The sequence below is a fragment of the Bacillus sp. LLTC93 genome, assembly GCF_002993125.1.
In the GTDB taxonomy this organism is placed as follows: Bacteria; Bacillota; Bacilli; order Bacillales; family Bacillaceae; genus Bacillus; species Bacillus zhangzhouensis.
Genome location: NZ_PVME01000005.1, coordinates 57672 through 115342, shown reverse-complemented (window position 1 = coordinate 115342; position 57671 = coordinate 57672). Strand labels below are relative to the sequence as shown.

At 43.3% G+C, this 57671-nt stretch carries 27 protein-coding genes and 1 pseudogene (1 of these 28 only partly in view); 22 read left to right on the top strand and 6 right to left on the bottom strand.

Annotated features, from left to right (window positions below):
* Positions 1 to 225 precede the first annotated feature (225 nt).
* Together C6W18_RS15675 and C6W18_RS15670 are read right to left on the bottom strand one after the other, a co-directional pair.
* Positions 226 to 719: pseudogene (locus tag C6W18_RS15675) on the bottom strand (DUF3916 domain-containing protein).
* Positions 720 to 820: 101 nt separating this feature from the next.
* Positions 821 to 2401, bottom strand: a complete 1581-nt coding sequence (locus C6W18_RS15670; protein ID WP_105928173.1) for an FMN-binding glutamate synthase family protein — start codon at positions 2399 to 2401, stop codon at positions 821 to 823.
* Positions 2402 to 2538: 137 nt separating this feature from the next.
* Between C6W18_RS15670 and C6W18_RS15665 the strand changes: the two genes are divergently transcribed.
* Positions 2539 to 2769 carry a hypothetical protein gene (locus C6W18_RS15665; protein WP_034320211.1) on the top strand — a complete coding sequence of 77 codons (231 nt, stop codon included), beginning with the start codon at positions 2539 to 2541 and terminating at the stop codon, positions 2767 to 2769.
* Positions 2770 to 2809: 40 nt separating this feature from the next.
* Here C6W18_RS15665 and C6W18_RS15660 read toward each other — a convergent pair whose 3' ends face one another.
* Positions 2810 to 3061 (bottom strand): hypothetical protein, encoded by a 252-nt coding sequence (locus C6W18_RS15660; RefSeq protein WP_223251729.1) that lies wholly within the window; start codon positions 3059 to 3061, stop codon positions 2810 to 2812.
* Positions 3062 to 3328: 267 nt separating this feature from the next.
* On the opposite strand from C6W18_RS15660, the gene pcrB reads away from it, so the two are divergent.
* From pcrB to C6W18_RS15565, 19 genes are all read left to right on the top strand, one after another.
* Entirely contained in the window at positions 3329 to 4021 is a 693-nt protein-coding gene (gene pcrB / locus C6W18_RS15655) for a heptaprenylglyceryl phosphate synthase (RefSeq protein ID WP_105928172.1), read from the top strand.
* 57 nt (positions 4022 to 4078) lie between these two features.
* Complete coding sequence (gene pcrA / locus C6W18_RS15650) at positions 4079 to 6301, top strand: DNA helicase PcrA (protein WP_034320205.1); 2223 nt, start codon at positions 4079 to 4081, stop codon at positions 6299 to 6301.
* Positions 6302 to 6345: 44 nt separating this feature from the next.
* The gene (ligA, locus tag C6W18_RS15645; RefSeq protein WP_105928171.1) at positions 6346 to 8352 is read left to right on the top strand and encodes an NAD-dependent DNA ligase LigA; all 2007 of its coding nucleotides are present in this window, start codon (positions 6346 to 6348) and stop codon (positions 8350 to 8352) included.
* A 15-nt stretch (positions 8353 to 8367) separates the two neighbouring features.
* Positions 8368 to 9555, top strand: coding sequence for a CamS family sex pheromone protein (locus tag C6W18_RS15640; RefSeq protein WP_034320199.1), 1188 nt, complete (start codon positions 8368 to 8370; stop codon positions 9553 to 9555).
* 133 nt (positions 9556 to 9688) lie between these two features.
* Positions 9689 to 10888, top strand: a complete 1200-nt coding sequence (locus tag C6W18_RS15635) for an MFS transporter (RefSeq protein WP_034320196.1) — start codon at positions 9689 to 9691, stop codon at positions 10886 to 10888.
* A 91-nt stretch (positions 10889 to 10979) separates the two neighbouring features.
* Positions 10980 to 15449: a non-ribosomal peptide synthetase gene (locus C6W18_RS15630; RefSeq protein WP_105928170.1), complete on the top strand. Its 4470-nt coding sequence runs from the start codon at positions 10980 to 10982 to the stop codon at positions 15447 to 15449.
* On the top strand, positions 15446 to 16987 hold the full coding sequence (locus C6W18_RS15625) for a serine hydrolase domain-containing protein (protein WP_105928169.1): 1542 nt from the start codon (positions 15446 to 15448) through the stop codon (positions 16985 to 16987). The genes C6W18_RS15630 and C6W18_RS15625 overlap by 4 nt, the downstream gene beginning before the upstream one ends.
* The gene (locus C6W18_RS15620; RefSeq protein ID WP_105928168.1) at positions 16950 to 17930 is read left to right on the top strand and encodes a C39 family peptidase; all 981 of its coding nucleotides are present in this window, start codon (positions 16950 to 16952) and stop codon (positions 17928 to 17930) included. Before C6W18_RS15625 ends, C6W18_RS15620 begins: the two co-directional genes overlap by 38 nt.
* Positions 17927 to 18637, top strand: a complete 711-nt coding sequence (locus C6W18_RS15615) for a thioesterase II family protein (protein ID WP_034320188.1) — start codon at positions 17927 to 17929, stop codon at positions 18635 to 18637. Before C6W18_RS15620 ends, C6W18_RS15615 begins: the two co-directional genes overlap by 4 nt.
* Positions 18634 to 19491: a 3-hydroxyacyl-CoA dehydrogenase family protein gene (locus tag C6W18_RS15610; protein ID WP_105928167.1), complete on the top strand. Its 858-nt coding sequence runs from the start codon at positions 18634 to 18636 to the stop codon at positions 19489 to 19491. The genes C6W18_RS15615 and C6W18_RS15610 overlap by 4 nt, the downstream gene beginning before the upstream one ends.
* A gap of 14 nt (positions 19492 to 19505) precedes the next feature.
* Positions 19506 to 20561, top strand: coding sequence for an HAD-IIIC family phosphatase (locus tag C6W18_RS15605; protein ID WP_034320182.1), 1056 nt, complete (start codon positions 19506 to 19508; stop codon positions 20559 to 20561).
* A gap of 27 nt (positions 20562 to 20588) precedes the next feature.
* Positions 20589 to 20858, top strand: coding sequence for an acyl carrier protein (locus C6W18_RS15600; protein ID WP_034320179.1), 270 nt, complete (start codon positions 20589 to 20591; stop codon positions 20856 to 20858).
* The gene (locus C6W18_RS15595; RefSeq protein ID WP_105928166.1) at positions 20845 to 21987 is read left to right on the top strand and encodes an acyl-CoA dehydrogenase family protein; all 1143 of its coding nucleotides are present in this window, start codon (positions 20845 to 20847) and stop codon (positions 21985 to 21987) included. Before C6W18_RS15600 ends, C6W18_RS15595 begins: the two co-directional genes overlap by 14 nt.
* A gap of 19 nt (positions 21988 to 22006) precedes the next feature.
* Positions 22007 to 31102, top strand: coding sequence for a hybrid non-ribosomal peptide synthetase/type I polyketide synthase (locus C6W18_RS15590; RefSeq protein ID WP_105928165.1), 9096 nt, complete (start codon positions 22007 to 22009; stop codon positions 31100 to 31102).
* A gap of 20 nt (positions 31103 to 31122) precedes the next feature.
* Entirely contained in the window at positions 31123 to 33792 is a 2670-nt protein-coding gene (locus C6W18_RS15585; protein ID WP_105928164.1) for a non-ribosomal peptide synthetase, read from the top strand.
* Positions 33785 to 38290 carry a type I polyketide synthase gene (locus C6W18_RS15580; RefSeq protein ID WP_105928163.1) on the top strand — a complete coding sequence of 1502 codons (4506 nt, stop codon included), beginning with the start codon at positions 33785 to 33787 and terminating at the stop codon, positions 38288 to 38290. The genes C6W18_RS15585 and C6W18_RS15580 overlap by 8 nt, the downstream gene beginning before the upstream one ends.
* Before the next feature lie 18 nt (positions 38291 to 38308).
* On the top strand, positions 38309 to 45541 hold the full coding sequence (locus C6W18_RS15575) for a type I polyketide synthase (RefSeq protein WP_105928162.1): 7233 nt from the start codon (positions 38309 to 38311) through the stop codon (positions 45539 to 45541).
* Positions 45534 to 51944 (top strand): type I polyketide synthase, encoded by a 6411-nt coding sequence (locus C6W18_RS15570; protein WP_105928161.1) that lies wholly within the window; start codon positions 45534 to 45536, stop codon positions 51942 to 51944. Before C6W18_RS15575 ends, C6W18_RS15570 begins: the two co-directional genes overlap by 8 nt.
* Positions 51937 to 52944, top strand: coding sequence for a phosphotransferase enzyme family protein (locus C6W18_RS15565; RefSeq protein WP_105928160.1), 1008 nt, complete (start codon positions 51937 to 51939; stop codon positions 52942 to 52944). The genes C6W18_RS15570 and C6W18_RS15565 overlap by 8 nt, the downstream gene beginning before the upstream one ends.
* A 40-nt stretch (positions 52945 to 52984) precedes the next feature.
* On the opposite strand, the gene C6W18_RS15560 is transcribed toward C6W18_RS15565, so the two are convergent.
* From C6W18_RS15560 to putP, 3 genes are all read right to left on the bottom strand, one after another.
* Entirely contained in the window at positions 52985 to 54391 is a 1407-nt protein-coding gene (locus C6W18_RS15560) for an alkaline phosphatase (RefSeq protein ID WP_105928159.1), read from the bottom strand.
* Positions 54392 to 54504: 113 nt separating this feature from the next.
* Positions 54505 to 55197, bottom strand: a complete 693-nt coding sequence (locus C6W18_RS15555; protein WP_024424547.1) for an MgtC/SapB family protein — start codon at positions 55195 to 55197, stop codon at positions 54505 to 54507.
* 169 nt (positions 55198 to 55366) lie between these two features.
* Positions 55367 to 56848: a sodium/proline symporter PutP gene (putP, locus tag C6W18_RS15550; protein ID WP_105928158.1), complete on the bottom strand. Its 1482-nt coding sequence runs from the start codon at positions 56846 to 56848 to the stop codon at positions 55367 to 55369.
* Between the two features lie 424 nt (positions 56849 to 57272).
* Between putP and gatC the strand changes: the two genes are divergently transcribed.
* Both gatC and gatA read left to right on the top strand, forming a co-directional pair.
* Positions 57273 to 57563: an Asp-tRNA(Asn)/Glu-tRNA(Gln) amidotransferase subunit GatC gene (gene gatC / locus C6W18_RS15545; protein ID WP_003213898.1), complete on the top strand. Its 291-nt coding sequence runs from the start codon at positions 57273 to 57275 to the stop codon at positions 57561 to 57563.
* Positions 57564 to 57577: 14 nt separating this feature from the next.
* On the top strand, positions 57578 to 57671 hold the beginning of the coding sequence (gene gatA, locus C6W18_RS15540; protein WP_105928157.1) for an Asp-tRNA(Asn)/Glu-tRNA(Gln) amidotransferase subunit GatA. It continues 1364 nt past the right edge of the window; 94 of the gene's 1458 nt are visible here — the first part of the coding sequence; it begins with the start codon at positions 57578 to 57580; the stop codon falls past the right edge of the window.

Genomic DNA, 57671 nt, shown 5'->3' with positions numbered 1-57671 from the left:
ATTAAGAGTGGCTGCGGCTACTCTTTTTTATTTTGAGATACATGAGTAACAGATACAAAAAATTGACTATTGCCGAAAAGGACAACGGTTATTTTTAAATTTGTGTTACTGCTCGTAATCGGTCGAGGGAAAGGCTTGGCATTAGTCAACAGTAAATGTCTGACTGACCAACGGGAAGGAATTTAAGGAGTTGACTAATTTCGCCAAACCCGAACCCTCTTGTTTTTATTTTAGCTCGCCTATAAACCAGAGATGCCATATTCGTCTGCGATGATGTCTTTAAAACCTATGGTTTGCCTATCCTTTGGCACAGATAAACCCCATTCCCTTTGAATGTTTCTTGCATCGGAAAGAGGCAGCCAACTCTGATCATCATCATGTCTATTGAAAAAGTCTTTAAAATAGGAATCTCCTTTAAACACAATGATTTGTGAACCCCATCATTCAGTGGCATCTACTGCAACCATGACACGATATACTTCTCCATCAAGTGGCTTCAATTCAATGAGATGTTCAGCTCTATTTATCAGTGTCTGGATGGACAGTCGCTTGATTTTTTGAGGTGTTTTGCTTGAACAAATAAAATCATAAGCAACTGGTAGAGGAAGATGCCAATACCCTTGTTCAATATCTGCCGGGAACTCTCGTGTACTTTCCTCAATTCTTGTAACCATCTCATTCGTCTTCCGTTTAATGCCGCGAACCTTTTTCTCACGCATCCTCCATCTCTCCACTTCCTGGTCATTTGTCTAAGTTCTTTATACGCGATTGAGCCAAAATGTCAATTGAAAAAAAGGTGCAAAAATGCACCTTTCTTAAACTAGACGGATGGCTGTGTTCCTGAGAACGTCGGCACTTCACTTGTCTGACCATTTTCTTGTCTATAGACAATATGTTTCTCATTAAAATGAATGGGAGATTCAATACCAGCGGCTGCGGATAAGTTAAACAAGCCTTCTCTTAGAGAAAGGATATAATTGCATACACGGTATTTCTTTTCTTCAATCGATAAACCCTTTTGCAGCTTTGGATCAGTCGTGGCAACTCCTACTGGGCATTTATTCGTGTGGCATACTTGCGCGCGAATGCAGCCGACTGAAAACATGAGGCCTCTGGCGATATTCACAAAGTCAGCACCCATTGAAAGGGCAATCGCAATTTTATCAGGTGAGAGAAGTTTGCCAGAAGCAAAGAGCTTCACCTGATCTCTGACACCGTATTCTTTCAATATTTGATGGACCATTGGGAGTGCGGTGAAAATCGGCAGTCCTGCGGAATCCGCCAATTCATGAAAGGAAGCTCCTGTGCCGCCTTCTCCGCCATCAACCGTAATGAAATCAGGATGCTTTCCGCTTTTTTTCATGTACGCCGCAAGCTCTTCAATGTTTTCTTTATGTCCGACCACAAGCTTGATGCCGACAGGCTTTCCACCTATACTTCGCAGCTGTTCAATGAAATCAAACATATCAGGAATGGAGTGGAACATCTCAAATCGGTTTGGGCTGTCAATGGATTGGTGGGGCGGTAATTTACGGATGTTCGCAATTTCTTCGGTGACCTTTTCGCCGTCAATATGACCGCCGCGTGTTTTAGCTCCTTGTGCCAGCTTGAGTTCAAAGGCTTTGACTTCTTCATGTTCACTTTTTTTCTTGAATTCTTCGAAGGAAAAAGCGCCATCTTCTGTTCTCACGCCAAATAGACCGGGTCCAATCTGGCATATGATATCGGCTCCGCCTTTGAGGTGATATGGAGAAAGCCCGCCTTCACCTGTGTTCATCCACGTACCGCCAGCCATCTTTAATCCCGAGGATAGTGCTGTAATGGCCCTGTCGCCTAAAGATCCGTAGCTCATGGCAGACTGCCCAATCAGGCCTTTTACACGGAAAGGCTTTTGACATGTGTACTCGCCAATTACTTGTACATCGTCTTGATGGAGATAGTAAGGTTTTGCCTCGACCTCTTTGGTATGTTCACTTCTTCTCAGTAAATTGTCTTGATCAATCTGATACACTTTCGTTTGGATTTTTTCTGATTGATCAATGCGTAATTCATCCCGCTGCTTTGGAAATAGGACGTTTCGAATGTAATAGCCTGGCTTGTCAAAATCACGTTTTGATCCAAAGCCCATCGTCCGGCTTTTGTACTTCCCAGACATGACAGCTTGCTCATATTCTCTTCTTGAGAAAGGAAGCTCCTCCCGATCATTCAGAAACAGATATTGGCGAAGCTCAGGTCCTATTTTTTCAAAAATAAACCGCAGCTTTCCAATGACCGGATAGTTTCGTAGGACAGAATGTTCTTCTTGTTTTTCATCTCTCATCCAAATCCATATCAATAAAATGATGGGTACAATCAAACAAATCAATAGCAGTGCGGCTATGACAATTAAAGTAGTTGTCATGTCATCCCTCTTTTCTCTTTCATTGCTGTTGTTATTCCACTTTTCGTTCAAAGAGAAACCACTTGAACACATTGTGACGTTTAGAAATGAAGAGGCGGGGTAACTTAAAAATAAGATGACAAGGGGAGGGAACATACATGAATAAGCGTCCAAATACGTATGTACTTGCAGGATTAGGGGTTGGAGGAGCTGTGTTATTAGCGGTTAAAAATAAACAGCATTTGAAAAAATGGGCAAGCATGTTCCGAGCAAATGAAAAGGTTCCTGAAAAAGCCGGCAACCCTGATCCGTTAGATATTCAAGACAACAAGATGGTCGATGAAGGGGCCATGACATCCATCCATTATTTTAATGAAGTGAGACAATAGTTTGAAAAAAACCGTTTTGAATGATCAAAACGGTTTTTTCTTATTTAAGAGAATCGATTAGTTTAAAACCGATCAGCCCTTGATGATCAGGCTTCGAAAATTGAAATTCAACGCCTGACAAATGATAGGTTGAGAGGACATCTTGATCCGTAAAACGTAAAGAATACTCATCCTCATGAACCGGTGTGTGCCTCAGGACCTCGGCTTCTTCTGCAAATAACTCCAAGCCAGCCACTCGATCCTCTTGATCGATATCTACATTGATACATTCATTGACGTCTAACTCAATCATAAATGGTAATATCATCCTTTGTTGTATAATATCATGAGGCGATACAAAACAGCCTTCATATCAAATTTAAACACGTCTTTCCCTTTTCAAATCCTTTCCTATGAAAACGGGCTTTTCCCAACAATTCTCCAGCATCCTCATCTAAAGTCACGACCACCCATTTTCAAAAGAATGAAACTTTTAGCTAAAGGAGGTTACCCGTTTTTTGCGGTCACTGATTTTGTTATAATATTTAAATGGAATGAAACGAATGGAGGAACGTTTTTCATGTATGATGTTACCGAGTGGAAGCATGTCTTTAAACTCGATCCAAATAAAGGGATTTCTGATGAACAGCTAGAAGCGATTTGTGAATCTGGTACGGATGCCATATTGATTGGCGGCAGTGACAATGTGACAGAGGACAACGTGCTCCAATTGATGTCAAAGGTTCGAAGGTTTCTTGTGCCATGTGTGCTTGAAATCTCAACACATGAGATGATTGTGCCGGGCTTCGATCTGTATTTCATCCCCACAGTGTTAAACAGCGCCCATCCAGATTGGATTGTTGGGCTCCATAAGGATGCGATGAAGGAATACGGTGATTTGATGTCAATGGAAGAGATTGTGCCAGAAGGATATGTGATCTTAAACGAAGATTGTAAAGCGGCCAAGCTCACAGAGGCAAATACTGCGTTGGATATAGATGATGTGCGGGCATATGCAAGAGTGGCAGAGCATTTGATGAAACTGCCCATTTTTTATCTAGAATACAGCGGGACGCTTGGAGACATAGAGCTTGTCAAAGAAACAAAAGCAGTGCTTCACGAAACGGTTCTTTTTTATGGGGGCGGCATTGAGAACGCAGAGCAGGCAAAAGACTTTGCACAGCATGCAGACGTGGTCGTTGTAGGAAACGTCATTTATGACAATTTCAAAGAAGCGTTAAAAACAGTTGACGCAGTCAAAAAGTCATCATAGTCAAACAAGGCGAAACGGGTTAAAATAGAACATAAGTTCGAATTGGCGGTGAATGGAATGAATGAAATATCGAATCATCTATTAGAAGGGCTGAATGATGCGCAGAAAGAAGCGGTCAAAGCAACAGACGGTCCGCTATTACTGATGGCAGGAGCAGGAAGTGGTAAAACACGGGTGCTCACACATCGAATTGCATACTTAATGGCAGAAAAGCATGTCGCTCCGTGGAACATTTTAGCGATTACGTTTACGAATAAAGCAGCACGTGAAATGCGTGAACGTGTACAAGCCATTTTAGGACCTGGAGCAGATGACATTTGGATCTCTACGTTTCACAGCATGTGTGTCCGTATTTTAAGACGCGATATTGACCGCATTGGTGTGAATCGCAACTTCTCCATATTAGACACATCTGATCAGCTTTCAGTGATTAAGAACATTTTAAAAGAGCGAAATATTGATCCTAAAAAGTTCGACCCACGCAGCATATTAGGATCAATCAGCAGTGCAAAAAACGAACTCATTGATGCAGAGGAATACGCAAAAACAGCCGGTGACTTCTATGATCAAGTGGTCAGCGACGTCTATACAGATTATCAAAAACGATTACTCAAAAACCAATCACTCGATTTTGATGATTTGATCATGATGACGATTCGTCTGTTTGAACGTATCCCTGAAGTATTAGAGCATTATCAGCGGAAATTCCAATACATTCATGTCGATGAGTATCAGGATACAAACAGAGCGCAGTATATGCTTGTGAAGCTGCTCGCTCAGCGTTTTCAAAATATTTGTGTCGTCGGTGACTCAGACCAGTCCATTTATCGCTGGCGCGGAGCGGATATTACAAACATTCTTTCCTTTGAAAAAGACTATCCGTCCAGTGAAGTGATTCTGCTTGAGCAAAATTACAGATCGACGAAACGCATTTTGCATGCCGCAAATACGGTCATACAAAACAATGCGAACCGTAAACCAAAAAACCTTTGGACAGAAAATGATGAAGGAGCGAAGATTGCCTATTACCGTGCAGATAATGAATTCGGTGAAGGTCAATTTGTCGCTGGAAAGATTCATCAGCTTCATCAAAGCGGAAAGCGCAAATTATCCGATTTTGCGATCCTTTATCGAACCAATGCTCAGTCCCGTGTCATAGAGGAAACATTATTGAAGTCAAACATTCAATACAACATTGTCGGCGGTACGAAGTTCTATGACAGAAAAGAGATCAAGGACATTTTGGCGTACTTACGCCTTGTGGCAAACCCAGACGACGATATTAGTTTTACGCGAATTGTCAACGTTCCAAAGCGCGGAATTGGGGCGACATCTGTTGAAAAAATTGCGGCATATGCAGAGATGAATGACCTGTCTATGTTTGAAGCGCTTGGTCAGGTGGACTTCATTGGACTGAGTGCAAGGGCAGCCAATGCTCTTGATGAGTTCAAACAGCTCATTGATCAAATGACGAACATGCAGGAATATTTATCTGTCACAGAATTAACAGAAGAAATCCTCGAAAAAACAGGCTATCGTGAAGCGCTTAAGGTCGAAAAAACGATTGAAGCGCAGAGCCGTTTAGAAAATATTGACGAGTTTCTATCTGTCACAAAGAACTTTGAAGAACAGAATGAAGATAAATCGCTTGTGACCTTCCTGACAGATCTCGCCCTCGTTGCAGACATTGATAAGCTGGATGAAAATGAGGAAGAAGATCAGGATGCCGTCATCTTAATGACTCTTCACGCCGCGAAAGGACTAGAATTCCCTGTCGTTTTCTTAATGGGGATGGAGGAGGGTGTCTTCCCGCACAGCCGTTCATTAATGGAAGATGCTGAGATGGAAGAAGAACGCCGCCTTGCATACGTAGGCATCACAAGGGCTGAAGAAGAGCTTTATTTATCAAGTGCTAAGATGAGAACATTATTCGGCCGGACGAACATGAACCTTGAATCAAGATTCATTAGAGAAATACCAGCCGATTTATTGGACAACCTAAATGAGAAAAAAGAAACGAAAACACCGTTTGGCCAAACAAGAGAAAGACCGCAAAGACGGGGCCCTGTCTCTCGTCCGCAAACTCAAACCATTCAAAACACAGGTGCCGGCAGTATTGGCTGGGCTGTGGGCGATAAAGCAGCCCATAAAAAATGGGGCGTTGGAACGGTTGTGAGTGTGAAAGGCAGTGGAGATAGCACAGAGCTTGATATTGCGTTCCCAAGCCCTACTGGCATTAAGCGGCTTCTCGCAGCATTTGCGCCAATCGAGAAGCAATAAAACCAAAGGCCTTACAAAACGGATGAAGTGAAAGGAAGAAGCAGATGGATAAAGAAGCAGCGAAACGCCGGATCGAGGAACTGCACCAGATTTTGAATCAATACAACTACGAATATCATACACTGGATCGTCCAAGTGTTCCTGACGCTGAATATGATGCGCGGATGCGTGAGCTGATCTCTCTAGAGGAAGAATTTCCTGATTTAAAAGCAGCCGATTCCCCCTCACAGAGAGTAGGGGGCGCTGTTTTAGACGCCTTCCGAAAAGTACGTCACGGCACACCGATGCTCAGCCTCGGGAATGCGTTTAATGAACAGGACCTTCTTGATTTTGACCGCCGGGTTCGTCAAGCAGTCGGTGACGATATCGCATACAATGTCGAGCTGAAAATTGACGGACTCGCTGTTTCTCTCCGTTATGAAAATGGAGTGTTTGTCCGAGGTGCCACGCGTGGAGATGGGACAACGGGTGAGGACATTACCGAAAACCTAAAAACCATTCGTTCCATCCCACTCAAAATCAATCGCCCTCTGTCGATTGAAGTGAGAGGCGAGGCATTTATGCCAAAACCTTCTTTTGAAGCATTAAACGAAAAAAGATTACAAAACGAAGAAGAGCCGTTTGCGAACCCGCGTAATGCGGCTGCGGGCTCACTTCGTCAGCTTGATACGAAAATTGCAGCGAAACGAAACCTTGATATATTCGTCTACAGTATAGCGGAGCTTGATGAAATCGGTGTTGAAACGCAAATCGCGGGACTCGATCTTCTCGACGAACTTGGCTTTAAAACCAACAAAGAAAGACGGATGTGCCAAACGATTGAAGAAGTGATTGAACTCATCGAAACATTGAAAACAAAGCGTGCCGATTTTTCATATGAAATCGATGGGATTGTCATCAAGGTCGATTCCTTGGCTCAGCAGGAAGAGCTTGGTTTTACAGCAAAAAGTCCGCGCTGGGCTGTTGCGTACAAGTTCCCTGCAGAAGAAGTCGTGACAAAGCTGCTTGATATTGAACTGAGTGTGGGGCGTACAGGCGTTATCACACCAACAGCGATTCTTGAGCCTGTAAAAGTAGCAGGGACGACGGTGCAGCGTGCTTCTCTTCACAATGAAGATTTGATCAAAGAAAAGGATATTCGTCTATTCGATCAAGTCATTGTGAAGAAAGCGGGGGATATTATTCCGGAAGTAGCAGGCGTACTTGTCGATCAACGCACAGGGGAAGAAAAGCCGTTTCACATGCCGACTGAATGTCCAGAGTGTCATAGTGAGCTGGTGAGAATCGAAGGGGAAGTCGCCCTGCGATGCATCAATCCAGAATGTCCCGCACAAATACGTGAAGGACTCATACACTTTGTTTCTCGTAATGCGATGAACATTGATGGTCTTGGCGAGCGTGTCATTACACAGCTTTTCAAAGAACAGCTCGTGTCTCGTGTGTCAGACCTTTACCGATTAACGAAAGAAGAGCTCATTCAGCTCGAACGAATGGGCGAGAAATCTGTCGATAATTTACTGCGGTCGATTGAGCAATCGAAAGAAAATTCTCTTGAGCGTTTACTATTTGGTCTCGGCATTCGATTTATTGGATCTAAAGCGGCGAAAACCTTGGCGATGCATTTCGAGGACATCGATCAATTAAAGCAAGCAACGAAAGAACAATTACTCGAAGTAGACGAAATTGGTGAAAAAATGGCTGATGCAGTCGTCACTTACTTTGAGAAAGAAGAAATACTTGATCTGCTAAATGAACTAAAAGAGCTTGGGGTCAATATGACCTACACAGGACCAAAGCCGGTGAAAGCAGAAGAAAGTGATTCCTACTTTGCAGGAAAAACAATCGTGCTTACAGGGAAATTAGAAGAAATGTCTCGAAATGATGCAAAGGCAGAGATCGAAGCATTAGGCGGTAAATTAGCAGGTAGTGTGAGTAAAAAAACAGACTTAGTCATTGCCGGAGAAGCAGCTGGTAGTAAGCTGACAAAGGCAGAAGAACTCAATATTGAAATTTGGGACGAAGCTAAAATGCTCGAGGAGCTAAAGAAATAAGAGGAGTGTTTTCTATTGAAAAAGTTGTTATTGCTGCTGACAATGCTCACACTGGTACTGTCAGCGTGTGCACCTTTTGGGGGAAAGGACGAGGAAGAGGTCACACAAAAAACGGATGAAACGAAGGAAACAGCGATCATCCCGATGTACAATATCTCTGACTCCTATTACAAAATGGTGCTGCCGTTTAAACAAGGGGCTGCAAGGGGATTAACAGCAGAGCGTCTCAATACACGCTTGGATATTGATGAATTTGAAACAGGTCTCATGCGCCTTGCAACAGAATCATTTAATACAAACGACTATCTCTTCCAAGAAGGACAGCATTTAGACGAGGATACCGTTCTCAGCTGGCTTGCGCGCAAAAAAACAGGCAGTGATCTGAAAAAAGCAGAAAAAGAAGATAAAAACTTTAAGAACCTAGGCTTAAATCCTGCACTTCCAAACTCTGGTTCAACAAAGTCTAAAAATGAAAATAGTCCAATATACTTAGCTTCGATGCTAGAGCATAATTACTTAATTCGAAAAGACAAAAATAGCTTACAGCTTGGTGGAGTCGTCATTGGCCTTGCACTGAACTCTGTATATTATTATCGTGAAAATATCGGTGATCCCCAGCAAGAGGTAACCATCGATTCATCGAAAAATTCAAAGAAACTCTTGGCAGAGGGCGAAAAAATCGCTGAGCAAGTGATTAAACGAATTCGTCAAATGGACGGTTTGCAAAAGGTGCCTGTTATGATTGCCCTTTATAAACAAGCGCCAAAATCGTCCATCGTTCCAGGAAACTTTATTGCCAAAACGGATGTGAAAGCAGGCTCAGCTGATATCGGCAATTGGGATACGATCAAAGAGGAGAATATATTCTTCCCTTCAGATAATGCGAAAAGCAGCTACAAAGATGATTCAGAGCGATTTGACCGCTTCAAGACAAAGGTAGAAGATTACTTCCCGAATTACACCGGAGTGGTAGGAAAAGGCTTTTATAAAAACGGAAATCTGCAAAAAATGAAAGTAGAAATTCCGATGCAGTTCTACGGAAAAACGGAAGTCGTGGCCTTCACGCAATATTTAACAGGTGAAGTCATGGATTACTATAAGAGTACAAATATAGAAATCAACATCACATCTTCTGATCAACAAGAAGCCCTGATCACGAAAAATGCTGAAGACAAAGAACCAACCGTCCATATATATGACTAACTTAAAACCGCCTTTTGGCGGTTTTTTAAATTGGGTAAAATGTATCAAATTATGAAAATATTGTTATAAAACGTAGAAGTGTAGAAAATAATGTATTATTATGGGTGGTAATGAAGAGAAAATGGAGATAAATATGAAAAACAAATCATTTTACTTTTTATTAGGGGGTCAAACCCTAGCTAATTTTGGGGATTCACTATATGTCCTCGTTCTTACCATCCTGACGTATCAATTAACAAATTCTACGCTCATTGCTTCAATGGTGGCCGTCTCGCAGTTTGTCGGACAAGCACTTGGAGCAGTACTCATCCCTTTCTTTATGTATCAATTTAAGCTAAAAAGACTTATTATCTATTTGCAAATTTGTCAAATTACTTTCTTCGGTTGCTTGATTTTTATTTATATTCTACAATTATCAACATTTTCTATTCCTCTCTTTTTTATCATAGTATTTCTACTATCTTTGATAGATGGAGGAACCATTCCTGTTCGAAATTCAATGATTCCACGTTTAGTAGAAAAGCACTTTTTACTAAAAGCCAATAGCTATATCCTAACTTCTGATCAAATTGTCCTTTTACTAGGCTGGCTTTTAGGAGGCCTATTTATTGGCATTCTAGGACCACAATTTTTACTTCTGACGACACTTGTTTTATACAGTTTTTCGCTCATATCAATGCTCTTTATCATCGATACTGGAGCTGCGGCTAAACAAGAGAAACAGTCTGAATCATTTGGTGCAAGGGTCTTTTCAGGCTGGAAGCTCATGTATGAGAAGCCGACAATTCGAACATTAACGATATTAGAAATGCTTTCCATGTGCGGTAGAAGTATTTGGACTGGTGCCATTATCCTTGTCTATGTCACTGAAGTCTTACATCAGCCTGAAACATGGTGGGGTTTTATTAACGCAAGCTATTTTGGTGGAACCATTCTAGGTGGCTTACTCGTGCTAAGGTTTGCAAAGCATGTGGAACAGCGTTTGTTTGATCACATTTTTTACAGCTCGGTGATCGTAGCCGTGTTGACCTTATGCTTAGGGCTGAATCAATCAGCTTGGCTGAGTTTGTTATTTGTCTTTTTATTAGGCCCAGCCTTTCAGCTTCGCAGCATTTCCATTCGTACATATGTACAAGATACACTGAGTCAAATTGAATTGCCTAAAATACTATCAGCTCAACATACACTATCAACTTTTATATACGGAATGTCTATCCTCGTTATGAGCACCATGACCGATCTCTTTGGGGCAAGAGTCGTCTTTTTTATGAACGTTGTCCTGTTTACTGTGTCGGCTTTCCTAGCGTCTAGATTAAAAAATGAACAAATTTAGACATTTTATCTCAATTATTTACAAAAATACCATTATATGATTTAATATGTTCGTAGAAATGTTAACTATATGAAAAGTAGAGGTGGCGTAATTGACTAGTAGTTTAGTATATTGGCCATTAACACATCCGCAGCGGCGTGTGATGAACATGGAAACATTTTATCCAGAAACACCAATCAATCATATTGGCGGTATCATTTTCGTCAATGGGCCGTTGCAGCTCGACAAACTGAAGCAGGCCATTGCATCTTGTATCAGGACAACAGAATCACTTCGTCTCAAGCTAGTAGAAAAAGACGGAGAGACTCTTCAATACGTTGATTCAAACGCCGACAACCATATTCCTGCCTATGAGTTTTCCACACATGAACACATGTTAGAATGGGCCGAAAAAGCCTTCAAAACACCATTTCAGTTATTAGAAACCTCTCTTGCCGAATTTGCCGTATTGAAAATCGGCGAACAGCATTCCGGTTATTTCATCAAATGCCATCATACTGTAGCAGATGGATGGTCGATGAAAGTAATCATCGATAAAATTAGTCAACTTTACACTGCTCTTACACAAAGCTCCTCTATCGAACAAGAAGCAGACAATCATTCTGTTTTTATTGATAAAGAATCGAAATATATGAACTCCCCAAGATTTAAAAAAGATCAGCAATTTTGGAAAGAAACATTATCTGATGTGTCTGAAAGTTATTTGGTACAGGGAACTGACCAAATCAAAGGCCATCGACAAAGCCATTATCTTGATCGACAGCTCTCAGAAAAAATCTATGAATTTATAGACACCCATCATTGTTCAATCAACTCTTTATTTACTTTAGGCCTCTTCGTTTACTTGCATAAAAAATACCAGCAAAAAGATTTTATTATTGGGACGCCAGTTCTCAATCGTTCCGGACAAAAGGAAAAAGCCACGTCCGGTATGACCGTCAGCACAATGCCTTATCGAATGAAGATCGATCCTCAGCAATCTTTGTTAGAAAGTCTGATAGACATTCAAAAAAGCTATAAGGCTTACTTCCTGCATCAGCGTTATCCATATGACGCACTCGTCAAAGATTTAGAGCTTGCAAAGGCAGGATATGATCAGCTTTTTCAAATTTTTATCAACTCCTACAGCACAAATATGGTGCAGGAGATGGAAGGGTACGCAGTTGAATACATAGAGCTTTACAATGGCTTTCAGCCATACGGTTTACAAGTTGCTGTGAAAGAATGGGATGAAAAAGGACAAATCGAGCTGCAATATGACTACAAAATCTCAGATTACGGCAAGGAAGACATCGACTTTCTTCATGAAAGGATGCTCCTATTTGTCGAGAACATACTCATCCAGCCTAAGCAGCACATAAAAGACGTACTTCTCATGACAGAAGAGGAGAAACATCGAGAGCTTTATCAATGGAACGACACAGCCGTCAGATTTCCACAGAAACAAAAAATCCATGAATTGATCACAGATATGTCTAAGACTTCCCCTGATCGAATCGCACTTCAGGATGGATCTCATGTAATGACATACGGTGAACTTGAGAGAAAAACCAATCAAATGGCGCATTTCCTCCAAACACAAGGCTTACAGAGGCATGACTTTGTTGCAGTATGTATGAATCATTCACCAGAACTTATTGTGTTGCTGCTTGGAATTTTAAAGGCGGGTGGTGCATATGTACCGATTGATCCTGAGTATCCGCATGAGCGCATTCAGTTTATTTTGGATGATAGTCAGGCGAAGATGTTTTTCACAGATCAAGCGTCGTCATACCATTTTGAAGGCGATACGTACAATATGTACAACGTGTGGGATGACTTGGTTCAGTATGACCCGGCGCATCCATTCATTGGAGATGCTGAAGATGTCGCATATATGATCTATACGTCTGGCTCTACAGGACAGCCGAAGGGAGTCATGATTGAGCACCGAAGCTTAGTGAACTATATCATGTCTGCCAAAACACACTATACAGATTCAGCAGATGATCATTTTGCCTTGTATTCGTCTATTGCATTTGATTTAACTGTGACATCGATTTATACGCCATTGGTGACTGGAAGTACAGTGGTGATTTATCGTCAAGAGGATCAGTCAGGTTTTTTACTAGAACATATCTTGTTTGATCAAAAAGCAAAAGTCATCAAGCTGACACCAGCTCATATGGCGCTGTTAACAGATGCTGCGCTGTCACAATCGGTTGTTAAACGGATGATTGTTGGCGGGGAGCAATTACCGGCAACTTTGGCCAAAAGAATCACAGAGGCAAGTGATGGACGAATTTCGATCTTTAATGAATATGGACCAACTGAAGCAACCGTTGGGTGCATGATTCATCAATTTCATCAAGACGATGGGGGAACATCGGTGTCAATTGGTGTACCGATGCCAAATACGGAGATTTATCTTTTAGATGAAAATCAGCAAGTGGTATTACCAGGGACAGTAGGAGAAATGTATATTTCAGGCGAGGGCGTTGGCAGAGGATATTGGCAAAGACCTGATTTGCAGGAATCTCGCTTTCTGCCTAACCCATTTGTAAGCCATCGCCGCATGTACCGAACAGGTGACATTGCCAAACGAGCAAATGATGGAAAGATTGAATATATTGGCCGGATTGATCATCAAATCAAGCTGCGAGGCTACCGGATTGAGCTGGGGGAAATTGAACTTGCGCTTATGGCACTCGATGAAGTTGATAAAGCAGCTGTCATTGATCTAACCGATGAGGCTGGAGAAAAACAGCTTGCTGCTTATATTGAATTAAAAGAAAAAGAGCTGACGACCTTTTTACTAAGAAAAAAATTATCAGATCAGCTTCCAGCTTATATGGTACCAGCGTATTTTGTCATACTAGATGAGCTCCCGCTAACTCAAAACGGAAAAGTTAATCGAGCAGCACTGCCTGATCCATTGCTGTCTCAAATGGAAACAGAGGTTGAATGGTCCAAGGAAACAGCGATTATCGAAGAGATCATCGTAGACACAGCAAAAGATATCTTAGGGCATGAAAAGATTGAACCGGCTGATCATTTTTATCAGCTTGGCGGTGACTCGATAAAGGCGATTCAATTTATTGCGAAGTTAAAAGACAAGGGACTCTATTTAAAAACAAAAGATATATTTACTTATCCAATTTTTAGAGAAATGGCACAAGTCGTCCAGCAGGAACCGGCATTACATATCTCACAAGAGCAGGCTGTGGGCGATGTGAAATCGATCCCAATTGTTGAATGGTTCTGGTCCCAGCGGTTAAAAGACGAACATTTCTGGCATCAATCCATCATTGTTCATTCAAAGAAGAAGATGGATGAAAGGATCATGCAGGATGCTTTAAAAGAGCTGGTCATTCATCATGACGGATTAAGGTTAAAAGTACATGAGATGACAAACACACTCTATTATGATGATGGCATGCAGCATATTCCGCTGATGATACACGATTTCACGGAGCTGTCAGAAGAGAATGTGAAAGAAGCGTTAAAAGAAGTGGGTTTTCAGTTAAAGCAAAGGACCCATCTTTATCAAGGACCATTAATTCAGGCAGCACTTTGTCAAACCACTGCTCAATCACATCTCATTTTTGCCGCACATCATCTTTTAGCTGATGGCATGTCATGGCAAATTCTTGTGGAGGACTTGATGAAATTATTGCATGGAGAAAAGGTCACAGCAGAGATACTTCCGCTCAAAACACATTCATATCAGACGTTTGCGGAGCGGATGAATCAGTATGCAGCATCAGGTGATGTAAAAGAGGAGTTCAGCTATTGGCAAAAAGAGGTGCAGGATATTCAGCCATTGTATCAAGTGGCTACAAATGAGGGATATGTCAAAGATGAAATCAAATTGACCAAGGCATTATCAGTTGAGCTGACGGATCAATTGATCAATCAAGCGAACAAGGCGTATCAAACGCAGCCCCATGAATTGTTAATTTCAGCCTTAACGCAAGCCTGTTATCAGCAAACGAATCAAAAGAAGATTTCTTTAGAATTAGAAGGCCATGGCAGGGATGCTGTCCAGGAAGATATCGATGTGTCTAGAACGTTCGGATGGTTTACAACCATGTATCCAGTGAATGTGAATGTTTCTGAGTCTTTCTCAGATCATATTCGGGCTGTCAAAGAAACGATACGTGAAGTACCAAATAAAGGTGCAGGCTATGGTCTGTTGTCACTCATCAATAGACAGCTTCGAGATCATTCAGCGCCACAATTACGGTTTAACTATTTAGGTGAGATCGATCAGGTACTTAAACAATCATCTGATTATGAGATGTCCTATTTTTCTTCAGGTGCTGATTCGTCATTGGATAATCAATTAACAACCATCATCGATATGGTCGCAACAATCAAGGGCGGTCAGCTGATTTTCCATCTATCTTTTAGTGAAAAACAGCTGAGTGAAACAGACATGACGCAGCTTTTGCATGAGGTAGAGCGGCAAATTGAACGTTTGGTTCAGCATTGTTTAGAGAAGGAAGAGGTCGAATTTACACCGTCTGACTTTGAGACAGTGGACATGTCTCTTGAAGAAATGGATTCGTTATTTACATGAGGAAGAGTCAGCACATTGTCTACATTTCATTTGTCATGGCAGTGTTATGGATCAGTAGTTTTGCCGGCCAAACAAATGCACAAGCAGCAATTTCATCTAAAGCCATTGATCAAGTGATAGAAGAACAGATGGAGCTTGGGCGCATTCCAGGCATGTCCGTTGTGGTCGTGAAAAAGGACCAAGTGGTGTACCAAAAAGGCTTTGGTTATGCGGAGCGAAAGAAGAATGAGCCTGTGACAGACAGCACTTTTTTTGAAATTGGCTCTACATCAAAGGCGTTTACCGCCCTTGCTATTGTTGACCTAGAGAAACAAGGGGAAATTGATCTGAAAGAACCGGTGAGCAGCTATATTCCAGGTTTTTTTCCAACGTACCATGGCAAGCCTCAGCGGATCACAGTGGAACAATTGATGCATCACACAAGCGGCATTCCGTTTCAATCCATTGCGCTTATCCAGCCCGATGATGCAAAGGATGCGTTGAAAAAAACAGTCCATCAACTGAAATCAATCGAGCTTAATCGCAAGCCGGGAAGCTCCTTTGAATATGCCACCATCAACTATGATGTCCTTGGTCTCATCATTGAAAACGTAACAAGGCAGCCATATGAGACATATATGAAAGGGCTGTTTAAAAGACATCACCTTGACCAAACGGAGGCTGGGCCTGAACGAATGAAGCACGGTGCCATTTCGGAAGGGTTTAAACTGCAATTCCTTGCCCCACATGCTTATCAAGCACCGGAATATCGAGGCAACACCCCTGCTGGCTATATTGTGATGAATAGCCAGGAGGTTGGTACTTGGCTGCAATATCAATTGACCGATTCAACGTGGTCTCGTTTTGTGAAAAATCCTGATCACTTGACTGTGAATGTCCCAGATGAAGGGAAGCACGTTTTTTACAATGCTGGCTGGTATATAGAAAAAAAGAATAAGCATGTGGAATCGTTATTTCATGCAGGCTCTAATCCAAATTATTCATCATTTTTTCTGATCCAGCCAAAAGAAGGCGTCGCTATCGGAGTGTTAGCAAATATGAATAGCAGCTACACCGAGCAAACGGCCCGTCTTGTTGCTAAAACAATTATGGGAACAAATGAACAAGTAGAGTCATCGATGGATCCATTTCAGCTCATTGATCAATTGTGCCTTGCAGCTACATGTCTTTTTATTTTACTGCAAACGGTGTCTATCCTTCGATTTATCAAGTGGAGGAAGCGTGTAAAAAGTGGTGCTGTGGTTCAGCGGGAAATGACACGTGGCGTTTGGCTGAAAGGTCTCTGCTGGGTGTTGCTCTTGATCGGAGTATTGATCCTGCCAATGATTCTATCGCAAGTTGCCTTTAATGGGCTGCCTTGGAAAATGAGTTTTGTATGGGGACCTTCCTCTCTCATTGAACTAGCGATCTCTTATTACTTGTTTTTCGTTTGGTTTTGTACGATTGGTTTCATCAAAGGATTCATGGTGACATCTACTGCTGGAAAGAGAGGACAAAAAGATGACCGTCAAACAGATTTCGGGCATTCATCCTTATAATGATTTGTTTTATCGCAGCTGCTTCTTCAATTGCTTTTTCCCGATTGTAAAGCTGCATGATCAAGAAGTCGCTCCATACTTATTAAATGATCAATTCGCATATGGCCTCACAGAAGACGGCTTTTTGCAGATTGACTGGATGTCGACACACGATCCTGAAAAGATTATGAATTTACAAGGCATTCAAGTCGAAAAAATCAAGCATTGTGCCAATCTCATTGAGAAAGTCAAACAAGATGTGACGCTGAATCGCCCGGTCATTGTGTGGGTAGATCCTTATGTTCAGCGAGGTAGAAAAGAGTATTTGACGACGCATAGCCGTCATTCGATTTTAATCACGGGCTTTCATGAAAATCAGCAAACCTTCCATGTATTCGAGAATCGGCATTTAGATAATTTGTCGTATGAGCATCAAGTGTTGCCGTATACAGACGTGCAGAAAGGGTATGACACCTTTCATGAGTATTTCCAGCCGAATGATCAATTTTACTCCTATGCGGCTTTCCACTTTGATCCGAAAAAGGTCTCGACTGAATTATATGATCAAAAAACAGCTTATTTCCTGAGAAATATGCATGGTCAGCTTGACGCAATAGAAAAAGGAATCACAGCTCTTGAAACATTTTATGAGCAGTTTCCGCAATTGGATGACATCGAGAAGCTCGTGGCATCTTTCAATCAGGTCATCAATACGAAGAAAGTGGAGCTGTATCGGCTGAGTCTGATCAAAGAAGATCTACCTGAGATGATGCGGTTGATGGAACGTATTTTAGCAGAATGGGAGAAAGCGAGGCACCAGGCAGCGAAACTCCTTTTTTCAGGGGACATGTCCAGCAGGTACCAAGCCAACATCAAAGCTTCCTTAGAACAAATCATCCATGATGAAAAAAACTGGCTTGAAGCGTTGGCAATCAAATGCAAAAGGGAGTGTGGCGTGTTGTGAAGTTATTTTGCTTACCGTACGCAGGTGGAGCAAGCACCGTATTCAGTACGTGGAAATCTTATATAGACCGGTCGATAGAAATTCGTGCACTTGAACTCCCTGGACACGGGACAAGAATGACAGAGCCTGTGCTGACCGATTTGCAGCAAGTCGCAGATGATCTTTATTTACAGGCGTCCTCTTTCTTAAAAGAAGGAGAGCCCTACGCCATTTTCGGTCATAGTATGGGAGCTGTCCTTGCATACGAATTACAAAAAAGAATGAAAACAAGATTAAACAAAGAGCCTGTCCATGTCTTTTATTCTGGACGCTTTCCACCACATATTCCAGAAAAGAAAGTTTATCATCAGCTGTCAGATACCAAATTGAAAGAGGCGATTATTGCGATGGGCGGCGTTCCTGAGGAACTTGCCGATAACCATGCAGTACTTGATTTCTTTCTGCCGATTTTAAGAGCAGATTTTCAGCTTCTAGAGACCTACCAGTGTGATGAAGTCGTTCCAGCTGCTTGTCCAATTTCTATTTTTTATGGTACGCGAGATTTGCCTTCTGTGCTGTTCGATTTAGACGATTGGGACCAATATACAAGCGAAGATTGTGCATTTTTTGAATTCGATGGAGATCACTTTTTTATTCATTCATTAACAAATGAAGTGGTAGAGAAAATCAATGTCATATTAAAGCGAATTGGAGTGTTAGAGAAATGAACACGAAGCACATAGGCGTGATTGGAGCAGGTGTGATGGGGGCTGATATGGCTTTAGACCTTTCAGCAAATGGCTATCAAGTCACATTAGTTGATATCACAGAAGAAAAGCTAAACGAAGCGCTAGAAAAAATCAAGAAAACATATCAATTGGTTCAATTTGTGAGAAAGAAGAAAATCTCGTTGTCTTTAGAAGACGTATTGTCTCAAATCCAGCTATCTACTTCATTTGAAGGCTTACATGATGCGCATATCGTCATTGAAAATGTGACAGAAGATTGGGAGATTAAAAGACCAATTTATGAAGAGCTGCGAGATATATGTGCTAAAGAAACCATTTATTTTGTCAACACAAGCTGTATTTCCATCACAAAGGTAGGGGCCCTTATGCATTACCCTGAGAAGGTCATTGGGGCGCATTTTATGAACCCTGTTCCTCTTAAAGCGTTAGTTGAAGTGATTAGAGGAAAAGCAACTTCTGATGACACAGTTGAAACGGCAAAAGGTTTCTTGAAATCCTTTGATAAAACACCTGTTGTGGTGCATGATCTTCCGGGGTTTGTTTCCAACCGAGTGCTTATGCTGACAATCAACGAAGCCATTTGGACGGTGCAAGATCAAGTCGCCACACCAGCTGATGTCGATAAAATTTTCCGCGGAGGCTTCGGTCATAAAATGGGTCCCCTTGCGACAGGTGACTTGATTGGGCTCGATACGATTTTGAATTCATTGCTTGTTTTATACGAGAGCTACAAAGATCCGAAGTTCCGTCCGTGCCCTCTACTTGTCAAAATGGTCGACGCAGGCGAGTACGGAAAAAAATCAGGTAAGGGCTTTTTCCAATATGACATGTGAGAGGAGAAAAAAGAATGGCTAAGCAAATCAAGTGTGTAGTCTGGGATTTAGATCATACATTATGGGATGGGATTTTACTTGAATCAGATGAGGTGACGTTAAAGCCATCGATCAAGGAAGTGCTAACGGAGTTAGATGAGCGCGGCATCCTTCTTTCTATCGCAAGCCGAAATGATGAAGCAGCTGTGAAGGAAAAGCTCTCCGCCTTCGGAATCGATCATTTCTTTCTCTATCCAGAGATTCATTGGAATGCCAAATCTAGTTCATTAGAAAGAATCAGCGAGCGCTTGAATATTCATAAAGATACCATTCTGTTTATTGATGATCAGCCATTTGAACGAGAAGAAGTGAAGGCTGTTCATCCAGAGATTACGTGCTGGGATGCAGTGGATTATATGACGTTGCTCACAGATGATCGGCTGCGTCCAGTCTTTATCACAGAGGATGCAAAACGACGCAGGAAAATGTACTTAGAAGCGGATAAAAGGCAGAAGGAAGAAGAGAAATATGAAGGGCCGCCTGAGAAATTTTTGGCGTCTTTACATATGAAATTCGTTATATCGGAAGCAGGAGAACAGGACCTCCAGCGAGCCGAAGAACTAACCGTCCGTACCAATCAATTAAATGCAAGCGGGAAAACCTACGATTATGAAGAGCTTGATTACTTCCGTCAATCAGATGCTCACCTGCTGCTTGTCTGTGAACTTGAAGACAAATTCGGGTCCTATGGCAAAATTGGACTCTCATTAATAGAAGAAATAGGTGACACCTGGCATGTCAAACTGCTGCTCATGTCTTGCCGCGTCATGTCTCGGGGTGTCGGGACCATTTTACTCACAACGATTTTGCAAGAAGCGAAAAAACGAGGAAAGCGGCTTGTGGCCGACTTTAAACAAACAGACCGAAACCGCATGATGTATATCACATACAAGTTTGCCAATTTCAAAGAAATTGAGAATGGGGAGGACGGCTATATTTTGTTTGAAAACGATTTAAGCTTGATTCAGCCTTTCCCAGAATACGTAGATGTCAAAATTGAGATTGACCAAAAAGCCCCAGCCAAACAATAAAAAAGCGAAAAGCGAGGAGATTGAATCATGAACCTACACGAACAAGTAAGAGCATATATCGAGCAAAATCTAGTGGTATTTGATGAAGAAATTGAGTTAGGAAATGATGATCACATTTTTGAACAAGGCTTTGTCAATTCTCTTTTTGCGATGAAACTAGTGAACTACATTGAACATGACTTTCACTTCCAGTTAGACAACGAAGACCTCGACATTGCCAATTTTAGTACGGTCAATCGCATTGTCTCCTTAATTGAAAAAAAACAACAGGGGGCGGCCCTTCATGAAAACAGCTGAACAAACAATCGATGCCATTGAGGAAATACGACAGTATTGCGATGAACATATCCGCCCGTTTGCCAATGAGTTCGATGAAACAGAACATTTGCCGGAGTCGCTGATTCGAGATATGGCGAAAAGAGGCTACTTGGCAGCAGGTATCCCATCATCCTATCAAGGGATGGGGCTTGATCCGATTGCGTATGGGCAGTTCACTGAACAAGTGGGGAAAGCTTGCTGTAATGTACGGACATTATTGACAGTGAATTCTCTTGTAGGAGAAGCCATTCTTCGTTATGGAACAGAAGACCAAAAACAAGGCTGGCTCGTTGCATTAGCCAAAGGGGAAAAAATCGGTGCCTTTGCTTTGTCAGAGCCGAATATTGGATCAGATGCCAATCATGTTGAAACAAGCTATCAAAAGGATGGACACTCTTATGTCTTGAATGGGAAGAAAAAGTGGATTTCCTTTGGAGCGATTGCGGATTTCTTTATTGTGATTGCTAGAGAAGGCGAACAAGTCACCGCATTCCTTGTCGAGCGAGATCAGCCAGGCGTAGAGATTGAGAGGATTACAGGAATGATGGCCAACCGAGCGTCTTATTTAGCAGAAATCACCCTCGATCATGTACAGGTGCATGAAGACTGTGTCTTAGGACCAGTTGGGGGCGGATTTAACCATGTGGTGTCACTTGCTTTAGATCATGGAAGATACAGTGTCGCTTGGGCAGGGCTCGCCATTGCACAAGAAGCCGTTGATTCTCTCGTCACGTATTCGCGTAAAAGAACACAATTTAATGAAAAACTGTATAAGCATCAAATGATCAAAGGCATGATCGGAGATGCAGTCACCCAGCTCCATGCAGCGAGAGCCTTATGCTTAAAGGCTGGAGAAATGAGACAAGCGCAGCATCCTGATGCCATCACAGAGACATCAATTGCAAAATATTTCACATCCAAAATCGCCGTTGACATTACAAATACAAATGTCCAAATCCATGGTGGAAGCGGATTTAGCCGGGAAAATTCAGCTTCAAGACTGTATCGTGAAGCGAAGGTGCTTGAAATTATTGAAGGTACTTCTCAAATTCAGCAGCAAGTCATTGCTAACTATGGTTTACGCCATTATTTCGTGAAACATTCTTAGAGAGAAAGGAGATGATCCCATGGCTTTAAAGCCGCAGAAGCTGGATAAACAGAACATTGAAAATATGTTAGGTATCACTACGATCCAAGAAGGACTGCTGTTTCATCATTTAATGGAACCAAACGGAACGGCTTATTTTGAACAACTGCTGATCCAGATAGGTGGACCGCTTGATCGAGAAATCTTTGAACAATCTTGGGCGAATGTCACCAAACAGCATGAAATGCTTAGAACATTGTTTAGATGGCAGGAGCTCGCAAGGCCTGTACAAATTGTTCTGAAACAGCATCAGCCTGACATTCGATATCGTGATTTGACTCAAGCTAGGCAGCCTCTTCATCTGCTGAAAGAGGAAGTGGCGACACAGGACCGAGAAGAACGTTTTGATCTACAGCAAGTCCCATTTCGCCTGACGTTATGTGAGGTAAATGAAGAAGTCAGCTGGGTTCTCATCAGCTTCCACCACATTTTATTGGATGGATGGAGCCTTGGGATTGTATTAAGTGATTGGATGAGTGCATATGAGCGTTTATCAAATGGGGACAAACCTCTTCTTGAACAAAGGCCGTCCTACCAATCATTTGTCAAATGGCAGCAGAACAGCCTTCAACAGACAGAAGCGCAGGCTTCCTATTGGAAAAATGTTTTCAAAGGCTGGAGTTATGCAGAACTGCTTCCGAAGTCAGGTAGCATACATGAAGCTTCAGGAGCCTTTCACAAATATGAACATCAAGTGGATGCTTCTATTGCTGAGAGCCTGAGCGAATTCACGAATAAACATGATGTGACATTAGCATCTGTGATGTATACGCTGTGGGGCGTTTTGCTATCAAAATACGCGAACCAAGATGATATTGTGTTTGGAACAACAGTATCAGGAAGAAATGCGGAAGTCCCTCATATTGAAAAGATGACAGGCCTGTTCATTAACACATTACCACTGCGGGTCTCATTCGAACAAGAGCGACCGATTCTTGAACATATGCAAGAAGTCAGTCGTGAGGTAGCTGTGAGAAATGAATATGAACATACGCCGCTATCTGATTTAAAGAAGTATGCAGGGATGACGGCAGAGCAATCGTTATTTGATTCAATCGTCGTCATTGAAAACTATCCACTTGATCGAATGCTAACGAAAAGCGATCATCCTGTCCGTATTCGTGGATTTGAGATGACAGAGCAGACGGAATTCGATCTTACGCTCAGTGTTCAGGCGTTTGATGATCAGCTGCATTTCTCATTAGTGTATAACCCCGTCAGTTTTTCAGCTGAACAAATCGAAAAGTGGTGTCAGCATTTTCTTCATCTCTTGTCAGATGCCTGTGCTCATCCGCACAAATCTACAGCTCAATTACAGCTGCTATCAGAAGAAGAGAAAGAAAAGCAGCTAGCGGTCTTTCGTCAATATGGCGGGGCAACGTCTAGCAATGAACCGACGGTGATTGACCTATTTGAAGAACAAGTGGAACGAACGCCAGCGGCAGCGGCAGTTGAGTTTGGCGATACGACGGTTACATATGAACAACTCAATAAGAGAGTGAATCAGCTCGCACATTATTTACAAAAGAAAGGGGTCAAACAGGAGCAGCGTGTTGGTATTTTAGCAGAGCATTCCATTGAAATGGTTACGGCATGCTTAGCCATTTTAAAAGCTGGCGGTGCTTACGTGCCAATTGATCCTGAATACCCGCAGGAACGAATAGAGTATCTATTAGAAGACAGCGGAGTAGAATGGCTCCTAACACATTCGATTAACGGGCTTACGTATGCCTATAACGGAGAAAAAATTGATATCACACAGCCGGATCTATACACCGGACCATCAGACAACCTGGCAACAGCCATCACCTCAGATCAAACAGCCTACTGCATTTATACATCAGGAACGACAGGAAGACCTAAAGGTGTACTCATTCACCATCTTGGCTTAGCCAACTATATTGATTGGGCGAAACAAGTATATGTTCGAGGAGAAACAAGGCATTTTGCTTTGTATACTTCACTGTCATTTGACCTGACGGTTACTTCTATTTTCACACCACTGATTTCAGGAAATACCATCATGATTTATCACCATGAAAACCGGCAGCTGCTTGTTGAAGACATCATAAAAGATAATCGCGTACATGTGATGAAACTCACACCATCTCATTTACAGTTTATTAAACATCTGTCTTTCCCAGATAGCCAAATGAAATGCTTCATTTTAGGCGGAGAACAACTGGAAACATCTCTAGCGAAATCCATTCAGCAATCATTCCCGCAGCCAATTGAAATTGTAAATGAATATGGACCGACTGAAACGGTTGTTGGCTGCATGATTCATCGATATGACCAAGACCGTGATCAAGACGTATATGTACCAATCGGTAAGCCCGCACAGCATACAGATATCCTTCTTTTTGACAGACATATGAATCTCATGCCGGAAGGGACCGTCGGTGAATTATACATTGGGGGGAAAGGTGTCGCAAAAGGTTATTTGAATCGCCCAGAACTAACCGAAGAGCGATTTGTCGACCACCCTTTCCAGCCAGGTGAAAAAATTTATAAAACAGGTGATGCAGCCCGCATCCTGCCTAATGGACTTATTCAGTTTTTAGGACGAAATGATGATCAAGTGAAGCTGAGAGGCTATCGTATCGAAACAGGTGAAATTGAATTTTGGCTGAATGAACAGCCAGGGGTCAAAGCAGCAGCTGTCGTTGTAAAGCCAGATGTTTCTGGTACACCAGGTTTGGTAGCATATGTTGTCACGACAGCCATACTCGATCAATCTGCAATGAAACAAGCATTGGCTGATCAGCTACCGGATTATATGATCCCATCTCACTTTGTTCAATTGGATGATATGCCGCTGACTGCTAATGGCAAGCTAGATAAACGGGCGCTGCCTGCTTTGAAACAGGAACAGCAAACGAAAAAGCTGGTGGGCTCTGACAATCTTTCTGAAACAGAGAAGGTCATTCAGGACATTTGGAAAAAAGTCCTCGGTTTAGCTGAGGTAAGCGTACATGACAAATTCTTTGACATTGGCGGGCATTCTCTCAATCTGATCCATGTCAACCAGCAGCTGGCTAAGCAATTAAATCAAAGCATTCCAATGGTAGAAATGTTCCGTCGTCCGACGATTAGAGAGCTTGCGGCGTATTTAAGCGGCGCATCAGAGCAGGAAACAGCAGGCACGCAGCCTGCGAACCAAAAGAGAAGAAAAGATAACGAGCCAATTGCGATTATTGGAATGGCAGGTAAATTCCCTGGTGCGAAAAATGTTGAGGCATTTTGGCGAAATTTGAAGAAAGGAGAAGAATCGATTTCATTCTTTTCCGATGAAGAACTGCTCGAAGCTGGAATTGACCGTCAAACCTTCGAACGTTCCGATTATGTGAGAGCAAAAGGTGTGATTGATGGACCTGATTTATTTGACGCATCCTTCTTCGGCTATTCGCCAGGTCAGGCAGAAATGATGGATCCTCAAATCCGCCTGTTACATGAGTACGCCTATAAAGCCCTAGAAGACGCAGGATACGTACAGGAAGATTATCCAGGTAAGGTCGGGTTGTTTACTGGGTCCACATCGAATTTTCAATGGATTCAGCGATTTGCCTCTTCCCTTGATAGCAGTATGTCAGAGCTGTTTGAAGTGGGTTCACTCAATGATACGTATACCGTGAGTACAAGGATTGCCCATAAATTGAATTTAAAGGGACCGGCACTGACGCTTCAAACCGCTTGTTCGACCTCTTTGGTCGCCCTGCATTTGGCTTGTCAATCCATTGCAAACGGTGATTCAGATGTAGCGCTTGCGGGAGGTGTGTCGATCTTGCACCCAGTAAAATCAGGCTACATATATCAGCAGAACATGGTGAAATCAAGCGATGGTCATTGCCGCGCCTTTGACGATCAAGCAGATGGAACAGTGGGCGGAGATGGCGTTGGTCTTGTTGCTTTAAAAGCGCTTAGTGAAGCCATAGAAGATGGTGACCATATTTATGCGGTCATTAAGGGTTCAGCCATCAACAATGATGGTGATCAAAAGGTTGGCTTCAATGCACCAAGCGTGGAAGGACAAACTCGTGTCATTCAGGATGCTTTACATCAGGCAGATGTTTCACCAAATACGATTGAATATGTGGAAACACACGGAACAGGAACGTCTCTTGGTGATCCGATAGAAATAGAGGCGCTCACAAAAGCCTTCCAAACAGAGAAAACACAGTTTTGCCGCATTGGGTCTGTGAAAACAAATATTGGACATTTGGATGCAGCAGCAGGAGCGGCTGGCTTGATCAAAGCCGTGCTTTCGCTTCAGCATCATACATTTGTACCAAGCCTTCATTTCAAAAAGGCCAATGAAAACATCGTATTTGAGCATAGCCCATTCTTTGTGAACACCGAGTTGACCGACTGGAAACAGCCAGCTTCGCATTTACGCCGGGCTGGGGTGAGCTCATTTGGAATGGGTGGAACAAATGCACATGTCATATTAGAAGAAGCACCACAAAGAGATCGTAAGCAAATGCCTCGTTCTGCCGAGCTGCTTGTCCTATCAGCAAAGAGTAAAACGAGCATGGAAAGAATGAAAGAAAATCTCGTGAACCAAATTGAAAACACGCCTTCTATCAATTTGGCAGACGCAGCATATACCCTGCAAAAAGGCAGACAATCCTTTGGTTTCCGTCAAACATTTGTTGCCGGAAGCAGAGAAGATGCCTTGCGTGTGTTAACAGAAAAGCAAGGCAAGGGCATTGGAAAGCTCATGCATTCGCATATTGAAAAACAGAAGATTATTTTTATGTTTTCAGGGCAAGGCAATCAATACCTCAATATGGGATTAGATTTGTATCAAGAAGAGCCTTATTTCAAGGAGCAAATGGATGCTTGTTTTAAAGCATATGAAGAAGCAACAGGGCGAAGTCTTGCCCGTATTCTTTATCCATTAGCGGCTGAAACGGAAAAGGCACGTGAAAAATTGGCAAGCACTCAGTATGCACAGCCAGCCATTTTTGCGATTGAATATGCACTCTCAATGCTCTTCATTGATTGGGGCATTCGTCCTGATGCAATGATCGGTTATAGCTTTGGCGAATTAACGGCAGCAGCTATATCTGGAGTATTCAGCTTAAAAGATGCGATGTCCATGGTCGCCTACCGCGCGAACGCCATGCAGGCGTCACCAGCAGGGGTGATGATGAGTGTTCCGTTACCTGAAGCAGAGTTGAAACCGATGCTTCCAAAGGAAGTTTCTCTTGCGGTTGTCAATGATTCCTCATGTATCGTGTCAGGGCTTGAAGAAGCGATCAGTGAATTTGAAAAAGAACTGAAGAACAACAGATTGATGTGTATGCGATTAGGCGGAACCATTGCGGCCCACTCACATGTCATGAAGGAGGCAGCGGAGCAATTCGGAGAAAAATTGCAGCATATGAAAGCCAATCAGCTCCGTATTCCATTCATTTCGAATTTATCAGGAGATTGGATGACAGACTCGAGCGCTGGAGATGTGTCTTATTGGAAACGGCATATGACCGATACGGTTCGCTTTGCTGAAGGTATCACGAATATCTTACAAGAGGAAAATATTCAATTAATTGAGATTGGACCAGGACAAGATTTAAGCGTGATGGTCAACCGGTCGCTCAATGGCCTGAATCAGCATGTGTGCCATGTGTTAAGACATGCAAAACAAGCTGTGACAGATACTGAATTTTTACTTGGACAGATCGGACGCTTATGGACACACGGGTTATCCATTGATTGGGATCGATTCCATATGAACCGTCAGCCGCTGAAAATGCCACTACCAACATATGCGTTTGATCGTACCTCCTATTGGTATGATGCATCAGATAGTGTAAAGCGCGACAAACCAAAGCAGTCAGGAAGAAAGCAACAAATGGAAGAATGGTTCTATACCCCTCATTGGGAAGCGTATCTTTTACCTGGTGCGGCATCGCCATCAGATGTTTCCTCTTCCGGAGCCATGCTTTTGTTTGCAGAGCCATCTGGTTTCGGAGAGAAAGTAGCAGCTGAACTTCTGACGAAACGGAATGAGCACGTTGTCGTTCATAAAGGAGATCAATTTACGAAACATGATGAAAAAAGCTATACCATTCGTTCACATGAGCCATCTGATTATGAAAAGCTCATATCGAATCTTATAAATGATCAAATCAATGTGACCGATGTTTGTCATCTTTGGGGACTTTCAGATCGACAACCATCTCACACGGAAGAAGAATGGGTGAAGCATACGCAGCAAGATGCTTATTACTCCTTGCTTTATATCGGCCAGGCGCTGAAGAAATATGTCTCGGACCAAAAGGTGTCGGTGACAGTTCTTTCCTCACTGACGTATGCCGTTGGCGGAGAGCCTGTGCTTTATCCTGAAAAAGCGATCCATCTTGGACCTGCTTTGGTTATTTCTCAAGAAACACCGACCTTGCGTTATCGCATTCTTGATGTGGATCGTCCAGTGGAAAATGGTGTTCAGGAAAAGAGATTGTTGAAACAAATCAGCGATGAACTAGACCGGGAGTATGGACAGCTTCTCACTGTCTATCGACGGAATAAGCGATATGTGAAAAGGTATGCGAAAGGTTCAGTTCCCGAAACAGGACACGCTCATTTGGCTAAAAAAGATGGTGTGTACATTTTAATCGGCGGGCTTGGGTTTATTGGATTGAATATCGCTCAGACTTTGGCCGAGCAAACGCAGGGGAAATTGATCTTAACGAGCAGGTCTGGACTGCCTGATAGGAGCAAGTGGCAAGAATGGCTGGCTACGCATGATGAACAGGATCCAATCAAGAAAAAAATACAAAAGGTCATGGCACTAGAAGAGGCTGGCGCAGAAGTTCTGATAAAGAAAGTGGACGTTCGTCACCGGGAAGATATCCAGCAATTGATCAACACAGTGGATGCATCTTACGGTCAGATTGACGGTGTGATCTATGCAGCAGGAGTGACAGGCGATCAATCATTCCGGGTGATGGAGCAAACAGATGACACTTTCTCAGAGCCGCATTTTGAGGCGAAGATGAACGGTGTACTTCATCTCGATGCCGCCTTAGGTGATCGATCACTTGATTTCTGCTTTGTCCTGTCATCTTTGTCGCCGATATTGGGCGGACTTGGTTTTACAGCTTATACAGCTGTGAATCATTTCATTGATGCATACGTGTATGAACGCAATCTACGTTCACAAACGCAGTGGTCTGTGATTAGCTTTGACGGCTGGGAATTTGAACAGGGTAAGCAGCTGGATCTCCCAATCGGAGATGACCTCACCGAAACGTTGATTACAGAAAAAGAAGGAAGAGTGATCTTCGAACGATTGCTTTCACTGCAACAAGTTGAACAAATTGTCATTTCGACAACAGACTTACATGATCGAATTCACCGATATGTAGATCGTTTATCCCGTGAAGAAGAGGGTGGCGAAGAGCATGTACAAGATGGAACCTTGTATTCTCGACCATCGCTGTCAACGAATTATGTGGCACCTGAAACGGAGCTGGAGAAGGAACTAAGCCAACATTGGCAAGCTTTCTTTAAGATTGACGAAATTGGCATAGATGATCATTTCTTTGAAATGGGTGGTGATTCTTTAAAGGCGATCACCTTTATTGGCATCATTCATCGCGCATTCAGTGTAGAGCTGACGCTGCCTCAATTCTTCCAAATGCCAACGATTCGTTCAATGGCAGAATATATCGATCAAGCAGATACAGCGGCTTATCATGTGATTGAAAAAGCCGAAGTGAAGGAACGTTATCCTCTGTCGTCTGCCCAAAAACGCTTGTATCTCATGCAGCAAATGGATTTAAGCAGCACAGGATACAACGAATTTAAAGCGGGGCGAATCAAGGGAAAGCTCGATATCAGCAGATTGGAATGGGCATTTCAGCAGCTCATTAAGCGTCACGAAAGTTTGCGGACAGCGTTTGTACTAGAAAATGGCGTGCCTTATCAAAAGATCGAAGAAGAGGTGCCGTTTGCTGTCACATTGTTTGATCTCACAAAGGGATCGACACAAGCATCTGAGGAAGATCAAAAACAAGTGATTGAACAATTTTTGACTGCCTTTACGTTAAGTGAGGCTCCCTTGATGAGGGTAGGTGTGATGAAGGTGTCAGAAGAGGAGTTCGTGCTCATGCTGGACATGCATCACATTATCTCAGATGGTCTTTCTCAAGATATTTTGGTCAACGACTTTATGCAGTTATATGACGGAAGGATGCTTGAGCCTCTAGCTCTTCAATATAAAGATTTTTCAGAATGGCAAAATGACATGCTTGCTTCTGATGCCCTTAAAGCATCGAGTGATTACTGGAAAAACCGTTTAGAAGGTGCACCTGCACTTGATCTGCCAACAGATTTCGATCGGCCAGAGGTGAGACAATTCCGCGGCGGGCATTATACGTTCCGTATTGAAGAAGCGGAGCTGAATGCGTTTAAACAGGTCATTTTAAAAGAAGACGCAACGCTGTTTATGGGTCTGTTAAGTTTGTATCAGATTTTGCTTCATAAATTAAGCGGGCAATCAGATATTACGGTTGGGGTTCCAGTAGCAGGAAGAAAACAAGAGGAGCTGCAGCAAGTCATCGGTATCTTTGTCAATATGCTGCCACTTCGTTTATATCCTAAAGCAGAGATGTCGTACCGTGAATTCCTTCACGATGTGAAGGCGTATGTGATCGATGATTTCGGACACCAAGAATATCAATATGAACAAATGGTTCAAGACCTGCAACTGAGCCGAAATGTCAGCCGGAATCTATTGTTTGATGCTGTGTTCGCTTTGCAAAATATGAATCAGCCAGAACTGAAGGTAGGCGGTTTAACCTTTAGTGATTATCCGTATGAGACAGGAACGTCGCGGTTTGATTTACTGTGGATTGCGTATGAGCAGGAAGATGGTCTCTCTTCAACGATTGAGTATAATACGGAGCTTTTCACAGAGGAAACCATTCAGCGGATTGCCGGCTTACTAAAAGACATCATGCGAGCTGTCTCAATAGATGCAGTGAGACTAGAGGAGATCGAACTGACTTCTTCATTCCAGCAATTAGACGACGTATCTCTTTTCGAATTAGATGACTTAAAAATATAAGTAAAGAGGTGAATGGAAGAGTGATTGAACATGATGATTTTCAACTGAAAGCAGCGGCGAAGGAAAAGGTGAAGGAAAGAGCCTACTGGACATCTATTTTATCAGGTGTCCAGCTGGATGGTCGCATTCCCCATACGGTTTCACAAGCCAAGCCTGCTGCAATGAACCGATCGCTTCATTCGTCCTTCCCGGTGGCTGTGAACCATTCGTTAAAGCAATTATGTGGAGATTCTGATTTGCGGATGTTTATCGTGCTGACCACAGCTGCTTTTGGCTTGCTGCAACGTTACAGCGGAAAAACTGAGTTGATGGTGACTGTTCCTACAATGGAACAGTCCGCCAATCAATCTGCCATTAATCATATGCTGCCACTCAAGGCAGAGTTTGATCCTCATATGAGCTTCAGCGCAGGGTTAGATGCAGTGAAACGATCGTTTCAGGAGGCAGTGCGTCATCAAAACTATCCTGTTCATATTTTAATGGAGGAACTTTGGCATTCATTAGGTGACGGCAAGGAGCGTGTCAATCTGGCATGTGCGTTTGAGACATTGCATGGACAGGCTGACCGAAAGCATTTAAATGTTGATGTGCTTATTGTTTGGAAGAAAGCACAAGATCAGCTGCATACCGAAGTCCACTGGGATGCTTCCATTTATGACGATCAAATGATGGAGCAGTTTTCCAAACATTTCATGACACTCACAGAGCAATTGCTCAAGGCGCCTGAACAAGCGATGAGCACACACTCATTTCTATCTGACATAGAAAAAAGTCAGTTGTTTGATGCGTTTCAAGGGGAGTCGCTCGCTTATCCAGTGGATCGTGATATTGTGTCTTTATTTCAACAGCAAGTCCAATTGCATCCAGCACGAACGGCCGTTTTGTTCGGCACCACCTCCTATACATATGAAGAGGTTGACCATTTATCGGATCGCATTGCGCTTAGACTCTCTCAAAGTCAGATGATACGGGAGACCCCAGTCGGTCTCAGAATGTATCGGTCTGCTGAACTTGTGATTGCCATTCTAGGCATCTTAAAGGCTGGCTATGCTTATTTACCAATTGATGTTCATCTGCCGATTGAAAGAATTCGGTATATGCTCAAAAACAGTGGCGCTACAGCGATTGTATCGGATGCAGCCGGACATGAAGGATTGGATGTCGAGGTTCATGTCATTCAAGACATGCTTCATGAATCGGAAATAAATGAGGACCTGACTTGGTCTATTTCGCCTTCGGATATGGCTTATGTTCTGTATACATCAGGAACGACAGGGCATCCGAAAGGGGTCGTCATTGAACATCGTCATGTCATTAATTTGGTGTACGGAATGAAAACACGCTTTTTTGATCTGCTTCCAGATGATGTGCAAGTAGGGATGCTGGCTTCACATATTTTTGATGCGTCTGTTCAAACGTTGTTTCCAACATTGTTGCTCGGACATACGCTGCATATTGCCAAAGATGAAGTCCGTATGGATGGGCATGCATTGTGGAATTTTTATCAAGAAAACCACATTCAGCTGTCAGATGTGACACCCTCTCATTTAAAGCTGATGAACAAGGCAGCAGGGCAATCGAAACAGGATCTGCCTGCTTTGAACATGCTGCTTGTAGGCGGAGAAGTATTTACAAAAGAACTGATGGATCAATTTTTACAGCATCTATCAAGTGAAAAACCCATCATGATTAATGCATATGGGCCTACTGAATGTACTGTTCAATCGTCATCCTTTTTGATTCCACATAACTGGGATGAACAGGTCATTCCTATTGGGAAGCCGATGCCAAATGAGCGCATCTTCATATGTGACGGGCAAGGGGAGCCAGTTCCGATTGGTGTCTTTGGTGAACTGTATATCTCAGGCGATGGTGTAGGGCGTGGGTACATCAATCATCCTGATCTGAGCAAGGAGAAATTTATCAAAAAACCAGAGTTGAGCAGCGGGGTGTTATACGGTACGGGGGACCTTGCAAGATGGCGGTTTGATGGGGTCTTGGAATTTGCCAAAAGGAACGACAACCAAGTAAAAATCAGAGGGTATCGAATTGAGCTGGAGGAGATCCGCAGAGCTATTCTTGATGATCCGAATATGCAAGGACTAATCCAAGATGTCATTGTGATCCCTAAGGAGACGACGGAGCAGGACCAATACATTTGCGCATATTTGATGGCAAATCAAGTCATAGATCAGCGTGTACTTCGTCAATCTCTAAGTGGGAGATTACCAGGGTATATGGTGCCAAGGCATTTGATTCAAGTAGAGCAATTTCCTTTAAATCTATCAGGAAAATTAGATATTCAAGCACTGCCGAATCCAGAAGATCAGTTGCCAGCCGGGCAAGAGCGAGTGGCTATTCAAGCACACAATGAAACAGAGCAGAAGCTTGTTCGCATTTTCGCTTCTATTCTACAAGTCCCTGCTTCTCACATTCGATTAGATGAACCGTTTTTCGATTTGGGTGGGAACTCTTTTAATATCGTTGAGCTGTCCAATAAAGTGAAAGAAGAATTTCAGCAGGAGCTGACAGTGATGGAGCTGTTCCAATATACAACTGTTTCACAAATAGCAGCCCAATTAAAAAACAAATCAGCAGGACAAGATAAACAAATAGAAGCTGATGGAGAAAATGAAGCGGATGACTTAGAAAGTGCCGCACAACTGTTAGGCGGGATGATAGATGAGTAAGTTAACAGGATTAGAGGTTGCGGTGGTTGGTATGGCCTGCCGTTTTCCGGGAGCGAAGAATATTCGTAGCTTTTGGGATAACCTTGCAAATGGTAGAGAGTCCATTACGTTTTTTTCTAAGGAAGAATTGCTCGAGGCGGGGGTTGAACAAGAAGCACTGGATCATGAGCAATATGTACGTGCCAAAGGAGCAGTAGATCAGCATGATCACTTTGATGCGGATTTCTTTGGTTATTCACAGCGTGAGGCAGAAGTAATGGACCCGCAAATCCGCATGTTTCATGAGGTGGCGTGGGAATCCCTTGAAGATGCAGGCTATAACCCTGAAACCTATCAGGAGCCGATCGGTTTATTTGGTGCTGCTTCTGCCAATTTATATTGGCAGGCTGCTTCCATGCTGATGAGAACGAATAACTCATCTGAGCAATTTGCGGCTGTTCAATTAACAGATAAAGATTTTATGAACACAAAGGTGTCCTATAAATTGAATTTGAAGGGACCAAGTGTGGCTGTTGATACAGCTTGTTCCTCCTCTTTGGTTGCAGTTCATTTGGCGGCACGCTCCCTTCTCACTGGTGAATGTAAAATGGCACTCGCTGGCGGCGTCACCATCACGACTCCACACAAAAAAGGATACATGTATCAAGAAGGCATGATCATGTCCCCTGATGGACACTGCCGAGCCTTTGATGAACAGGCAAAAGGAACAGTTGGCGGCGAGGGCTGTGGAGTTGTTGTGCTCAAATCATTAAAGCAGGCACTAAAGGATAAGGATCACATCTATGGGGTGATTAAAGGGTCAGCGTATAACAATGATGGTGGGCGAAAGGTTGGTTACACAGCACCAAGTATAGAAGGGCAAAGTGAAATTATTAAAAAGGCGCTCAAGATCAGTCGTGTAGAAGCCGAGAGCATTTCTTATATCGAAGCACATGGCACAGGTACGACCCTTGGAGATCCAGTTGAAATTGAATCACTGAATCAAGCCTTTCAAACGGATAAAAAACAGTTTTGTGCCATCGGGTCTGTGAAAACCAATATCGGTCATCTTGATTCAGCGGCAGGAATTGCCGGTTTTATCAAAACGACGCTTAGTCTGTATCATCAGACGCTGCCACCTAGTCTTCATTATGAAAGACCGAATCCAAAAATTGATTTTGAATCAAGCCCGTTTTATGTGAATACAACACCCGTACCATGGAAGAAACGAGAGCAGCCACTGCGTGCTGGGGTCAGTTCATTCGGAGTCGGTGGTACGAATGTACATCTCATCATGGAAGAGGCGCCTACAGCTGAAAAGCCGTCAGTAGACAAGGATCACGAACTCATGGTGATATCAGCAAGGTCGAAACAAGCGGTTCAAACGTCTGCTGAGCAAATCACTTCCTATTTAAAAGAACAAAAGGACGTGCCGCTATCCCATGCTGCGTTTACGATGCAGGAGGGGCGAAAGCATTTTCCTTATCGACAAGCATTTCTTGCAAGCCCCGATCGCACATTCCAGTCAGCTGGACAGCCTCAAAAGGCCTTTCAGCAGCCTGCGATCGTTTGGATGTTCTCTGGTCAAGGTGCTCAGTATGTCAATATGGGCAAGGATTTATATGAGAACGACCCTGTATTTAAACAAACGCTTCAAAAATGTTTTGCCATCATTTTATCCTTGGCAGGTGTTGAGATCGAGAAAGTATTATATCCAATAACCGAAGCAGACTTCATTGAAGCAGAACAACTCATGCAGCAAACGTCTTATACACAAATCATCTTGTTTAGTTTTGAGTATGCACTCGCATCGAAGCTGATGGGACTAGGCATACGCCCGCATTATTTCATCGGTCATAGTATTGGAGAAATCACGGCAGCCTGTGTGGCCGGTATCATCCATCTTGAAGATGCAATCCGGATCGTTTTAAAAAGAGGCAATTTGATGCAAAAGATGCCTCCAGGTGATATGGCCGGTGTGACACTTCCTGCCGAGGAGATTAAACATGAACTTCCAGAAGGTGTCGAGCTATCTGCTGTGAATAGCTCACAATTATCCGTTGTTTCCGGTCCTACAGACCGTTTACAGGTATATATCGAACAAGCTGAGAAAAGCGGTGCTTCTGTCCAAAAGCTGAAAACCTCTCACGCCTTTCATACGAGTATGATGGCTGAAGCGGCCGATCAGTTTAAGGAAGTACTCTCTGAGATCGCCTATCAGCAAGGCGAGATACCGATTGTTTCCAATGTGACAGGGAGCTGGTTAACCCATGAGCAAGCAGCATCACCTGATTACTGGGCATCTCATATTAGACAGCCTGTTTTATTTAGTCAAGGAATAGAGACGCTACTTGGACTTGGAGAGGTGGTCTTCATTGAATTGGGGCCAGGTCATACATTGACTCAATTCGTGAGACGCCACGATCGCTATGATGTGGATAAAGCAGCTGCTGTTTCATTGGTGCGACATCCAAAAGAGCAAGCAGCTGATGATGAATATATGCAAAAGGCCATAGGGAAGCTGTGGAGTTTCGGAGTGGAGCCGAACTGGAGCGCTGTTAGAAAAGAGGAGACCCCATATCGAGTCTCACTGCCAACATATCCATTTGAGCATCAAATATTCCCCTCGCCGCAGTTCAAAGCGGACCAGATGATGACCGCTTTAACACCATCAGGACAGGAGGAGAATCACTTAGCTGATTTTCAAGACTGGTTTTACATTCCGGTGTGGGAGCGCTCTTCACCTGTACTAAAAGAGCAGCATCATCACGGGAAACGTGTGTTGGTTTTTGAGAAAGATGGTCATATTGGCGCCTATTTGAAAGGACGGCATGCGCAGGTTGTCAGCGTATGTCAAAGCGATCATACGATCAAAGAAAATGACCAGCTGATGAAGGCTGACGTTCATATACTGTCACATTTAGAGTGGATCATGGCTGAATTACAGCAATCTAGATTTATCCCTGAAGAGATCATCTGGATGCATGATGAACTGACGGAGGATATCGAAAACAAGCCAAACTACTTATCTGTGCTCGATCTCGTCAGGCTGATCAGCAAATACCATAACACAAACATGCGTCTTCATCTCGTGACGAGCCAAGTGCATGATGTCATCGGCATAGAGAAAGTCGATCCCCATCAAGCAACATTAACAGGACTAGCACTGACCATTCCTCAAGAATATCAGCACATAGAGTGTCAGCACATTGATCTATGTCAGGATACTAAGGCGAATTGGCCACTATTTCTTTCATATGAGGTAGCGATGCACGATCAAGAACAGGTCGTGGCGTATCGCGGGAGCAGCCGCTGGGTTCGAAAAGCTTCAAGCACACCGTTAAGAAAAGAGAAGTCGTCCAAGCATTCAATCAGGTCTAATGGCGTTTATCTCATCACTGGCGGTATGGGCGGCATTGGCTTCACACTAGCTAAACATTTAGCAGAAACGTATCAAGCAAAACTTGTGCTCATGAGCCGATCACAAATACGTGAACGCTCTGAATGGCATAAACTGCGTGATGCGGAGGGGAAAGAAGCTGAGGCCGTGAAAAAGCTACTAGCTCTTGAAGAATTAGGGGCTGATGTACAAGTTGTACACGGTGATGTGTCAGATGAATGTGCAGTGCAGAAAGCAATTCAGCTGGCTCATACGGCATTTGGTGGTTTACATGGCGTCATTCACGCGGCAGGAGAGGCAGATGGGAAGATCATTCAAGCAAGAACAGCAGACGATGAGATTCGCATGTGTCAGGCAAAAATCAACGGGACCTATTTGCTGGGAGAAGCACTCAAGGATGAAACGCTCGATTTCTTCTTGCTTTGTTCATCCCTTGTATCCTTTCTTGGAGCGGCTGGACAAGTGGCTTATGCGGCTTCAAATGCTTTTATGGACAGCTTTGCTCATGCTAAAAGGCAGGAAGGGAAGCCGGTTATTTCTTTGAATTGGGATCGCTGGGAGAAAGTCGGTATGGCACACGATTCGGCATTGGCTGCCAAAGTCAATGACATGATGGCACTTGAGGAGCAGGCAGGAATTTCTCCAGAACAAGGAATAAAGGCCTTTCAAGAAGTGCTACGTCTAGATTATCCGCAAATTCTTGTATCCGTTCGAGATATGGGGGAGAGAATCAAACATCGCTTAACCCCTGTACAGCTAGAGGATGAGCCGTCTCAAGAGATATCACAGATCATAGATGAACGTCTAGAAGCATCATTGAGTGATCTGCTTAGCTCCTTTTTTAAGCATGAACCGGATGTGAATGAGAATTTCTTTGAAATGGGTGCGACGTCTCTTGATTTATTGCAGATGAGTGGTCATATCAAATCGGTATACGGCATCGAGGTTCCGGTAGTCATGATGTACAGCCATCCAACCATCGCGTCATTGGCTGCCGAACTGAAGAAAATACATGGTGTAAAAGAAGAAAAGCAAGCTGTCACTGAATCATCTAATTTACGTAAACAAGCAATGGCTGAAGGGAAAAATCGCCGTAAACAGAGATTAAAACGAAAATAGATGGGAGAAATGTAGCGTATGTCTGATCAAGAGCAATGGACCGAATCTGGACTTGAAATTGCAGTAGTAGGATTAGCAGGTACGTTTCCCGGAGCACCGGATGTCCAAACGTTTTGGGAAAATGTATCGCAAGGAAAGGAATCCGTTACGTTTTTCACTGATGAGGAATTAAAGGCAGCGGGTGTAGATGAAGCGCTGCTAAAGCATCCTGATTATGTGAAGGCCAAGCCATATTTACAAGATGCGGCATCATTTGATGCTGACTTCTTTGGCTATACTCCGCGAGAGGCTTCGATCATGGATCCGCAAATTCGATTGATGCATGAATGTACATGGCATGCGTTAGAAGACGCTGGCTATGATCCGGAGCAATACGATGGGTTAATTGGCCTTTATGCTGGCGCATCTAGCAATCTATCGTGGATGGGGCAGCATATGTCGTCACTTGGAAAGAACGAAGATGTGTTTCAAATCATGCATCTCAATGACCCGTCCTTCGCTTCTCGGGTTGCCTATAAATTAAATCTAAAAGGTCCAAGCGTATCCGTCCAAACGGCTTGCTCCACGTCGCTTGTTGCTATCCATATGGCATGCCAAGGATTAATCGGTGGAGAATGTGATCTTGCGTTAGCTGGCGGTGTCACACTCCATCAGCCGCAGATCACAGGGTATCAATACCAAGAAGGAATGATTTATTCTCCCGATGGCCATTGCCGACCATTTGATGAGAAAGCAAAAGGGACCATTTTTGGAGAAGGTGCAGGCGTTGTGGCGCTAAAACGATTAAAAGATGCGATAGAAGACGGAGATTTTATTTATGCCGTCGTGAAAGGGTCTGCAACGAACAATGATGGAAGCAATAAAGTCGGCTATACGGCTCCAAGTGTCAGTGGTCAGGCAAGCGTCATTGAATCTGCTTTAGAAATGGCTGAGACAGAACCAGAGACGATTTCTTATATCGAAGCACATGGAACGGGTACGCCAGTTGGGGATCCGATAGAGATTGAAGCGCTCACTCGTGCTTTTCAAACAGATCAACAAGGCTTTTGCCGGATTGGATCAGTCAAAGCCAATATCGGTCATTTAGATGCCGCAAGCGGCGTGGCTGGGTTTATCAAAACAGTCATGATGCTGCATCATCGTCAATTTGTTCCAATGCCGCACTTTGATAAGCCGAATCACCGTATTCCATTTGATCAAACCCCATTTTATGTTGGGACGGATAAAGAAGAGTGGAAGGCGTCTCATTTGCCAAGGAGAGCTGGGATCAGCGCCTTTGGCATAGGTGGTGCAAATGCCCATGTCATCTTAGAAGAGGCAAAGCCGAGAAAAGCAAACAGCTCGGCCTCGTCAAAAGAATTAATCGTTCTGTCAGCCAGATCAAAGCATGACATGAAGAGTATGACAAAAAACCTGAAGGAATATGTTTCCTCACATCATGAACTCTCACTTGGTCAAGCAGCTTACACCTTACAAAGTGGAAGAAGAGCCTTCCAATACCGAAAAACGTTTGTCTGCTCAACGCGCGATGAATTACTGGAGAAACTGCAAGTTCTAAATGAAGATCCATTTGGCAGAGAAAGTGCTCTTTTCAAACGGATGAGCATGAGGTTGACTGGCTATCATGAGACAGGCTTACGTGAGTACATCAAGCTGTATGAGAAAGATCATTCCTTCAAGACAGAAGTGGATCGGTCAGTGAGTCTCGTCCAATCCGTGTTACCTATAAAAAAAGACGAGCTATTCCATTCAAAACAAAGCGGTCAAGCAGAAGTGGCTATGCTGATCATGACATCGGCTTTTGCCTATCAGCTGAAGGCACTCGGAATTGAACCAGACGTATGGATTGGAGAAGGAAGCGGGGTGTGGACAGCTTTATGTGCAGCAGGCGGTCTTGAGCTGACAGAAGCGGCATCCATTGTGTATCACCTTCATGACACTCAAACGGTGGATCAATGGCTTTCTACTCTGCATCAAAAAACACTGCATCAGCCTGTTTACATTCAACAGACGGGTGAGGAACTGACCACTTTCCAACCATCGTCTGCAAAGCGTTTCCTTGATAAGAACCAGACTGTAAAGTCATTCTTGAATGAGCAGGAATCAACAGCCTTGATCATCGATCTTTCAATGAAACAAGGCATGGTAGTTGAAAAAGGAGCAGAAAAAACAGCCGAACCACTTGATGGAGACATTCTTCAAATCGCAGGTGTTCTTTGGGAAATGGGGGTCGACTTAGCTTTTCCTTTAACAGAGGAGAAGAACAGGCAGCGTATTCCGCTCCCTGGATATCCATTTCATAAAAAAGACTTCTCTGCACAAACAAAACCGGTGGCAGCCATTGAACCGCAAAAACCACAAGAGGAAAAGCGTGTATTTACATCGCTCGCTTCTTTACAAAAAGACATTCATGACATTGTTCAAACTCATTTTGGGTTTGATCAAATAGACGATGAATCACCATTTTTTGAATTTGGTGCGACATCTCTTGATATATCCCAGCTTGCAGCGAAAATATCTGAGCGAATGGATCAAAAAATAGACACCGTTCAATTGTATCGTTTTGCCACAGTGGCAAGCCTTTCTGAATATTTGTTTGAAGAACAGACAGAACGTGAACAAACACCTGCTTCTCTCCCAGCAAAGATCGCCTCACCTGAATATACAGATATTGCAATTGTCGGAATGGCAGGAAGGTTCCCAGGGACGTCGTCGCTAGAAGACTTTTGGCAGCGTCTTGTGAATGGCGAGGAAATGATTCACTTTTTCACAGAAGAAGAGCTCAAGAAAGCAGGGCTGGATGCGTCTGTTTATCAGCATCCGAATTTTATCGGAGCAAAAGGCCGTTTACAAGATATCGAGGGCTTTGATGCAGACTTCTTCAACTATTCTGCTAGAGAGGCAGAGCTGATGGATCCGCAGTTCAGACTTTTGCATGAATGTGCTTGGGAGGCGCTGGAGGATGCTGGCTGTGACCCTGACAGAATGGCTGGGAAAATTGGCGTTTATACAGGAACAAGCCCAAATCATGAATGGCTGACGCGCTTTGCACATCAAATGGAAGCAACAGAGCAATTCAGTGCGATGCTGTTAAATGATCGTGAGTTCTTTAGTACGCAGCTTTCTTATAAATTGAATTTACACGGACCTAGTGTGACCATGCAGACAGCTTGTTCGACCTCACTTGTCAATATTGGCATGGCCTGTCAAGCATTATTGAATCAAGAATGTGATGCAGCGCTTGCTGGTGGTGTGACGGTCAGCTCTCCAGAAAATATCGGCTATATCTATCAAGATGGGATGATTCAATCAAAAGATGGGCATTGCCGTCCGTTTGACCAAGAGGCGAGCGGAACCATTTTCGGAGATGGAGCGGGGATTGTTCTGTTAAAACGTTACGAAGATGCCATCAGAGACGGCAACCCGATTCATGCTGTTATCAAAGGGGTTGGAGTGAACAATGATGGCAACCGAAAAGCTGGCTTTACCGCACCGAGTGTGGAAGGACAGGCAGAGGTTCTAAAAGAAACGTATGAAAAATCAGGTATAGATCCAGCTTCCATCGGTTATTTAGAAGCGCATGGAACGGGGACAAAAATGGGTGATCCAATCGAGGTATCTGCCCTTTGCCAAGTGTTTAAAGGAACAGAGCCGCTGACTATTCCAATCGGTTCTGTCAAAAGTAACGTCGGACACTTAAATAGTGCGGCAGGGATTGCAGGTCTGTTTAAAGCCATTTTGGCTATACAACATAAAACGATCCCGCCGACCATTCATTATGAGTCACCAAATGAGGATATTCCTTTCAAAGATACACCGTTTTATGTGAATCAAAAGGCGCTCTACTGGAAGGAATCAGATGAGCCGAGAAGAGCGGGGGTCAGTTCTTTCGGTATCGGCGGAACGAACGCCCATATGATCATAGAAGAAGGAATACTGGCGAAGCAGAAGCCAGCTTCTAAGCAAAACCAGCTGCTTGTCCTATCTGCAAAAACGGATACTGCTTTAGCGGCAATGACGGATCAATTAAAGCAATATGTGACACAGCATCCTCAAGTTCCGCTTGAAGATATTGCTTATACATTGCGCTATGGTAGAAAGCAATTTCCGTACCGAAAAGCCATCGTGCTCTCGTCTGCTGATGAATGGCTGCAACAAAAACAACTTGAAACCAGTGTGTTCCGAAGCAAAAAATGGCGTAAAGCTACATTTATGTTCTCGGGTCAAGGCGCTCAATATGCTGGCATGATGCGCGGATTATACGAAGCAGAGCCAGTGTTTAAATGGGAAGTAGACAGATGCTTCAAATATGTAATGGAAACAGAACAAGTTGATTTAAAGGCCATTGTTTTTTCAGAGGATGAAACAAACCAAGACATCACAAAAACGTCAAATGCACAGCCGCTTCTCTTCATATTTGAGTATGCATTAGCGAAATTACTGCAGCATAGCGGCATTGAGCCGGAATCGATGATTGGACACAGTATTGGTGAATACGTTGCCGCTTGCTTGTCAGGTGTCTTCTCACTGGAGTCTGCATTAACACTCGTTATGGCAAGAGGCAGATTGATGCAAGGCATGGAAAAAGGCGCCATGCTTAGTGTGCAATTACCGGAGGCAGAGCTTGCCTCGATGATCGATGAATCGCTTTCCATTGCTGCTGTCAATGCAAAAGACCTTTGTGTTGTCTCTGGGAAGGAAGAGCATATTACCGCCTTTGAAAAGAAGCTGCAAGACAAAGGGATTGTCACAAGACAGCTTCATACTTCCCATGCCTTTCATTCGTACATGATGGAACCGATGCTGGAGGCATTTCATCAATTCGTAGAGCAGGTGGAATTGCATGAGCCGACAATTCCGTTCATCTCCAATGTGACAGGCACTTGGGCGACAAGTGAAGAGGTAAAGACAGCATCTTATTGGACAAATCACCTTCGTGGAACCGTTCATTTTCATGATGGCTTGTCTCAGCTATTCACCGATGAAGTACGAGCTCTCATTGAGGTAGGACCTGGAAATAGCATGACGGCATTAGCGAAACGTCATGAAAACAAAGAGCCTCATCATGATGTGCTGAATATGGTGAGACATGCAAGGGAGCAAGCGGATGATCATGCGTATTTCTTAAAACGAATAGGTGAGCTATGGGCAGGCGGCTACGAGGTCAAGACGCAGCCAAGTCCAACTCAAGAGGAGCGTCAGCTTGTCTCTCTGCCAACCTATCCATTCGAGCGTAAACGATATTGGATTGAAGCAGGAAAGCCCGCTTCTCCGCAGCTATTAGTTCCAAAGGAAACGAAGAAGAAAGAGATGGGAGAATGGTTCTATCTGCCTTCTTGGGAGCAGCAGCCGCTAGATCCAGTTTTCGAAAAAGAAACAGAAGAACAAACATGGCTCATTTTCAGGGAACAGGATGCCTTTCATGAACTGTTTATACAATCTTTCAATCAACAAGGAATCAAGGCCATTTCTGTCACAAAGGGTGAAGCTTACCAAGAGAAAGGTCAATCGTTTACGATCAACCCGGCAGAAGGCCAGCATTATCGAAACATGCTAGATTCATTGTCTAATAGAGGTGTCAATATCACTCGTATTCTGCATTTATGGGAAGCTGCGAAAGAAGATGACATCGCGAGTCGTCAAAACGCTTTTCAGGCGCACATTGAAAAAGGCTATTACAGTTTAATTTTCTTATCTCAAACCATTGCGGCACAAAAAAATATTCGAGAATGCCGTCTGTTTACTGTCACTAGCGGGATTCAGCCAGTCACAGGGCATGAGACGATTTGTGCAGAGAAAAGTGCAATGCTTGGACCGTGTAAAGTCATTTCACAGGAATACCACCATATCAAATGCTGGAATATCGATGTGGAAGACGTGCCAGACGTGATGTCTTGGAAGGAACAAGCACTTGTCGATCTCATTGTGCAGGAAATCATGCAGCCTGGAAAGGATCAGCTTGTGGCGTATCGCAATCGTCAACGCTGGGTGCAGAGCTACAAACGTATGCCACTGCAAAAAGAAGAGGGCCTTCCGAAGATGATCAGACCAAATGGCGTGTATCTCATCACGGGCGGTTTAGGAGGCATCGGTTTTGTCCTATCAAAGATGCTGGCGAAAGAAGGAAATGTGCATCTTTATTTAACAGGAAGAACAGCATTGCCGCCAAGAGACGAATGGGCGTCATATGCTCATCAAGAAAATGCGGATGAAGCGCAGCGTACGAGAATTGAGAAAGTACTCGAGCTCGAACGATTAGGTGCAACAGTTGAAGCGGTGCAGGCGAATGCGGGAGAGCTTGATCAAATGAAGCATGTATTTGAGACCATTCATAAAAAACATGGCGGCGTTCATGGTGTGTTCCATGCGGCAGGATTACCAGGGAGTACATCCTTCCGAGCGATCAAAGATATACCTTCTACACTTGCGCAGGGAGAGGATCAATTCCAATCAAAGGTGAAAGGGCTCGATGTGCTAGAGCAGTTGCTAGCTCAAGAGCAAGCGGATTTTTGTCTCCTCTTTTCATCCATTAGTGCATTGCTTGGGGGCTTAGGATTCTCTGCTTACTCAGCGGCTAACTTATATATGGATGCATTTGCAGCTAGACTCAATCAAAATAGTCAAACCCCATGGATGTGTGTGAACTGGGATGCGTGGAATTTCTGGGGTGAGCTAGAATCGACCATTGGTGAATCGATTAATGAGCTTGCGATTTTACCAGAAGAGGGTGCTGAGCTGTTCCAATATGTTCTTTCTAATCGACAGAATCGTCACATGCTCGTGTCCACAGGAAATCTTGATGAACGGATAGATCAATGGCTGTCACTAGAGTCGAAGGTTGCAGAGAGTGAGGATTCATATGAGGTGTCTAAGCACGAAAGGCCAGAGCTGAGCAATCCGTATGTGGCTCCTCGAAATGAAACTGAAAAAGCGATCTGTCAAGTGTGGCAGGACTTTATGGGCATGGAACAAGTGGGCATTCACGACAACTTCTTTGATCTTGGCGCAAGTTCGTTAGATATCGTTCAGGTCACCAACCGATTAAATCAGGCACTTCAAACAAATGAAGCGGTTGTTACCTTGTTTACGTACCCATCTGTCGCAGAGCTTGCGAAATATATTAAGCCTTCTGATGAATCGAAGGAAGAATCGATGGAAGAAGAACTAGCCGTCGTCACATCAGGTGATCGAAGAGCTCGTTTTAAACAGCAACGGAATAAAAGATTGAGAGGCGGAATCGAGAATGAATGATACAACGAATCACTATCATGGCGCAGAAATTGCTGTTATCGGTCTTGCAGGTCGTTTTCCAGGTGCCAAAAACGTAGAAGAATACTGGGAGAATCTGAAAAAGGGGAAGGAAGCAATCTCCTTTTTTACAGAGGAAGAATTACGGCGTGAAGGTACAGATGAAGCCTTATTGAAAAACCCCCGGTTTGTGAAAGCGAAAGGGATGCTTGATGACGTTGATTTATTTGATGCGGATTTCTTTGACTATACACCAAAGGAAGCGGCTATGATGGACCCGCAGTTCAGACTGTTTCATGAATGTGTTTGGACGGCGCTTGAGGATGCTGGGTACGATCCGTTTGAATATAAAGGTCAAATTGGCCTCTATACAGGTGCAGGAATCAATACAGAATGGGTCATGAGAGCTCTTCAAGGGGCGGCTCAGGGTGAGGACTCGAAAACACTGGAAGCCGCTGTTCTCAATATGCGTGACTATTTGGCGACGATGATTTCGTATAAATTAAATCTGAAGGGACCGAGTATGGTGGTGCAAACCGCCTGCTCGACCTCTATGGTGTCGATTCACTTAGCTGTTCAGGCTTTATTAAGCGGAGACTGTCATATGGCTGTTGCAGGCGGCGTGTCTATTCGTCTGCCGCAAAAATCGGGCTATCTCTATCAAGAAGGCATGATCCATTCATCTGACGGACATTGCCGCGTCTTTGATAACAAAGCCGATGGAACCGTTTTTGGTGATGGTGCAGGAGCCGTTATTTTAAAAAATTTAGAGGATGCCATTGAAGACGGTGATCACATCTATGCTGTCATTAAAGGGTCATCCATTAATAATGACGGAAATAGAAAAGTAGGATATACAGCGCCGAGTACGAAAGGTCAAGTATCAGCCATTAAGACAGCACTTCGAATGGCAGAGGTCGAACCTGAAAGTATTTCTTACATTGAAGCACATGGAACTGGAACAACGCTCGGAGACCCGATCGAAATTGAAGCACTCAAGCAAGCATTTGATACAGATAAAAAAGGCTTTTGCCGCATTGGTTCTGTCAAATCGAATGTTGGTCATTTGAATGATGCATCAGGTGTCGCGGGCTTTATTAAAACCGTTTTAAGCTTAAAGCATCAAGTGATTCCGCCGACGATTCATTTTGAAACGCCGAATGAAAAAATTGAATTTGCCAATTCGCCTTTCGTTGTGAACACAGACTTGACGCCATGGGGTGAGCAGGCAACTCCTCGCCGGGCAGGTGTAAGCTCATTTGGGATTGGTGGAACAAACGCCCATGTCATTTTAGAAGAAGCACCGAATACAAGTGTAGCACCAGATAACACAGATGACAGTGAACTTCTTTTATTATCTGCAAAAACACCAGCAGCCCTTGAGAAAATGACGGACCGCCTTGCCGACTATTTACTTCAGCATCAGCAGCATGTCCGTTTAGCGGATATCGCCTATACGCTCCAAACAGGACGCCATCATTTCCCGCATAAGCGTGTGATTCTTGGAAGTGACATAGCTGACATGTTACAGGCGCTGAATCAAAGGTCAAAAGAGGTAGTCAAGACGGCCAGTTCTCAAACATCGAGCCGGCCTGTCGTCTTTCTTTTCCCGGGCCAAGGATCTCAGTATGTGGAAATGGGGCGTCAGCTTTATGATAAGTATCCAGTCTTTAAGGAAGCGTTGGATCAATGCTTGGATCAATTCAAACAGCATGTTTCAGTTGACCCATTCACCATTTTATTTTCAACAGAAGCAAGTGATGACCGTCAGCTGATCAACCAAACAGAATATACGCAGCCGCTCCTGTTTAGTATTGAATATGCTTTGGCTAAATTGTTGATTCATTTTGGGATAAAGCCGCAGGCGATGATCGGTCACAGTATCGGAGAATACACAGCTGCTGCTGTGTCTGGTTTACTATCTGTAGAAGATGCGATAGATCTCGTGTCTTATCGTGGACAACTCATTAGCCAGCTTCCGAAAGGCTCTATGCTGAGTGTTCCGTTGAGTGAACAGAAGGTGCTGCCATATTTGACAGACGATCTTTCACTCGCAGCAGTAAATGGTCCTGAGTTATGTGTGGTGTCAGGTGAGACAGCAGCCATTGATGCACTCGCTGAGAAGCTAGAGGCTGCTGGACATGGGTGTAGAAAGCTTCACACCTCCCATGCCTTCCATTCCAAAATGATGGATGCCATCCTGCCATCATTCAAAGAAAAATTAGCAGAGTATCGACTGAATGCACCATCTATCCCGTATATTTCTAACGTCACGGGTACGTGGATTGAAAATGAGACAGTACAAGATCCAGCATACTGGGCTGATCACTTGCGACAAGCGGTCCGTTTCCGTGACGGGGCAGAGACATTATTAACGGAGCTTGATCCAATTTTCATTGAAGTCGGACCAGGGAATACGTTAAGTGCCTTTATTCGCCAAGCCTCTAAGGAACACCATCAGCAACCGATTCCATTGATGCGTCACCCGAAAGAAGAGGCAGCAGACGATCGCTATTTGTTGAGTAGACTGGGTGACATCTGGCTTCAAGGAGTGCCGGTTGACTGGACAAAATTAAGACAACACAAATCAATTCAAAAAGTATCTTTGCCAACCTATCCGTTTGAACGACAAAGATACTGGATCGAAAAGGTAGATACATCAGCACTCTCTTCGTCTTCAGGTGTGCAAATGGTGGTGCCTAAGGAAAACAAGGGACAAGAAATAGAAGAAAACAATCAAGGCCAAGCCGCTGCAGCGAGTGATATTGAAGCAACATTACAGCGGATGTGGAAAGACATTTTAGGAATCGAAAAGGTGGAAAAGGACGATCATTTCTTTGAGCTTGGCGGACATTCATTAAATGCGACCGGCCTCATTTCTCAAATTCACAAAGAATTTGGTGTAGAGCTAACGCTCACAGATATGTTCAACAATCCGACGATTGAAAAGCTCCAAGCATTCATTGAAAAGGCAGAGAAGCATCAATATTTCAAAATTGAACCGGTGGAACAGAAAGACACGTATCCATTATCTGCCGCTCAAAGACGGACGTTCCTTATTCATCAGCGTATTGGTCAAGTGACCTCGTACAACATGCCAATGGCACTGAGATGTAAAGGTGAAATCGACGTCGATCGATTTGAGCAGACCTTCAAGCAATTAATTGATCGTCATGAAACCTTGCGAACGACCTTTGAATTAAAAGATGGAGAACCCGTTCAGCGGGTCCATGATGAATTCCAGTTTGCTGTTGAAATGACAGAGGCTAAGGAAGAGGAATTAGACGCACAAATCGATGAATTCATTCGCCCATTTGACTTAAAGGCTGCACCATTGATCCGTGTGCGTTTTGTGAAAATCGCAGCAGATGACCATCTCTTATTAGTCGATATGCATAATATTGTGGCTGATGGTGCGAGCATGAACATCTTTATTAAAGAATTTACTGAGCTTTATCGCGGGGAAGCCTTACCTGAACTTACTGTTCAATATAAGGATTATGCAGAATGGCAGGACAAGTATTTCCGCAGCGAGATGTTTCAAAAGCAACAGGATTATTGGAAGGAGCAAGTTGGCTCAAACGTTCCAACCTTAACGATGCCATATGATTTTGAACGGAAGGAACAATCCTTCTTAGGAAGAGCGATCAAATTTAACATTGAACCGCACATCGTCGAAAAAATTGAACAGCTCGCTGAACGATATCAGCTGACAAACAATGTCATCTTGTTCCAGCTATATGGCCTGCTGCTCTCACGCTATGCCGATCAGGAGGAGCTGATTGTCGGTTCACTTGTTGCTGGCAGACGTCACGCCGATATTGAACATACAATTGGCATGTTTACGAACTTCCTGCCAATTAAACTAGACATGGTACAAGAGGCTTCCTTTACTGAGCAATTGGCTCAAACAAAGCAAGTCCTGCTTGATGCATATGATCATCAAGAATATCCATTTGACCAAATGGTCGAGCATCTGAATCCAAAAACAAGACCGCATCGCAATCCATTTTTTGATACGATGCTCATTTATCATAATGAGTACGATCCGAATATTAAAATTGAAGCTGATGGACTGACCTTTGAAACGCATGAGTTTGCTAAGGGAATTTCCAAGCTCGATATGAAAATGGATGTTGTCAGAGAGGTAACAGGAGAGTTAAAGTGTGTTCTTCAATACAATCTTGCTCTGTTTGAACATGAGACGATGCAAGCTTTCGTGAAACACTTCCAGCACTTGGTCGAACAGGCTGTTCAAGCACCTGATCAATTGCTTAAAGATTTCGCCGTACTTTCAGAGGAAGAAGAACGAGCGGCAAAAGAGAAAAGAGAACGTGCAGAGAAAAAAGCACCACTTGTGCTGACAGTCAGCTCAACGTTTACGGCAGATCCAATCGCTCCGTACATTCATTACTGGACCAAGCAGTTTGATGTGCAACTCGATGTTCAATTTGCACCGTATGGGCAGGTCTATCAGGAATTATTAAATGAACGTAGCCTCATCTCACAGAAGAAAAATGGAGCCAATCTTCTACTCGTTCGTTTGGAGGATATCACGGGTCCAGCGCATCTATCACATGAAGAAAAGAAAAAGCTGGCCTCAGAACATGCAGAAGAACTCGCAAACGTTCTGAAATTAAAAACGAAACATAACCTATATTTTGTTGGCATTTTGCCGATGAATGCTGCTCTTAAAGACACCCTGCAAGACGTGGAACAAGAGTGGATCGCCCAGTTATCTGAGATGAGCGGCGTTCAGCTGATCGACTGCCGTCAGCTTGCTCAGCAATATCAGATTGAAGAGTTGTTTGACGAACAAGGAGAGCAAGCCGCGCATCTCCCATTCACTGAAGCCTTTTTTGGAGCAATTGGTACAAAAGTCGCGAGAGAGATTGTTGCATGGCAAGTTGCACCATTTAAAGTAGCGGCCATTGACTGCGATCATACACTTTGGAGAGGTGTCGTTTCAGAAGACTGCGTGGAAGGCATCGACATCACGAAAGAACATCAAACGCTCCAGCGCTTTTTAAAACAAAAGAAACAAGAGGGGATGCTGCTTGTTCTAAGTAGCAGGAACAATGAAGAAGATGTGTGGCGTGTGTTTGAAAACCATCCGGATATGATTTTGCAAAAAGAGGATATTGTCGACTGGCGGATCAATTGGGAAAGTAAACCGGTCCATCTAAAAGAGATGGCAGATTCACTGAACCTTTCATTATCTCAGTTTATTTTCTTAGATGATGACCCAGCACAGTGCTTGCGTATGAATGAAGAGCTACCTGAAGTGATGACACTGCTGTTACCTGCCAATGAAAAAGCCATTCCGTTATTTGCCGAGCATGCTTGGGCATTTGACCGCTATAATGTTACAGATGAGGATAGAGAGCGGACAACGAGCTACAAGGCTGAAAAAGCACGTCAAAAAGAGCAAGCAGAGTCGCCATCAATGGAGCAATTTTTACAAGATTTGAATTTGAACATGAGCGTAACAGAATGGGGAGAGCAGCACCTTGCCCGCGTGGCTCAGATGAGCAGTCGCATTAACCAATTCCGTTTAAATGATCAGCGCTTTGATGAACAGCAGCTGAGAGAGCGGATGGAGAATGAGCATGTTCAAGGCTGGATCATTGAGGCAGCGGATCGCTTCAGTCATGAAGGGATTGTAGGCGCCATCTTGGCACATCATGCGAATGAAACTTTGAAAATTGATGCATGGATGCTGAGCTGCCGCGCTCTAGGGAAAGGCATTGAGCAAAAATGTCTGACATGGCTCGCTGAATACAGTCATCAGCACCAACTTTCGATCATTGAATTTACGTATGCATCTACTGGACGTAATCAGCTATTTAAGTCATTTATGGAAGAGCATCAGGTGCAGGAGATTGAGGGGCAGCAAACATATCGAATAAAAGTGGAAGAAATCGGTTCATTAAGTGATCACATTCAAATCGTCAATCAGCTGTCATCTCGTCAGCACTCGGCTGGAGAAATAGAGGGTCACACGATGGAGGCAGCAAGTCATCCCGCTTCTGAAGCTTATACATGGGAAACGGTTCAAACAGATCAAACATTGCACAGCGGCTATGTGAAAGCTCTAAAGGTGCATGACGAAGAAGGTCTACGTTCATTATTAAAGACGGAACATACGCAGGATGGTGGACTTTACGCACAGCCAACCAATGAACGAGAGGCGTTACTTTTAGACATTTGGTGTGACATTCTTCATGTGGAAAAAGTAGGAATTGACAACGACTTTTTCGATTTAGGAGGAAATTCTTTACTTGCTGTCAAAATGGAAGTAGAGATTGAAAAGAAGGGTTGGTATGTTGATGATTTGAATTTTGCTGAAAAACACACCATTCGCGAATTAGCAAAATATATGAAGAGGGAGAATCAGCATGCATAAAGATGTAAAAGCCATATATGAAGAATCGAAAATTTTAGATGAGGCAACTCATTTATACGGGGTCCAGCGAAGTGACATCCACTTTATCGCAGATGCAGAAAACTATGTGTATGAAATGAAAAAGGACGGAGAGTCTTTCATTTTAAAAATTACTCATACCATCCGCAGATCACCTGATTATATTTTAGGTGAAATGGAATGGCTGCATCACTTAGCGAAGGGCGGTCTTTCGGTTGCGAAACCAATTGCTTCATTAAATGGCCGTGATATCGAGCAAGTAGACGATGGGCAAGGCGGTGCATTTTTGCTTCGAGTCTATGAAAAAGCACCAGGCCGAAAAGTTGAAGAGGCAGACTGGAACGATGAATTATTTTATGCCCTTGGACAATATACAGGCCGCATGCATAAGCTGACAAAAAGCTATCAGCTGTCAGACCCACGTTATAAAAGACAAGAGTGGGATGAAGAGGAGCAGCTTAAGCTACGAAAATATGTACCAGCAGATCAAACGCTTGTGTTCGAACAAGCGGATCGGTTAATGGAAAAGCTGGCAAAGCTCCCGAAAAATCAGGATACGTACGGATTGGTTCATGCGGATTTGCATCATGGAAACTTCCACTGGGATCAAGGGAAAATCACAACCTTTGATTTCGATGATATTGGGTACAACTGGTTTATGAACGACATCAGCATTTTGCTATACAATGTCTTGTGGTACCCAGTGATTCCATACGAAGACAAAGCTGCTTTTGCAGGGAACTTTATGAAGCATTTCCTTAAAGGCTATCGTGAAGAGAATGAACTTGGGGATGAGTGGCTCGCCTACATTCCTGACTTCCTTCGCTTACGTCACATGCTGATCTATGGTTTGCTGCATCAAGCCTTTGATTTGGCCACCCTCGGAGAAGAAGAGAAGGCTATGCTCGCTGGCTTCCGCTCCGATATTGAGCAAGCAGCACCTATTACGACGTTTGACTTTACAAAGCTAAGTCAATCTTAAAACGAACATCCCCGCCTAGTGTTGAGGCGGGGATTATTTTTTATGGGCGATATGTGGATGGCGATTCAATCATTTGAAACAGGTTTTTTCCTTGCTTTGTATTATCAATCCAGCCCTGAAATGCTGCTTTACCTGGCCCGTATGCATAGACAGGGACATCCTCACCTGTATGGGCAAAGGTTGTCCAGCCTGTGAAAGAACGCTGATCAAAGATACGTTGAATGCTGAGTTGGATCGAACTGGCCTTCCCTGATTGTGCCGCTTTTTCTACCTGTGAGATTTCTTCTGCTGTGAGTGAGACATCAATGTAGGTATGAAGGACATCACGTACAGATTGGCCGCCTGCGATTTTCTTTGCCATATACACAGGGGTTTTTTTTGCAGCTAGGATGGGTGCTGGGTCCCATTTATAGCCGGTCTCACTTGTCATACCATCTGCGCCAAATGAAAAGCCGCCAGTCGCATGATCTGCTGTGATGACGACGAGGGTTTCTTGATCTTTTTTAGCGAATTGAAGAGCCACTTGGACCGCTTTCTCAAAATCCTCCATCTCACTCATTGCACCGACAACATCATTTTCATGTCCAGCAGAATCAATGGTACTGCCTTCAAGCAGCATAAAAAAGCCATGCTGATTGTCCTGATTTAATTGGGTCAGCGCTGCCTGCGTCATGTCTTTTAAAGTAGGCACATGCTTTGGGCGGTCGATGGCTCGATCTAGCTCGTCCTCCTGAAATAAACCGAGCATTTTTGCTGATGATTGAGATGTTAAATCACCTTTCGATCGCAGAATGGAATACCCGCTCTTTTTAAATTCTTGAACAAGGTCACGGTCTTTGCGGTCAAAATATTGCATTCCGCCTCCGAGAAGAATATCGACTTTGTGCTCTCCGCCTATTTTCTCATCAAAGAAGTGGTCTGCAATTTGATCTTTGTTTTTGCGGGAGACGTTATGTGTGCCAAAAGCAGCCGGTGTTGCATCGGTGATATCAGATGAGACGACAAAGGCCGTTCTCATTCGTGCTTCCTTTGCTGCTTCAACGATGCTTCTAAGAGGCTCTGTTTCATGATTGACGGCGATAGCATCATTGTATGTTTTTTTCCCGGTTGCCATGGCTGTCGCTGCGGCAGCTGAATCAGTAATATTATCTCGAGGATCATCTGGGTGTGTCGTCTGCATCCCGACTAAATATGGGTCCCAGACGATTTGTTCTTTTGAAGAAGAATGTTTTTCCTGCTTGAACGTACGGTAGGCTTTGATCACGGGCATCCCCATCCCATCGCCAACGATAAAGATGATATTTTTTGGTACTTTCGTTTGTTTTTTGTCTGCTGCATTCGTTGATGTGGGAGTGACATAATGTGAGGTGAAGATGACAGCTAGTGTGAGTACGGCCAGAATACCAGAAAAGAGAAAAATGCGATTTTTACGATCCATTGAGCCCATGAGAAATCCCCTTTTATCATTTATTTCATAATTTGTATTTTATTTGAATGTTAGCGATGGATCAACCCCTTATCCCATAAAAAAAGGTGACGAGACTTTTGTCTCATCACCATTTACACCGTATCACACTTCACGCCAACAACGCCTTCTAGATCTTTAATATCAAAGTACACATCGGTTGTATACCGATCTTTATGCACACGAACGCGTACTTCCATGATCGGATAGTCCTTTTCTTTTAAATCATCAATTCGAACAGAATGAATGCGAATATTGAGTGCTTTCATTTCTTTTAAAATGTCTGTCATCCGGTTTCGATCAGAAAGTGACATTCTGATGCGGATTTCTTTTTCCTGCAGACGAATCGGTCCGATCCGCTGAAAGAGCCATGGTAAAAATTCGACACTGATCAAAATAAAGAAAAGACTGAGGAAGGCTTCTTTATAAAAACCTGCACCTGTTGCAACCCCAAGTCCTGCTGCTCCCCAGATCATTGCGGAAGTCGTGAGACCTGAGATGACATCATTGCTTTTTCGAAGAATCACACCTGCTCCAATAAAACCAACACCAGATATAATTTGCGCCGGTAACCTGAGTGGGTCCATTTGAAGCTTAGAGACTCGAGGGAAATTGTAGGCTGCATCAATGCTGATGATGGTTAATACGCAGGAGCTGACAGCAATGACAATACACGTTTTTAAGCCGAGCGGCTTTTTCTTTAGCTCGCGTTCTAGACCGATGATCAGCCCGATTAAGGTGGCCACGGCTAATTTTAAGACAGTATCCCATTCAATCGTCCAAAACATGCGTATCGCTCCTTTCACTTCATGTACGTTTCACATCATGTATATGATCTTCTCACAGCCCATATGGCTGCACAACTTTTATTTTATTCAGATTTGAAAGAAAGAAAAGCTTTTTATTTCACTGAAAAAGAGAGTCATCCGCATAAGACAGATGACTCTTTATTTCCTGCTATTTTGTTTCTTCTTCAAGATGATTTTCCATTTTGTTAAACAGCTGTTTTGATGCTTTTGACGGCTGACTTGTCAATAAGCTCACAATGATCGCAGCTAATCCACTTAACGTAAAGCCTGGAATCATTTCATAGATACCTGTTGCATGGTTGAGGCCTGTCGTGATCCATGTCAGAACCACAACGGCACCAACGATCATCCCAACAAGTGCCCCGTGATGATTCATCCGTTTCCAGTATAGGCATAGTAAGATCACTGGACCGAATGAAGAACCGAATCCTGCCCACGCATAACCGACAAGGTCAAGAATCGTATCACTTGGGTTGAGTGAAAGACAAAGTGCAATCACAGCGACAACTAGTACAGACATACGGCCAATCATCACAAGCTCTTGATCAGATGCTTTTTTTCTAAAGAACGTTCTGTATAAATCCTCTGTCATCGCACTTGCTGTGACAAGCAGCTGAGAAGAAATCGAACTCATAATCGCAGCTAAAATGGCAGAGAGTAAAAATCCAGTAATATATGGATGGAACAAGACTTTAGAAAAGACGATAAAAATTGTTTCTGGGTCAGCAAGGTTCATTCCAGTTTCATGAACATATGCCACACCAACTAAACCGACAGACAGTGAACCGATCACTGAAATAATCATCCAGCTCATTCCGATTCGGCGTGCTGGCTTTAAATCTTTTACGGACGTAATGGCCATAAAGCGCACGATAATATGCGGTTGTCCAAAGTAACCTAGTCCCCACGCGAGGAAGGAAATAATGCCAATGACGCTCGTTCCTCTAAAGATATCAAGCAATTTAGGGTCAATCTGTTGAATATCTTGGATTGTAGCAACAGGTCCACCTAATTGTGTAAAGGCAACGATCGGCACGAGCACTAATGCTAAAAACATGATAGCTCCTTGCACAAAGTCCGTTAAACTCACTGCCAAGAATCCACCAAACAATGTATACAAAATGACAATACTTGACGTCAAGATCAGCCCAAACATGTAGTGAGCACCGAATGCTGACTCAAATAAACGTCCGCCTGATACCATCCCAGACGATGTATACAGCGTAAAGAAGATTAAAATGATGACGGCTGAAACAGCTTTTAATAAAGCAGATGATCCTTTGAATCGTTTATCAAAGAAATCAGGAATCGTAATGGCATCATCAGCAATTTCTGTATAAGAACGTAAGCGAGGTGCAAGAATTAAATAGTTCAAGTAAGCACCAACGATTAATCCAATCGCAAGCCAGGTCGTCGATAAACCTGTTTTATACATTTCACCTGGAACACCCATCAGCATCCAGCCGCTCATATCCGCAGCACCTGCTGAAAGGGCTGTAACGAATGGGCCAAGCCCGCGTCCACCAAGCATATAGTCATTTAAATCATGTGTTTTCCTAAACGCATACCAACCGATGGCAAGCATTCCGATAAAATAAATAGATAAGGAAATCGTAACTTCAATACTCATTTTGTTTTCTCACCTTTTTCGTATTAATTTGACATCACCTCAATCAAAATATATAGAAGTGTCAGGGCAGCATTTTTGATTGATTGCCCTGCTCACTGCTATGGTTACTTAACCTATCAGAGTATTCCCAAGTGATCAACCTTCTTAAACCTCTTCATTTTTAAGAAAAAATGCGTGGATCGGTGATAAGCCTCTGCATGTATACGCTTACAAAAACAAACTAAAGTAAAAATTTTCTGAAAAATAAAAAGTTACCTCCATGAATATTTTCTTTATCGGTTGGATGAAAAAGACGGTTCAACAGAAATGTCCTTTCACCGTGCCCGCGTAAAGTTGCTTTAGAACAGTAAAATTTGATATGATAAAGTGTATATGACTTATGATCATGACTATCAACACGCATCATTTTTGGAGGTGAACCTGCATGTCAAGAATTTCAATAGAAGAAGTAAAGCACGTTGCGCATTTAGCACGGCTTGCCATTACAGAAGAAGAAGCTGAGATGTTTACAGAACAGCTTGATAGCATCATTTCATTTGCAGAGCAGTTAAACGAGGTAGATACGGAAAACGTTGAACCAACAACACACGTATTAAAAATGAAAAACGTCATGAGAGAAGATGTTCCGAATAAAGGTCTTTCCATTGAGGCAGTCATCAAAAACGCGCCTGATCATAAAGACGGCTATATTCGTGTGCCATCAATTTTGGACTAAAGGAGGCCCGAGACATGTCACTGTTTGATCACAAAATTTCTGAATTAAAAGAGCTTTTACATAAAAAGGAACTGTCTGTTTCTGATTTAGTGAACGAGTCTTATAAAC

Excerpts from the sequence above, each read along its gene's own strand:
- C6W18_RS15620 (WP_105928168.1), top strand. The coding sequence starts at position 16,950 with ATGACCGTCAAACAGATTTCGGGCATTCATCCTTATAATGATTTGTTT.
- C6W18_RS15635 (WP_034320196.1), top strand. The coding sequence starts at position 9,689 with ATGAAAAACAAATCATTTTACTTTTTATTAGGGGGTCAAACCCTAGCT.
- pcrA (WP_034320205.1), top strand. The coding sequence starts at position 4,079 with ATGAATGAAATATCGAATCATCTATTAGAAGGGCTGAATGATGCGCAG.
- C6W18_RS15605 (WP_034320182.1), top strand. The coding sequence starts at position 19,506 with ATGGCTAAGCAAATCAAGTGTGTAGTCTGGGATTTAGATCATACATTA.
- C6W18_RS15580 (WP_105928163.1), top strand. The coding sequence starts at position 33,785 with ATGAGTAAGTTAACAGGATTAGAGGTTGCGGTGGTTGGTATGGCCTGC.
- C6W18_RS15560 (WP_105928159.1), bottom strand. The coding sequence starts at position 54,391 with ATGGGCTCAATGGATCGTAAAAATCGCATTTTTCTCTTTTCTGGTATT.
- C6W18_RS15570 (WP_105928161.1), top strand. The coding sequence starts at position 45,534 with ATGAATGATACAACGAATCACTATCATGGCGCAGAAATTGCTGTTATC.
- gatC (WP_003213898.1), top strand. The coding sequence starts at position 57,273 with ATGTCAAGAATTTCAATAGAAGAAGTAAAGCACGTTGCGCATTTAGCA.
- C6W18_RS15590 (WP_105928165.1), top strand. The coding sequence starts at position 22,007 with ATGGCTTTAAAGCCGCAGAAGCTGGATAAACAGAACATTGAAAATATG.
- C6W18_RS15600 (WP_034320179.1), top strand. The coding sequence starts at position 20,589 with ATGAACCTACACGAACAAGTAAGAGCATATATCGAGCAAAATCTAGTG.
- pcrB (WP_105928172.1), top strand. The coding sequence starts at position 3,329 with ATGTATGATGTTACCGAGTGGAAGCATGTCTTTAAACTCGATCCAAAT.
- ligA (WP_105928171.1), top strand. The coding sequence starts at position 6,346 with ATGGATAAAGAAGCAGCGAAACGCCGGATCGAGGAACTGCACCAGATT.
- C6W18_RS15595 (WP_105928166.1), top strand. The coding sequence starts at position 20,845 with ATGAAAACAGCTGAACAAACAATCGATGCCATTGAGGAAATACGACAG.
- C6W18_RS15575 (WP_105928162.1), top strand. The coding sequence starts at position 38,309 with ATGTCTGATCAAGAGCAATGGACCGAATCTGGACTTGAAATTGCAGTA.
- C6W18_RS15565 (WP_105928160.1), top strand. The coding sequence starts at position 51,937 with ATGCATAAAGATGTAAAAGCCATATATGAAGAATCGAAAATTTTAGAT.
- C6W18_RS15670 (WP_105928173.1), bottom strand. The coding sequence starts at position 2,401 with ATGACAACTACTTTAATTGTCATAGCCGCACTGCTATTGATTTGTTTG.
- C6W18_RS15660 (WP_223251729.1), bottom strand. The coding sequence starts at position 3,061 with ATGATTGAGTTAGACGTCAATGAATGTATCAATGTAGATATCGATCAA.
- C6W18_RS15665 (WP_034320211.1), top strand. The coding sequence starts at position 2,539 with ATGAATAAGCGTCCAAATACGTATGTACTTGCAGGATTAGGGGTTGGA.
- C6W18_RS15555 (WP_024424547.1), bottom strand. The coding sequence starts at position 55,197 with ATGTTTTGGACGATTGAATGGGATACTGTCTTAAAATTAGCCGTGGCC.
- C6W18_RS15610 (WP_105928167.1), top strand. The coding sequence starts at position 18,634 with ATGAACACGAAGCACATAGGCGTGATTGGAGCAGGTGTGATGGGGGCT.
- C6W18_RS15625 (WP_105928169.1), top strand. The coding sequence starts at position 15,446 with ATGAGGAAGAGTCAGCACATTGTCTACATTTCATTTGTCATGGCAGTG.
- putP (WP_105928158.1), bottom strand. The coding sequence starts at position 56,848 with ATGAGTATTGAAGTTACGATTTCCTTATCTATTTATTTTATCGGAATG.